Source organism: Escherichia sp. WS547 (genome assembly GCF_046486065.1).
Taxonomy (GTDB): Bacteria; Pseudomonadota; Gammaproteobacteria; order Enterobacterales; family Enterobacteriaceae; genus Escherichia; species Escherichia coli.
In genome coordinates, this window is record NZ_JBJQMA010000002.1 from 1 (window position 1) to 56652 (window position 56652).

A 56652-nucleotide genomic window follows, 5' to 3' on the forward strand; every position below is an offset into this window, starting at 1 on the left:
TATCCCTGACAGCCTACAAAACGCAATTGAAGAACGCGAGGCATCGTCTTAACGAGGCACCGAGGCGTCGCATTCTTCAGATGGTTCAACCCTTAAGTTAGCGCTTATGGGAGTGATCCCCGCCACTTTACAGGTGCTCGCATATCTTCAACGCACCCTATTTTTACCCAGGCCTGCCCACGGGCAGGCTTTTGGGGAGGTTAGCGGGTCAGGTCGTCAAAAAACTTCTTCACACCATCAAAGAAGCTCTTTGAGCGCGGGCTGTTGTGCTCGCCGGTTGGGCCACCGAAGCTTTCTTGCAGCTCTTGCAGCAGCTGTTTCTGCCTTTCGTTCAGGCCTACCGGTGTTTCGACGACAACGCGGCACAGCAAATCACCCTGTGCGCCACCGCGGACAGACTTGACGCCTTTACCGCGCATACGGAATAGCTTACCGGTCTGGGTTTCGCCAGGCACTTTCAGTTTGACGCGACCATCAAGGGTCGGTACTTCGATTTCGCCACCCAGCGCCGCCATAGCGAAGTTGATCGGGACTTCGCAATACAGGTTGTTGCCTTCACGCTCGAAAATCGGGTGCTGTTTAACCTGAACCTGAACGTACAGATCGCCTGCCGGTGCGCCATGCTCGCCCGCTTCACCTTCGCCCGCAAGACGGATGCGGTCTCCAGTGTCCACCCCTGCCGGGATTTTAACGGACAGCGTTTTGCTGCGCTCAACACGACCATGACCATGACATTTGTTGCACGGATCTTTGATCAGCGTACCGCGGCCCTGACAGTGTGGACAGGTCTGCTGTACAGCGAAGAATCCCTGGCGCATCTGCACCTGACCAGAACCATGACAGGTCGGACAAGTCTGCGGCTGTGTACCTGGTTTTGCACCGCTACCGTGGCAAACGTCACACTCTTCCAGAGTCGGAATGCGGATCTCTTTGGTCACGCCACGTACAGCTTCTTCGAGGGTGAGCTCCATGTTATAGCGTAAATCAGCACCGCGCGCCGCACGTTGACGACCACGTCCGCCGCCAAAAATATCGCCGAAAACGTCACCAAAAATATCGCTGAAGTCTGCGCCGCCGCCAAAACCGCCGCCGCCCATGCCACCTTGCTCAAACGCAGCATGACCATACTGATCGTATGCCGCACGTTTTTGCGAGTCGGTCAGAACTTCATAAGCTTCCTTGATCTCTTTAAATTTCGCCTCGGCCTCTTTGTCACCCTGGTTACGGTCCGGGTGGTATTTCATGGCCAGGCGTTTGTAGGCCTTTCTGATTTCACGCTCTTCCGCTGTTTTGGAAACGCCTAAAATCTCGTAATAATCTTGCTTAGCCATCTTTTTTAAATTGCCCCTAGATGAATGCACGGGCGGAGAGGAAATTCCCCTTCGCCCGTGTCAGTATAATTACCCGTTTATAGGGCGATTATTTTTTGTCTTTGACTTCTTCAAATTCAGCGTCGACAACATCGTCATCTTTCGCGTTGTTTGCAGAAGCATCAGCACCGGCAGTCTGCTGCTGGGCATGTTGCTGCTGGGCGATTTCCATCAGTTTCTGGGAAACCTGTGCCAGTTCCTGCATTTTCGCTTCGATAGCGGCTTTGTCTTCACCTTTCAGAGCAGTTTCCAGTGCAGTCAGCGCAGACTCGATAGCAGTTTTGTCGTCAGCCGGCAGTTTGTCGCCTGCTTCTTCAACCTGCTTACGGGTGCTGTGCAGCAGATGGTCGCCCTGGTTGCGAGTCTGTACCAGCTCTTCAAACTTACGGTCAGCTTCGGCGTTAGCTTCTGCGTCGCGTACCATTTTCTGGATTTCATCTTCGTTCAGACCAGAAGAAGCCTTGATGGTGATCTTCTGCTCTTTACCGCTGTTTTTATCTTTCGCGGAAACGTGCAGGATACCGTCAGCATCGATATCGAAGGTAACTTCGATCTGCGGCATGCCGCGCGGTGCCGGGTTGATACCATCTAGGTTGAACTGACCCAGAGATTTGTTATCAGCCGCACGTTTACGTTCACCCTGCAGCACATGGATGGTTACCGCAGACTGGTTGTCTTCAGCGGTAGAGAACACCTGGCTGTGCTTGGTCGGGATAGTGGTGTTTTTCGCGATCAGCGTCGTCATCACACCGCCCATGGTTTCGATACCCAGAGACAGCGGGGTAACGTCCAGCAGCAGTACGTCTTTTACGTCACCAGTCAGAACACCACCCTGAACAGCAGCACCGATTGCTACAGCTTCGTCCGGGTTAACGTCTTTACGCGGCTCTTTACCAAAGAACTCAGCAACTTTCTTCTGAACCATTGGCATACGAGTCTGACCACCAACGAGGATAACGTCGTCGATATCAGATACGGACAGGCCAGCGTCCTGCAGTGCAACTTTCAGCGGCTCAATGGAACGGTTTACCAGATCTTCAACCAGGCTTTCCAGTTTCGCACGAGTCACTTTGATGTTCATGTGTTTCGGACCGGTCGCGTCTGCAGTGATGTATGGCAGGTTAACGTCGGTCTGCTGAGCGGAAGACAGTTCGATTTTCGCTTTTTCTGCCGCTTCTTTCAGGCGCTGCATTGCCAGCGGATCGTTGCGCAGGTCAATGCCCTGATCTTTCTTGAATTCTTCAACCAGATAGTTGATCAGACGGCTGTCGAAGTCTTCACCCCCCAGGTGGGTATCACCGTTGGTTGCCAGAACTTCGAAGGTTTTTTCGCCGTCAACTTCGTCGATTTCGATAATAGAAATATCGAAAGTACCACCACCCAGGTCATAAACCGCGATAGTACGGTTGCCAGTGCCTTTGTCCAGACCGTAAGCCAGCGCAGCTGCGGTCGGTTCGTTGATGATACGTTTTACTTCCAGACCAGCGATACGGCCTGCGTCTTTGGTTGCCTGACGCTGAGCATCGTTAAAGTATGCCGGTACGGTGATAACAGCTTCAGTTACCGGTTCACCCAGGTAATCTTCAGCGGTTTTCTTCATTTTTTTCAGCACTTCAGCAGAAATCTGCGGCGGTGCCATTTTCTGGCCTTTAACTTCGACCCATGCGTCGCCGTTATCAGCAGCAATAATTTTGAACGGCATGATGGAAACATCACGCTGTACTTCTTCGTCCTGGAAGCGGCGACCAATCAGGCGTTTAATCGCAAACAGAGTGTTTTGCGGGTTCGTCACTGCCTGACGTTTAGCCGGCTGACCAACTAGAGTTTCACCATCCTGGGTATAGGCAATGATAGAAGGCGTGGTGCGATCGCCTTCGGCGTTCTCCAGCACGCGAGGAGTGGTGCCATCCATAATCGCTACACAAGAGTTGGTAGTACCCAGGTCGATACCAATTATTTTACCCATCTAAACGTCTCCACTATATATTCGGTCATCATGTGGTTGTGAGTCTGTAATAGGGGCGAAACGTCTGGTTTCAACTGCCCAATTTCATTTTTTTGCAGACTCACTCACTGCGGTTGACTACTAAATGGGGTCGTAAACCACGTCATCAAGGGGGAGATGCAAAAATTTTTTGTGCTTTTGCGCAGAAATTTCGCGATATGGCAGGACAAGACGTAAAATTGACAGCAATTTTATTCATATAAAGAATGAATCGCAGCCAAGGCATTCATCAAAAAATTGTAATAAAAAGAAAAGATTACGTGCCTGAATCTTCTCTTTATCAGCAGTAAACTAGTGGGTATTCATCCCCCTACCTCTTCCCACTAAGAGAATCCTTATGAAATCCGTTTTTACGATTTCCGCCAGCCTGGCGATTAGCCTGATGCTGTGCTGCACGGCGCAGGCAAACGACCATAAACTCCTCGGCGCCATTGCAATGCCGCGTAACGAAACCAACGATCTGGCGCTGAAACTTCCTGTTTGTCGCATTGTGAAACGCATACAACTCTCTGCCGACCATGGCGATTTACAGTTAAGCGGTGCATCGGTTTATTTCAAAGCCGCCCGTAGCGCCAGTCAGAGCCTGAATATTCCTTCAGAAATAAAAGAAGGGCAAACCACTGACTGGATCAACATTAACAGCGATAACGACAATAAACGCTGCGTCTCAAAAATCACCTTTTCGGGTCATACGGTGAACTCATCGGATATGGCCACGCTGAAAATTATCGGCGACGACTAACGCCAGAATATAGAAGCCACAAAAAATGAATGTTAATTACCTGAATGATTCAGATCTGGATTTTCTTCAGCATTGTAGTGAGGAACAGTTGGCAAATTTCGCCCGATTGCTCACCCATAATGAAAAAGGCAAAACTCGCCTCTCCAGCGTACTGATGCGCAACGAACTGTTTAAATCGATGGAAGGGCATCCCGAGCAACATCGCCGCAACTGGCAGCTGATTGCCGGAGAATTACAGCATTTTGGTGGCGATAGTATCGCCAACAAACTGCGCGGACACGGTAAATTGTATCGGGCCATTTTGCTCGATGTTTCAAAGCGATTGAAGCTGAAAGCCGACAAAGAGATGTCTACGTTTGAAATTGAGCAACAGTTACTGGAACAATTTCTGCGTAATACCTGGAAGAAAATGGACGAGGAACATAAGCAGGAGTTTCTGCACGCGGTCGATGCCAGGGTGAATGAGCTGGAAGAGCTGCTGCCGCTGCTGATGAAAGACAAATTATTGGCAAAAGGTGTGTCGCATTTGCTTTCCAGCCAACTGACCCGCATTTTACGCACCCACGCAGCAATGAGCGTACTTGGGCATGGTTTGCTGCGCGGCGCGGGGCTGGGAGGCCCTGTAGGTGCGGCACTAAATGGGGTTAAAGCGGTCCGCGGCAGCGCCTATCGCGTGACGATTCCAGCCGTACTGCAAATCGCCTGCCTGCGCCGGATGGTTAGCGCCACTCAGGTCTGATACCGGAAACCGGGGAAAATTTTCATTTTCCCCTCAAAAGATCGTAGACACTGCCCCACTGGCTGATTATTATGCCGCGCCCTGAAAACACTACAGTTATTCAGGGAAATTATTTCACCATTCATTCGATGATGATTTTTGAGGAATTATGGGCAACACTAAGTTGGCTAATCCGGCACCGCTGGGCCTGATGGGCTTCGGCATGACCACCATTCTGCTTAACCTGCACAACGTGGGTTATTTCGCTCTGGACGGTATTATTCTTGCCATGGGCATTTTCTACGGCGGCATCGCGCAAATTTTTGCTGGTCTGCTGGAGTACAAAAAAGGCAACACTTTCGGTTTAACCGCATTCACCTCTTACGGTTCTTTCTGGCTGACGCTGGTTGCGATTCTGCTGATGCCGAAACTGGGTCTGACCGATGCGCCAAATGCACAGTTCCTTGGTGTCTACCTGGGTCTGTGGGGCGTATTTACGCTGTTTATGTTCTTCGGCACGCTGAAAGGCGCACGCGTTCTGCAATTCGTTTTCTTTAGCCTGACCGTGCTGTTTGCCCTGCTGGCGATCGGTAACATTGCCGGTAACGCCGCAATCATCCACTTTGCCGGCTGGATTGGGCTGATCTGCGGTGCCAGCGCAATCTATCTGGCGATGGGTGAAGTACTGAACGAGCAGTTTGGTCGCACCGTTCTGCCGATTGGTGAATCCCACTAATTGTTTTGAGATCCCCCCGCTCGGGGGGATTTTTTTATTCGCTAACGTCGCGTCTTGCACTCTTCGGTCTGAATGCTGCAACCACTTCCGGTGCCGTTTCAACGTATGGCCCTTCCAGCAACTGAATGCAGTACGGTACGCTGGCAAAAATACCGTGTACCACAACGTTACCCTCAGCGTCCTTCACACCTTCCAGCGTCTCTTTAATAGACTTCGGCTGACCGGGTAAGTTAAGGATCAGCGCCTGTTTGCGAATCACGCCCACCTGACGCGAAAGGATCGCAGTTGGTACAAAATGCAGGCTGATCTGGCGCATCTGTTCACCAAAGCCAGGCATCTCGCGGTCCGCTACTGCCAGCGTCGCATCGGGCGTTACGTCACGACGCGCCGGGCCAGTTCCGCCCGTGGTGAGCACCAGATGGCAACTCATTTCATCCACCAGCTCACACAACGTTTGCTCGATGATCGCCTGCTCATCGGGGATTAAGCGGGTTTCCAGTTCAAACGGCGTGGTTAGCGCCGATGTCAGCCATTCTTCCAGCGCAGGGATGCCTTTATCCTGATAAACGCCGCTGGATGCGCGATCAGAGATGGAAACTAAGCCAATACGTAAAGTATTCATCAAGATTTTTCCGTTTAAACAGTCTCGTTAAACAGAATGATACACTGCGAAGGGAGTGACAGACAGGCTTCAGAAGAGGTAGCGTGACCGACTTCCCGGTCACGCTAAGAATGATTACAGCAGATCGCCGATCATTTTTTCCAGTTTTTCCTGGTCAATAGCAAACTTACGGATACCTTCCGCCAGTTTATCTACTGCCATTGGATCCTGGTTGTGCTGCCACAGGAACTCGGACTCAGTGATACGCGCCGGACGCGCTTTCACTTCGCCGGTGTAAGACAGTTTACGTTCGATAGCCCCTTCGCTCTCCGCCAGCTCTTTCAGCAGTGCCGGTGCGATGGTCAGACGGTCGCAGCCTGCCAGTTCCAGAATTTCGCCGATGTTACGGAAGCTTGCGCCCATAACCACGGTTTCATAACCGTGCTCTTTGTAGTACTGGTAGATTTCAGATACAGAAACCACGCCCGGATCTTCTGCCGGAGCGTACTCTTTCTTATCGGTATTCGCTTTGTACCAGTCAAGAATACGGCCAACAAACGGCGAGATCAGGAACACGCCCGCTTCCGCACAAGCACGAGCCTGAGCGAAGGAGAACAGCAGGGTCAGGTTACAGTTGATGCCTTCTTTTTCCAGCTGTTCTGCAGCACGGATACCCTGCCAGGTAGAAGCCAGTTTGATCAGAATACGATCGTTGCTAATACCAGCATCGTTGTAGAGTTTGATCAGGCGTTTTGCTTTCGCAATTGACGCTTCGGTGTCATAGGAAAGACGCGCATCAACTTCAGTTGAGATACGGCCCGGAACCAGTTTCAGGATTTCCAGACCAATATTTACTGCCAGTTTGTCGGTCGCGTCCACGATCTGCTGCGCGCGATCGTTGCTCTGCTGTTTCGCCCAGGCGACAGCATCATCAATCAACTTACGGTATTCCGGAATCTGCGCTGCGTTAAGAATGAGAGAAGGGTTGGTTGTGGCATCCTGCGGTTGATACAGCTTCATTGCCGCGATGTCCCCAGTGTCGGCCACTACGGTGGTGTACTGACGAAGGGAGGTCAATTTGTCCGTCATGATAGTATTTCTCTTTAAACAGCTTGTTAGGGGGATGTAACCGGTCTGCCCTGATGATATCACGACGCAACGTCAGCGCAACCGCCGACAAGACGGTTATCGCCAGGCGAGACTGTTTCGGATTTCTGACACTGCGTTGATATCGCCCGCCATTTTTATACAAAACCTCATGTATGCTACGCAGAAGTTATCAAGTACCTCGTAGCGTATATACTTCTTAAACAATTGGTAACGTTTACACAGGAAAGTCATCGCGACCGGCAATAAGAGGGATATGCATGCCAGATTTTTTCTCCTTCATTAACAGCGTCCTTTGGGGATCGGTAATGATTTACCTGCTCTTCGGCGCAGGTTGTTGGTTCACTTTTCGCACCGGATTTGTGCAGTTTCGCTACATCCGCCAGTTTGGCAAAAGTCTTAAAAATAGCATTCATCCACAGCCAGGCGGTTTAACCTCATTTCAGTCATTGTGTACCAGTCTTGCGGCGCGCGTGGGTAGCGGCAACCTGGCCGGCGTTGCGCTGGCTATTACCGCCGGTGGACCTGGAGCCGTCTTTTGGATGTGGGTTGCCGCGTTTATCGGCATGGCGACCTCGTTTGCCGAATGTTCTCTGGCACAACTTTATAAAGAACGTGACGTCAATGGGCAGTTTCGTGGCGGACCGGCATGGTATATGGCGCGCGGGCTGGGGATGCGCTGGATGGGCGTTCTGTTCGCCGTCTTTTTGCTCATCGCCTATGGCATAATTTTCAGCGGAGTTCAAGCGAACGCCGTTGCCCGCGCCCTGAGTTTTTCTTTTGATTTTCCCCCGCTGGTGACAGGCATTATTCTCGCTGTCTTTACTCTGCTGGCAATCACTCGCGGTCTTCATGGCGTCGCCCGGCTCATGCAGGGGTTTGTCCCGTTGATGGCGATAATCTGGGTACTGACCAGCCTGGTAATTTGCGTAATGAATATCGGGCAACTTCCCCACGTCATTTGGTCTATTTTTGAGAGTGCTTTTGGCTGGCAGGAAGCGGCAGGCGGCGCGGCGGGATATACCTTAAGCCAGGCGATTACTAACGGTTTTCAGCGCAGTATGTTTTCCAATGAGGCGGGAATGGGTTCGACGCCAAACGCGGCAGCGGCAGCGGCGTCCTGGCCTCCGCATCCGGCAGCGCAAGGGATTGTCCAGATGATTGGCATTTTTATCGACACCCTGGTCATCTGTACGGCAAGCGCCATGCTGATATTACTGGCGGGTAACGGCACAACCTACATGCCGCTGGAAGGTATTCAGCTTATCCAGAAGGCGATGCGGGTGCTAATGGGTTCCTGGGGTGCTGAGTTTGTTACCCTTGTGGTTATTCTGTTTGCCTTCAGCTCCATCGTTGCCAACTACATTTATGCCGAAAACAATCTCTTCTTTTTACGCCTGAACAACCCTAAAGCGATCTGGTGTTTGCGGATCTGCACCTTCGCAACGGTCATCGGCGGCACCTTGCTAAGCCTTCCGCTGATGTGGCAACTGGCAGATATCATAATGGCCTGCATGGCTATTACCAATTTGACCGCCATTTTACTGCTCTCGCCTGTGGTTCATACCATTGCCAGTGATTATCTACGCCAGCGTAAACTCGGCGTGCGCCCGGTGTTTGATCCATTGCGTTATCCGGATATCGGTCGCCAGCTTTCTCCGGACGCGTGGGATGATGTTTCGCAGGAGTAATCACAACTATCGATCAACTCATTCTCATTTTTTGCTAAAGTCGGCATAAATTTCCTGCAAGGACTGGATATGCTGATTCTTATTTCACCTGCGAAAACGCTTGATTACCAAAGCCCGTTGACCACCACGCGCTATACGCTGCCGGAGCTGTTAGACAATTCCCAGCAGTTGATCCATGAGGCGCGGAAACTGACGCCTCCGCAGATTAGCACGCTGATGCGCATCAGCGACAAACTGGCGGGTATCAACGCCGCTCGCTTTCATGACTGGCAGCCAGATTTCACGCCGGCGAATGCCCGCCAGGCGATTCTGGCGTTTAAAGGTGATGTCTACACCGGCTTGCAGGCCGAAACCTTCAGCGAAGACGATTTCGATTTTGCCCAACAGCATTTGCGAATGCTTTCCGGCTTGTATGGCGTACTCCGCCCGCTCGATTTAATGCAGCCTTATCGTCTGGAAATGGGGATCCGTCTTGAGAATGCCCGAGGGAAAGATCTGTATCAATTCTGGGGAGATATCATCACCAACAAGCTGAACGAGGCGCTCGCAGCACAAGGCGATAATGTGGTGATTAATCTGGCGTCAGATGAGTATTTTAAATCGGTGAAGCCGAAGAAATTGAATGCCGAGATTATCAAGCCGGTGTTCCTCGATGAGAAGAACGGCAAATTTAAGATCATCAGCTTCTACGCTAAGAAAGCACGCGGTCTGATGAGTCGTTTCATTATTGAAAATCGGCTGACCAAACCAGAGCAACTGACTGGTTTTAATAGCGAAGGTTACTTCTTTGATGAAGATTCCTCCAGCAATGGCGAACTGGTGTTTAAACGCTACGAGCAGCGTTAAGTTTGCAGTCAATGCCGGATGCGGCGTGAACGCCTTATCCTGCCTACAAAAGCATGCAGATTCAATATATTGCAGAATTAACGTAGGCCTGATAAGACGCGCCAGCGTCGCATCAGGCGCTGAATGCCGGATTGTTACCCGGCATTTGTCATTTAGCGGTGATGTTTGCCTGGACCATGACCGCCGTGATGATCATGAGGAGCTTTCTTATGGTGGCGCGGCGGTGGCGGCGGTCCGTGTAGGTGCCAGCGATTGCCTCGCCATTCATAATGTTGTTTCCACCAGCCGTGGTCGCGCCAGTGACCTCCATCCCAGTAATAGCCACGATTATCACGATCGCCTATCTGTAATTTTACTGACGGGACTAACGTAATTTCCGCAGCCTGTGCTGCCATGGGAGCGACCAGAACCAGGGAAAGTGCGAGTACGATAGATTGCATCTTTTTCACAGGTTACTCCTTTTATCATTGCCCGTTATGGGTCGATATCCGGAGATTACTCGATGAGAACGGCGGTTGTTATTCTCCGCAATCCTAATCTCTAAGTTACCGCATTTATTGAGAATTTCTCCTTTTTCCCTGTCATTTTTCTCCATAATTTCTTCATAAAAAAGCCGGGCTGCATAAAAGCAAACCCGGCCTGATTGAGATAATGAATAGATTTTACTGATGATTCATCATCAATTTACGCAACGCAGCAAAATCGGCGGGCAGATTATGTGAAAGCAAGGGTAAATCAGCACGTTCTGCCAGCTCTTTTGGCAGATCCAACGTTTCACCGAGAATCGCTTCCACGCTCTCTTTAAATTTCGCCGGATGCGCGGTGCCGAGGAACAAGCCATATTCGCCTGGATTCAACTGATCACGCAGCGCACGATAAGCTACGGCAGCGTGCGGCTCCGAAGTGTAGCCCAGTTCTTTTAACTCACGCATTGTCTGTTGCGTGGTTTCATCATCCACGGCTGCATAACCCAGCTCTTTCAGTTGCCAGATTTTGCGGCGGAACAACTCTTCCACACGCGGCCAGTTGTTCGGCTGACTCACGTCCATCGCGTTGGATAACGTCGCCTGAGTCGCTTTGGGTGACCACTGACCGTCGTGCAGGAAACGTGGCACGGTATCGTTCACGTTGGTCGCAGCAATAAAACGTTTCACCGGCAGACCGAGTGACTTCGCCAGCAGACCCGCCGTCAAATCGCCGAAGTTTCCGCTTGGCACCGAGACAACCAGCTGGTTGCGCGTCTCCTGCGGCAGCTGCGCAACAGCTTCAAAGTAGTAGCAAATCTGCGCCAGCAAACGGCTGATGTTAATCGAGTTAGCCGAGTTTAACCCTAGCGCCACTTTCAGTTCTTCATCATCAAACGCCTGCTTCACCAGCGCCTGACAGGCATCGAAATCGCCGTCGATGGCAACAGTTTCGATATTGCCGCCCAATGTACAGAACAGTTTTTCTTGCAGTGGACTGATTTTGCCTCGTGGATAGAGGATAACCACTTTCACATTCGGTAAACCGTAGAAAGCATGAGCCACTGCCGCTCCGGTATCACCGGAGGTCGCGGTCAGAATGGTCACTGGCTTATCACCCGCAATATGGGTCAGCATTTGTGCCATAAAGCGACCGCCGAAATCTTTAAATGCCAGCGTTGGCCCGTGGAACAATTCCAGACAACCGACATCGCTTTCAACATTGGCGACCGGAGCCGGGAAGGCAAACGCCGCGCGCACGCGCTCTTCCAGGATTTCCTGTGGGATTTCATCACCAATAAACGCCGAGAGGATCTTCGCACTGCGGGTGACAAAATCCAGCTTCAGCATCTCATCAATTTCAGTCAGGCTGAATTCCGGCAGGTCGTGCGGAAAAAACAGCCCCTGATTTTTGCCCAACCCCTGGGTTACGGCTTGCGCAAAGCTGACCTGCTCGTTGTGATCTTTCAGATTGTAGAGTTTCATTTAGTTTTCCAGTACTCGTGCGCCCGCCGTATCCAGCCGGCAAATATGAACAAAACCTTCCTGATTTTGCAGGTAGTTCTTACCCAACCAGTCGGCAACGCGCTGGGCGGTTTCCGGCTTGTCACACAGAGCGAACAAGGTCGGGCCGGAGCCGGAGATACCGCTCGCTACCGCGCCGATTTCCGCGACCGCCTGCCGCGCCTGCCGGAAGCCTGGCAGTAACCGTTCACGGTAGGGTTCAGCGATAACATCTTTCATCAGCTTCGCGGCAAGCTCAGGCTGACGGGAATAGCAGGCGTGAATGAAGCCTGCCAGATGTCGCCCGTGCGCAATGCAATCCTGGCGGCGATACTGCGCCGGTAAAATAGCCCTGGCTTCTGCCGTCGAGACTTTAATCCCCGGATACGCCAGCACCCACAGCCACTCATCAAACCCTGGCACTTGCTGGCTGATGATGTCGTTTTCTTCGATCATCAACTGCATACCACCGAGAAAACACGGTGCCACGTTGTCGTAATGAATGCTGCCGGAGATACGGCCTTCCAGCTCGCCCATCAAAGCCAGCAAACGAGTGTCATTAAGCGGCTTGCCGCAGTGTTCATTCATCGCCATCAGCGCCGCGACCACCGAACAGGCACTGGAGCCTAAGCCCGAACCGATCGGCATATTCTTTTCCAGGGTCATCGCCACTGGAATTTGCTTACCCAGTTCCTGGCAAAAACGCTCCCAGCACTGATAAACGATATTTTCCCGTGGTTCTGACGGCAGCTTATCGGCAAAGCGTCCGAGGTTGTTGAGACTGAATGTCTCTGCCGCCTCAACCGTGACTACATCTCCGAGCAATGCACCATCAACAGGTGTCACCGCCGCCCCGAGCACATCAAACCCGACGCTCATATTGGCACTGGAAGCCGGGGCATAAACTTTAACCATGTCAGACTCCTAACTTCCATGAGAGGGTACGTAGCAGATCAGCAAAGACACCGGCAGCTGTAACGTCATTGCCCGCACCATATCCGCGCAGTACCAACGGCAGCGGCTGATAATAGTGGCTATAGAAGGCCAGGGCGTTTTCGCCATTTTTCACTTTGAACAGCGGATCATTACCATCCACTTCGGCAATCTTCACGCGGCAGACGCCATCTTCATCAATATTGCCAACATAGCGCAAAACTTTTCCTTCATCACGGGCCTTCGCCACGCGCGCGGCAAAGAGATCGTCGAGTTGTGACAGATTCGCCATAAAAGCGGCAACATCACCCTCGGCGTTAAACTCTGCGGGCAGCACAGGTTCAATTTCAATATCCGCCAGCTCCAGTTCACGTCCCGTTTCACGAGCGAGAATCAATAGTTTACGCGCCACATCCATACCAGAAAGATCATCTCGCGGGTCCGGTTCGGTATAACCCATTTCCCGCGCCAGCGTGGTCGCCTCGGAGAAACTCATGCCTTCGTCTAACTTGCCGAAGATATAAGAAAGCGAACCAGAAAGAATGCCGGAGAACTTCATCAATTCATCACCTGCATTGAGCAGATTTTGCAGGTTCTCAATAACCGGTAATCCAGCCCCAACGTTGGTGTCATAGAGGAATTTACGCCGCGATTTTTCCGCCGCATAACGCAACTGATGGTAGTAATCCATCGACGAGGTGTTGGCCTTTTTGTTCGGCGTGACAACGTGGAAACCTTCGCGCAGGAAGTCGGCATATTGATCCGCCACTGCCTGGCTGGAAGTGCAGTCAACAATGACCGGGTTCAGCAGATGATATTCTTTCACGAGGCGAATTAAGCGCCCGAGATTAAACGGCTCTTTGGCTTGCGCCAGTTCTTCCTGCCAGTTTTCCAGATTAAGGCCATGTACATTGGTGAGCAGAGCCTTCGAGTTGGCAACACCGCAGACACGTAAGTCGATATGTTTATTCTTCAGCCAGCTTTGCTGACGCTTCAGTTGCTCCAGCAGCGCACCGCCAACGCCACCGACGCCAATCACAAACACTTCGATAACCTGATCGGTATTGAACAGCATCTGATGAGTAACGCGCACGCCAGTGGTCGCATCATCGTTATTTACCACGACAGAGATTGAGCGTTCAGAAGATCCCTGAGCAATGGCGACAATGTTGATATTGGCGCGGGCCAGTGCGGCAAAGAATTTCGCCGAGATCCCACGCAAGGTGCGCATACCATCACCTACCACCGAGATAATGGCCAGCCGTTCCGTCACTGCCAGCGGCTCCAGTAAGCCTTCTTTCAGTTCCAGGTAGAACTCTTCCTGCATTGCCCGTTCAGCTCGCACACAGTCGCTTTGTGGAACGCAGAAACTGATGCTGTATTCGGAAGATGATTGCGTAATCAGCACCACGGAAATACGGGCGCGTGACATCGCTGCAAAGACGCGCGCCGCCATGCCGACCATCCCTTTCATCCCCGGACCAGAAACGCTGAACATTGCCATGTTATTCAGATTGGAAATGCCCTTGACCGGTAATTCGTCTTCATCACGGCTGGCACCAATGAGCGTACCTGGTGCTTGAGGATTTCCGGTATTTTTAATCAGGCAAGGGATCTGGAACTGGGCGATGGGGGTAATGGTGCGGGGGTGAAGAACTTTAGCGCCGAAGTAGGAAAGCTCCATCGCTTCCTGGTAGGACATCGACTTCAACAACCTCGCATCGGGCACCTGACGCGGGTCGCAGGTATAGACCCCGTCAACGTCCGTCCAAATCTCGCAACAATCGGCGCGTAAACAGGCAGCCAGCACCGCAGCAGAGTAGTCGGAACCGTTGCGTCCAAGCACCACCAGTTCGCCTTTTTCATTACCGGCGGTGAAACCTGCCATCAGCACCATGTGATCAGCCGGAATGCGGCTTGCCGCAATACGGCGGGTGGACTCAGCAATATCGACGGTAGATTCGAGGTAATGCCCCACTGCCAGCAGTTTTTCGACCGGATCGATAACAGTAACGTTGTGACCGCGCGCTTCTAATACGCCGGCCATAATGGCGATCGACATTTTCTCGCCACGGCAAATCAGCGCAGCGTTGATGCTATCCGGGCACTGCCCCAACAAACTAATGCCATGCAGGACATGTTTTATTTGGGCAAATTCCTGATCGACGAAAGTTTTCAATTGCGCCAGCGGGAACCCCGGCTGGGCGGCGGCGAGTCCCGTCAAAAGTTCGGCAAAAATACGTTCGGCATCGCTGATATTGGGTAAAGCATCCTGGCCGCTAATGGTTTTTTCAATCATCGCCACCAGGTGGTTGGTGATTTTGGCGGGGGCAGAGAGGACGGTGGCCACCTGCCCCTGCCTGGCATTGCTTTCCAGAATATCGGCAACACGCAGAAAACGTTCTGCATTTGCCACTGATGTACCGCCGAACTTCAACACTCGCATGGTTGTTACCTCGTTACCTTTGGTCGAAAAAAAAAGCCCGCACTGTCAGGTGCGGGCTTTTTTCTGTGTTTCCTGTACGCGTCAGCCCGCACCGTTACCTGTGGTAATGGTGATGGTGGTGGTAATGGTGGTGCTAATGCGTTTCATGGATGTTGTGTACTCTGTAATTTTTATCTGTCTGTGCGCTATGCCTATATTGGTTAAAGTATTTAGTGACCTAAGTCAATAAAATTTTAATTTACTCACGGCAGGTAACCAGTTCAGAAGCTGCTATCAGACACTCTTTTTTTAATCCACACAGAGACATATTGCCCGTTGCAGTCAGAATGAAAAGCTGAAAAATACTTACTAAGGCGTTTTTTATTTGGTGATATTTTTTTCAATATCATGCAGCAAACGGTGCAACATTGCCGTGTCTCGTTGCTCTAAAAGCCCCAGGCGTTGTTGTAACCAGTCGACCAGTTTTATGTCATCTGCCACTGCCAGAGTCGTCAGCAATGTCATGGCTCGTTCGCGTAAAGCTTGCAGTTGATGTTGGTCTGCCGTTGCATCACTTTTCGCCGGTTGTTGTATTAATGTTGCTAATTGATAGCAATAGACCATCACCGCCTGCCCCAGATTGAGCGAAGGATAATCCGCCACCATCGGCACACCAGTAAGAACGTCAGCCAACGCTAACTCTTCGTTAGTCAACCCGGAATCTTCGCGACCAAACACCAGCGCGGCATGGCTCATCCATGAAGATTTTTCCTCTAACAGCGGCACCAGTTCAACTGGCGTGGCGTAGTAATGATATTTCGCCCGACTGCGCGCAGTGGTGGCGACAGTGAAATCGACATCGTGTAACGATTCAGCCAATGTCGGGAAAACTTTAATATTATCAATAATATCACCAGATCCATGTGCGACCCAGCGGGTGGCTGGCTCCAGGTGTGCCTGACTATCGACAATCCGCAGATCGCTAAACCCCATCGTTTTCATTGCCCGCGCCGCTGCCCCAATATTTTCTGCTCTGGCGGGTGCGACCAGAATAATCGTTATACGCATATTGCCACTCTTCTTGATCAAATAACCGCGAACCGGGTGATCACTGTCAACTTATTACGCGGTGCGAATTTACAAATTCTTAACGTAAGTCGCAGAAAAAGCCCTTTACTTAGCTTAAAAAAGGCTAAACTATTTCCTGACTGTACTAACGGTTGAGTTGTTAAAAAATGCTACATATCCTTCTGTTTATTTAGGATAATTTTATAAAAAATAAATCTCGACAATTGGATTCACCACGTTTATTAGTTGTATGATGCAACTAGTTGGATTATTAAAATAATGTGACGAAAGCTAGCATTTAGATACGATGATTTCATCAAACTGTTAACGTGCTACAATTGAACTTGATATATGTCAACGAAGCGTAGTTTTATTGGGTGTCCGGCCCCTCTTAGCCTGTTATGTTGCTGTTAAAATGGTTAGGATGACAGCCGTTTTTGACACTGTCGGGTCCTGAGGGAAAGTACCCACGACCAAGCTAATGATGTTGTTGACGTTGATGGAAAGTGCATCAAGAACGCAATTACGTACTTTAGTCATGTTACGCCGATCATGTTAATTTGCAGCATGCATCAGGCAGGTCAGGGACTTTTGTACTTCCTGTTTCGATTTAGTTGGCAATTTAGGTAGCAAACATGCAGACCCCGCACATTCTTATCGTTGAAGACGAGTTGGTAACACGCAACACGTTGAAAAGTATTTTCGAAGCGGAAGGCTATGATGTTTTCGAAGCGACAGATGGCGCGGAAATGCATCAGATCCTCTCTGAATATGACATCAACCTGGTGATCATGGATATCAATCTGCCGGGTAAGAACGGTCTTCTGTTAGCGCGTGAACTGCGCGAGCAGGCGAATGTTGCGTTGATGTTCCTGACTGGCCGTGACAACGAAGTCGATAAAATTCTCGGCCTCGAAATCGGTGCAGATGACTACATCACCAAACCGTTCAACCCGCGTGAACTGACGATTCGTGCACGCAACCTACTGTCCCGTACCATGAATCTGGGTACTGTCAGCGAAGAACGTCGTAGCGTTGAAAGCTACAAGTTCAATGGTTGGGAACTGGACATCAACAGCCGTTCGTTGATCGGCCCTGATGGCGAGCAGTACAAGCTGCCGCGCAGCGAGTTCCGCGCCATGCTTCACTTCTGTGAAAACCCAGGCAAAATTCAGTCCCGTGCTGAACTGCTGAAGAAAATGACCGGCCGTGAGCTGAAACCGCACGACCGTACTGTAGACGTGACGATCCGCCGTATTCGTAAACATTTCGAATCTACGCCGGATACGCCGGAAATCATCGCCACCATTCACGGTGAAGGTTATCGCTTCTGCGGTGATCTGGAAGATTAATCGGCTTTACCACCGTCAAAAAAAACGGCGCTTTTTAGCGCCGTTTTTATTTTTCAACCTTATTTCCAGATACGTAACTCATCGTCCGTTGTAACTTCTTTACTGGCTTTCATTTTCGGCAGTGAAAACGCATACCAGTCGATATTACGGGTCACAAACATCATGCCGGCCAGCGCCACCACCAGCACACTGGTTCCCAACAACAGCGCGCTATCGGCAGAGTTGAGCAGTCCCCACATCACACCATCCAGCAACAACAGCGCGAGGGTAAACAACATGCTGTTGCACCAACCTTTCAATACCGCTTGCAAATAAATACCGTTCATTATCGCCCCAATCAGACTGGCGATTATCCATGCCACGGTAAAACCGGTATGTTCAGAAAGCGCCAGCAAGAGCAAATAAAACATCACCAATGAAAGCCCCACCAGCAAATATTGCATTGGGTGTAAACGTTGCGCGGTGAGCGTTTCAAAAACAAAGAACGCCATAAAAGTCAGTGCAATCAGCAGAATGGCGTACTTAGTCGCCCGGTCAGTTAATTGGTATTGATCGGCTGGCGTCGTTACTGCGACGCTAAACGCCGGGAAGTTTTCCCAGCCGGTATCATTGCCTGAAGCAAAACGCTCACCGAGATTATTAGCAAACCAGCTGCTTTGCCAGTGCGCCTGAAAACCTGACTCGCTAACTTCCCGTTTGGCTGGTAGAAAATCACCTAAAAAACTGGGATGCGGCCAGTTGCTGGTTAAGGTCATTTCGCTATTACGCCCGCCAGGCACCACAGAAAGATCGCCGGTACCGCTTAAATTCAGGGCCATATTCAGCTTCAGGTTCTGCTTCCGCCAGTCCCCTTCAGGTAAAGGGATATGCACGCCCTGCCCGCCTTGCTCTAACCCGGTGCCGGGTTCAATGGTCAGCGCCGTTCCGTTAACTTCAGGCGCTTTCACCACACCAATACCACGCGCATCCCCGACGCTAATCACAATAAATGGCTTGCCTAAGGTGATATTTGGCGCGTTGAGTTCGCTAAGACGCGAAACATCGAAATCGGCTTTTAACGTTAAATCACTGTGCCAGACCTGACCGGTATAAATCCCTATCTTGCGTTCTTCCACGTTCTGATTGCCATCAACCATCAATGACTCAGGTAACCAAAAATGGATAAAACTTCGTTTCCGCTCCACGGTTTTATCCTCTTCCTGCACCGTATAAAGCTCGGTCACAGGAATAGCGATGAGCGGCCCAACGAGTTTTTGCGGCCCGCTGGTACTTTGGCGAATCGCATCTTCCACATCGCTACGGTAATCAGCACGTTCGACAATCACCTGCCGAATCAGCATTATCGGAATCAACAACAGCAATACTGCACCAAACAGGCTAGTCATTTTCCAGAACAGGGGGGATTTCAACATAGTCTTCTCCTTTGCAATGGCAGCAGGATACGAAGACTATGTGGGAAGAATTTGAAGCTATGTGAAGTGACGGTGAAGTCGAAGCGAGGCCAGCACGCCACCTTCCTGCACGTTGCGCAGCGTGACTTCGCCGTTAAACAAACGGGCGACCTCACTGACGAACGCCAACCCCAGACCGCTGCTTTTTTGCCCATTTGCACGAGGCAAAGAGTAAAAGCGTTCAAAAATACGTGAAAGCGCGTAGTCAGGAATACCACTACCGGTATCCAGCACCTTAAGCGTGACGTGTTCCTGATCCACTTCGGCGCTTAGCGTGATGCAACCGCTCTCGGGGGTAAAATCGATGGCGTTATCCAGTAAATTTCCCAGCGCCTGCTCCAGTAACGCCGGTTCAGCAGCAACGTTAACCTCGGTGGGCGTAACATGCAGAGTGATTTTTTTTTCTGCCAACTGCACGGTGCGCGCTTCGCTGACGCGGCGGAATAATGCCGCCACATCAACAGCAGTCAGAACGACTTCCTGACGATTCTCCAGTCTTGCCTGGCGTAGTAACGTTTCTACCAATGCCTGCATACGCGCATTTTGCGTCAGAATGTTGTCAGTAAAACGAGCCACCACTTCCGGCGGCGGACCTTCGCGTAAAATTTCCGCCGCTCCACGAATCGCCGCCAGTGGGCTTTTTAGCTCATGAGTTAATGCGTAAACATACTGCTCAATATAGTTTTTCCCTTCCAGCTTCACGCGCATACTTTCCAGCGCCTGCGCGAGTTTACGCAACTCGCTACTACCGAGATCGGGGAGAGGAACGGGCTTATTGTCAGTGACGGAATCAGCATAGCGAGTGAGCCGGGCAATAGAGCGGTTGATCCACCAAACCATGCCTGCGCCAATCACCAGTGCAATCCCCAACAAAATGGCGCTGGCCCATAAAATTCGCCGCTCGCTACGCTTAATGACCGGAGCCATCGCCGCGTTCGGTTTGCCTACGCTCAAAACGCCAATAAGCCGCGAGCCGTCCATAATCGGTGCGGCAACATACATCACAGAACTTTCGGGATCGGCAGGATTTTGCAACGTGCTGCGCGCACCATACTGACCACGCAACGTTAGCCAGACGTCATTCCAGCGCGAATAATCCTGTCCAACGGCTTTATTTGCCGAATCGAACAATACTTTGCCCTGCGCATCGGTCATATAGACATGATATTCATTGCGCACTTTGTTAATGCCACCGATATTGGCGCGAAACGGGCGATGTTGTAGCTGATTAAACGCCTGCGCCAGTTGCCCATGCGTTGGGTCCCCAGAGAGCAAATCGGGACGCGCCAGCTCCGCCAGCAACGTTGCGGTGTCGATCAACGTCCCCTCCGTTGCTCTTCGCACGCCCGGTTTAACTTCTTTGACAAAAATGGCCAGTACGAACCAGGCTGCCACCGCCACCAGTAAAAAATAGCCCAGCAACAACCGCATGCCGATACGCATTACAGGCCCCTCAGGCTATATCCCATGCCGCGATGAGTATTAATCGGTGAAAGATCGGGGTTGATGGCGCGCAGCTTGGCACGCAGCGTTTTAATGTGGGTATCGACGGTGCGATCGTAGGTGTCCTGCGCATCTTCCCATACGCTATCCATCAGTTGCTGGCGGGACCAGACGCGGCCCGGTGACTTGAGTAACGTCTTCAACAATAAAAACTCATACCGAGTCAGCGCTAATGGCGTGTCAAACCAGCTGATCTGCGCCGCGGGTTCATTCAATTCAAAATGTCCAATACGGATGACGGGAGACGGCGTCGAGAACTTCTTCACCCGACGCAGTAAGGTGCGCACCCTGGCGCACACTTCGCGGGGTGAAAACGGTTTAGCCACGTAGTCGTCAGCACCAATTTCCAGCCCAAGCAGGCGATCGACCTCTTCACTTCGGGCCGTCAGGAACAGTACAGGTAACGCCGGATGGAGCGCCAGTAACTGGCGGCACAATTCAAAGCCGCTAATATCCGGCAGACCAACATCGAGAATCATGACGTCGGGTACCTGCTTGCGAGCTTTATCCAGCACCGGCAAGCCTCGCTCAAAGACCTCGACGGCAAAACCTTCCTGCTGCAACATGTAGACCAGCGTGTCGGCTATCCCTTGCTCATCTTCCACTAACCAGACCGTTTCCCGTTGCATAAATCGCCTCTGTTATTGCCGCCACGGCATGACAGGAACCGCGCTAATCGCGTTTTTCGGCGAACCTTCTACAACTTTGTCGGAGTAAGCCAGATAAGCGAGCGCGTTGCGTTTGGCATCATAAAAGCGCACGACCTGTAACGACTTAAAGACCAGGGACGTGCGTTTTTTGAATACTACCTCGCCCTGAGCTTTGCCGTTTTTAATACGATCCGACAGTTCAATCGGCCCGACTTGCTGACAAGAAATGGCCGCATCGGAGGTATCTTCCGCCAGACCCAATCCCCCTTTAATACCACCGGTTTTCGCCCGGCTCACATAACAGGTGACATTTTTCACATCGGGATCATCAAAGGCTTCCACAACAATTTTGTGATCCGGGCCGATCATTTTAAATACGGTGTCGACCGAACCAATCTCTTCTGCATGAGCCAATGGCCCCAGCATTATCAGGCTTAAAGACAGGATCAAATGCTTGTATTTCATATTGTTACCATTTTTATCTATTACACGAGCAATTAGTTCGTCACGGTAAATAACATATTGATTAAGAACAAAATCTCAATACTTTTATTTCCGTCAAGCCCTAAAACATACTCTACTAAGAAAAAAACACTGAATGCTAAAACAGCAAAAAATGCTATTATCCAATTACCTGATGTCAGGTGCTCGTTGTTGAAAGGATGAGGATATTTTATGGATCAGGCCGGCATTATTCGCGACCTTTTAATCTGGCTGGAAGGTCATCTGGATCAGCCCCTGTCGCTCGACAATGTAGCGGCGAAAGCAGGTTATTCCAAGTGGCACTTACAGAGAATGTTTAAAGATGTCACTGGCCATGCTATTGGCGCGTATATTCGTGCTCGTCGTTTGTCGAAATCGGCGGTCGCACTACGCCTGACTGCGCGTCCGATTCTGGACATCGCGCTGCAATACCGCTTCGACTCTCAACAGACATTTACCCGCGCATTCAAGAAGCAGTTTGCCCAGACTCCTGCACTTTACCGCCGTTCTCCTGAATGGAGCGCCTTTGGTATTCGCCCGCCGCTACGCCTGGGTGAATTCACTATGCCAGAGCACAAATTTGTCACCCTGGAAGATACGCCGCTGATTGGTGTTACCCAGAGCTACTCCTGTTCGCTGGAGCAAATCTCTGATTTCCGCCATGAAATGCGTTATCAGTTCTGGCACGATTTTCTCGGCAACGCGCCGACCATTCCGCCGGTGCTCTACGGCCTGAATGAAACGCGTCCGAGTCAGGATAAAGACGACGAGCAAGAGGTATTCTATACCACCGCGTTAGCCCAGGATCAGGCAGATGGCTATGTACTGACGGGGCATCCGGTGATGCTGCAGGGCGGCGAATATGTGATGTTTACCTATGAAGGTCTGGGAACCGGCGTGCAGGAGTTTATCCTGACGGTATACGGAACGTGCATGCCAATGCTCAACCTGACGCGCCGTAAAGGTCAGGATATTGAGCGATACTACCCGGCAGAAGATGCCAAAGCGGGAGATCGCCCAATTAATCTACGCTGTGAACTGCTGATTCCGATCCGTCGTTAACGCTGCAGCTCATCTAATGCAGGGGCGTCCAGATGCGAGATGTCCCCTGCGGTTTCAACGACCCAGCCAGACGCCAGCCACAGGCTTTCCTGATAATCCACGCGCGAAATAGAACAGTTACGCAGACGTAAGCGGCGCTCTGCCCATGCTGGTAATCCGAGAATCGTACTCACCAGGCATCCCAGTGCAATACCATGACTCACCAGCAGCGGTCGGCTTCCCTGCGGTAAGTCCCGGCAAGATTCCAGTGCCGCATTGACGCGATCGCTGAGCTCCTGCATTGACTCGCCTTCAGGAATACGCCCGTCAACGGTGCCATTGACCAGCTGCCGACGCCAGTTCTCTTCTTCTTCGGTCAGAGAATCGATATGTCTTTTTTCCAGCACACCCATGTTTAATTCACGCAGGCGAGAATCAAAGATGATGTCACAGCCGCAGGCCTGGGCGATGATTTCCGCCGTACGCCGGGTGCGTCCTAAATCGCTACTGATGATATGCGTAATGCCAAGCTCTTTGGCACGGGTTGCCACCTGCATCGCCTGTTGCTCACCTTTGGCGGTCAGCGGGCTGTCAGACTGGCCCTGAATACGTCGCTCGGCGTTCCACTGCGTTTCACCGTGGCGGACTAGGTATACCTGTAACATGCTTTTTTTCCGTATACTGCTGTAACGTTAATTTTCTGAGTAATGCTGATTATGCACCAAGTTGTCTGTGCGACCACCAATCCCGCTAAAATTCAGGCCATTCTGCAGGCATTTCACGAGATCTTCGGCGAAGGATCCTGCCATATTGCATCCGTTGCCGTCGAGAGCGGTGTACCGGAACAGCCCTTTGGCAGTGAGGAAACGCGCGCTGGCGCACGAAATCGGGTAGCCAATGCCCGCCGTTTACTTCCAGAGGCTGATTTTTGGGTGGCGATTGAAGCTGGCATCGATGGTGACAGCACTTTCAGTTGGGTGGTGATTGAAAACGCCAGCCAGCGCGGCGAGGCGCGTTCGGCTACTTTGCCGTTGCCTGCGGTGATTCTGGAAAAAGTGCGTGAAGGTGAGGCGCTTGGTCCCGTGATGTCGCGTTATACCGGTATTGATGAGATTGGTCGTAAGGAAGGGGCGATCGGCGTGTTTACCGCCGGGAAACTCACTCGCGCCAGCGTCTATCACCAGGCGGTGATCCTGGCGCTGAGTCCGTTTCATAATGCCGTGTATTAAGCGCCTGATGCGACGCTGCCGCGTCTTATCATGCCTACCAAACATATTGAAATTACGGGTATTTGTAGGACGGATAAGGCGTTCACGCCGCATCCGGCATTCGGTGCACGATGCCTGATGCGCCACGTCTTATCAGGCCTACAAAATCAATCGCTTTTCAGCAACACCTCTTCCAGCCACTGGCGCAGCTCGACGGGCGCGGCTTTCAGGCTGTTAGATCCACGCGTAATCGTCGCGATGCCTGCGCCGAGTTCATTTTTTAACTCACGCTGGCTCATTTCGCCGCGCAACAGCTCTTCGACAATACGCACGCGAGTCCCCAACGCTTCGCGCTCATCTGGCGTCAGCATCAGGTTTAACAACGGTAAATGGAGATCGTTTTGGTAGGCATTCTTAAGCAGGTCGACAAAACGTAACCACTCCTGGTGACGCTGTTCTGCCATCGCTGCTGAATAGGGTGATTGTTGGGCCATAATATGTCGCCATTGTTAGCGGGGGAAGCAAAATGCCTCCCCCGGTTGTACTCGCTAAAGAGTACGATAGCATATCATAAACGTGCGGATCAGTAACGACGTCCCCATTCCGTGGCGCTCATCAACGTCGGTTTATCCCCCATGAAATAGCGGTAGTAAGCGTCATAAGCCAGCACGTTCTTCACATAACCGCGCGTCTCGGAGAATGGAATACTCTCGACAAATGCCACTGCGTCGATACGCCCGGCGCTGTTGCCAAGCCAGGTTCGCACCCGCCCTGGTCCGGCGTTATAAGCTGCTGAGGAGAAAATACGATTATTGCCAAACTGCTGATAAACATATTGCAGGTAACTGGTGCCAATGTTGATATTCGTTTCCGGATCCAGCAATTGCCCAGGACTGCTATAACCGGGAATAGAGAACATCTTCACCGTATGGGTCGCTGTACCAGGCATAATCTGCATCAAGCCGCTGGCCCCTACCGGTGATTTCACTTTCGGATTCCAGGCGCTCTCCTGACGAGCAATTGCCATCGCATAGCTTTGCGGGATCTCCTTACCGCTGGTGTAGCGTTTGAAAAGATCGTTGTAAGCCAGCGGGAATCGCTCTTCCAGATGATCCCACAGCTTCCCGGCGATCGTTGCCTGAACGCTAAGATCCCACCATTGGTTGTTGAAAGCATACCGCGCCAGTTGAGCCTGCTCTGTTTTTGACTTGCTCTTCACCAGATTGGCCCACTCGCTACGCGCGGTATTATCGAGATTCCAGTACATCAACTCGCGCACGCGCGCCATCTCCGGCCCCTGAGTCAGGGCGCTGTCAACATTCTGCGGCGCTTTATCAATCTTCAGCTCATACTCTTCGCCGATGCGTTGTGCTGCAACCATCGGGTAGAAACCACGCTGTTGCATGAGTTGATGCAAAATCTCTTTTGCTTCAGCTTCACGTCCGCGTTCCAGCAATAAATCCGCCTGCCAGTAACGCCATTCATCTTTCTCTTTCGCTTCCATAGGCAGACGCGCCAGCCAGGTATTCAGGCCGCGACGATCGCCGGTGCCAAGCGCCATTCGTACACGGCGTTCAATAAGCGAAGTAGATTGCGAGCGCATAATGGCGTCATCGCGCCATTTCGCCTGCTCGTCGGTGACATCGTTGCCCATCAAACGCCAGGCGACGATATCGCGCAGCTCCTGAATCTGATCTTCATTAAGCTGCTGCGCCTGGGCAAGCGATGGGATCATCAGCCGTGCATTCTCAGCATCCTGCCGCGCCACACTGGCAAACGCCACCGCCGCCATTTGACGGGTAAAATCGGTCGCGCCAGTTGTACGCGCGAAGGTCAGTACCGTATTAGGGTTGTTCGCCAGTGAAATGATTGCCGAGGCGATAGTCTGGTAATCGGCAGGCATCTGCCCTGCCAGCACTGTTACCAGGCCTGTGTTACCCGCTTTCATCGCCAGACGGATACGCTCTAAATACGCCAGCGGATCTTGTTTACCTGACGCACGCCAGACGCTAAATAACTTGTCACAGGCGTTAGGCTGGCTCTTGCCGGTTAGCCACAGCTCTTTCGCCCCTTGCCAGGCTTCTTCACTCTGCCCGGTGTTCCATTTCGCATAGTAGTAATTACATTGCGCTTCGGTAGTTCCGGGCTTTTCCGGGCTAAAGGCTAACAAGCCACGCCAGTCTTCACGCCGCGCCAGTTCATTGACGAAACGAGATTGCAGCGTGCGAGCGGGAGGAAGCGTGGGGTTAGCGCGAACAAAGTTAGTGACCGTCACCGCCGGTTGATTCATCAGATCATCGGTGATCTGGCGGTATTCCAGGTAGGGATAAAGCGGATAATCCTTCAGTCCAGGCATCATTTGTTCGACCACATCCATTTGTCGATTATCCCAGGCCTGCTTGATTTGCGCGTAACGACTACGCTGCTCATCCAGTGAGTCGGCTCGCGCCACGCTGCTGACCGTCAGCAGACAGACACCGGCAGCCAACAGCCGCCAGGTAACTTGTTTGGCTTTTTCCACAAGCGCATCCTCTAAGTGTAAATACATCAATGCAGCGTCATGCCGCGTAATAGATTTATGCTAACCAGTCATTGCCGTTTACGCCACGTTACGGACACTTTTTTACTTTTACTGCGAGGGTGATCGACCGGCTGGGATTAGGCGGGGAAAAAGGCTACACTTCGCCTTTGAAAACTCATTATCACGATAAACATAGAGGCGAAGTCCAACGTGGCTCAATTCGTTTATACCATGCATCGTGTCGGCAAAGTTGTTCCGCCGAAACGTCATATTTTGAAAAACATCTCTCTGAGTTTCTTCCCTGGGGCAAAAATTGGTGTCCTGGGTCTGAATGGCGCGGGTAAGTCCACCCTGCTGCGCATTATGGCGGGCATTGATAAAGACATCGAAGGTGAAGCGCGTCCGCAGCCAGACATCAAGATTGGTTATCTGCCGCAGGAACCGCAGCTGAACCCGGAACACACCGTGCGTGAGTCCATTGAAGAAGCGGTTTCAGAAGTGGTTAACGCCCTGAAACGCCTGGATGAAGTGTATGCGCTGTACGCCGATCCGGATGCCGATTTTGACAAGCTGGCCGCTGAACAAGGCCGTCTGGAAGAGATCATTCAGGCTCACGACGGTCATAATCTGAACGTACAGCTGGAGCGTGCGGCGGATGCGCTACGTCTGCCGGACTGGGACGCGAAAATCGCTAACCTCTCCGGTGGTGAACGTCGTCGCGTAGCGTTGTGCCGCCTGCTGCTGGAAAAACCAGACATGCTGCTGCTCGACGAACCGACCAACCACCTGGATGCCGAATCCGTGGCCTGGCTGGAACGCTTCCTGCACGACTTCGAAGGCACCGTTGTGGCGATTACCCACGACCGTTACTTCCTCGATAACGTTGCAGGCTGGATCCTCGAACTTGACCGCGGTGAAGGTATTCCGTGGGAAGGTAACTACTCCTCCTGGCTGGAGCAGAAAGATCAGCGCCTGGCGCAGGAAGCTTCACAAGAAGCGGCGCGTCGTAAGTCGATTGAGAAAGAGCTGGAATGGGTACGTCAAGGTACTAAAGGCCGTCAGTCGAAAGGTAAAGCACGTCTGGCGCGCTTTGAAGAACTGAACAGCACCGAATATCAGAAACGTAACGAAACCAACGAACTGTTTATTCCACCTGGACCGCGTCTGGGCGATAAAGTGCTGGAAGTCAGCAACCTGCGTAAATCCTATGGCGATCGTCTGCTGATTGATGACCTGAGCTTCTCGATCCCGAAAGGAGCGATCGTCGGGATCATCGGTCCGAACGGTGCGGGTAAATCGACCCTGTTCCGTATGATCTCTGGTCAGGAACAGCCGGACAGCGGCACCATCACTTTGGGTGAAACGGTGAAACTGGCGTCGGTTGATCAGTTCCGTGACTCAATGGATAACAGCAAAACCGTTTGGGAAGAAGTTTCCGGCGGGCTGGATATCATGAAGATCGGCAACACCGAGATGCCAAGCCGCGCCTACGTTGGCCGCTTTAACTTTAAAGGGGTTGATCAGGGTAAACGCGTTGGTGAACTCTCCGGTGGTGAGCGCGGTCGTCTGCATCTGGCGAAGCTGCTGCAGGTTGGCGGCAACATGCTGCTGCTCGACGAACCAACCAACGACCTGGATATCGAAACCCTGCGCGCGCTGGAAAACGCCCTGCTGGAGTTCCCGGGCTGTGCGATGGTTATCTCGCACGACCGTTGGTTCCTCGACCGTATCGCCACGCACATTCTGGATTACCAGGATGAAGGTAAAGTTGAGTTCTTCGAAGGTAACTTTACCGAGTACGAAGAGTACAAGAAACGCACGCTGGGCGCAGACGCGCTGGAGCCGAAGCGTATCAAGTACAAGCGTATTGCGAAGTAATGCGTAAAATGCCGGATGCGGCGCGAACGCCTTATCCGGCCTACAAAACCAGCAATTTCAATACGTTGTAAAACTGTAGGCCTGATAAGACGCGGTAAGCGTCGCATCAGGCATTGAGCACCGAATGCCGGATGCGGCGTGAACACCGTTTCCGGTCTACAACAGCCTTAGCATCCTCAATTTCGTGGCGGGTCACCCGTGCAGGTTTTTTCAAACCTTGTTTAATCTCGACAGCCTCTTCCAGAGAGGTTTTCAACTCATCAAAAAAACTCATTTTATACCTCGCCTTTGAGCAGTTTCATCACGGTTATCTCTGCTCCCCCATCATCTCCCGCACCAGTTCCACGCAGCGCAGGAAACGACTGTCGTAATCTTCCTCTTCAACCCGCACAAATTCGATATTGTTCTCTTCGAGCATCTCCACCAGCAAGTTCTGGAACTCTTTGCGATCCACCGAACTGCCGAGGCTGCGTAAACCATCCGCCACCCACGGCGTGTTGTTCTCCAGCAGGATCACCAGATCGAAACGGTATTCATCAATCAGCGCCTGCACGAACGGATGTTCCCGCCCTTCGTACTTTTTGCAGAACGCCTGAGTGGTGACAAAATCGGTATCGATAAATGCCACTTTATTGGCATATTTCACCGCAAAATCAATGTATTGAGCGTGGCCCAGAGCGATTTTATCGTAGTCAGAATACTGCAATGCGATCTCATCACCGCCGAGGTGTGAAAAGACATAATCGCGGCCATATTCCCACGCACTGGTGGTGTTGAAGATATTGGCAAGTTTGTTTACCAGGGTGGATTTACCGCTCGACTCGCCGCCAAGGATCGCCACGGTACGCACAAAAAACGGCTTCACTTCGGTAGGAATATATTCCCAGTAGCGGAACGGGTTTTCGCGGATCTGCGCACCGCTGATACTCATAAAGGTACGTTTCGGATCGACCAGCACCGTCTCGATCCCCAGATGTTCCATATACTGTGGCGCATCGGCTTCTTCCGAGGTGTAGATCAGATCCGGCTGGATCCCTTTTTCAGCCATAAACTTTTTGATGCCGTTGCTCCACACATCCCAGCCGTGCGGATACGGCTCCATGCCCTCTTCGTTGAAAGCATGAATGCGAATATTTTTCTGATATTTAAAAGTTTGCAATAACCAACGCAGACGATCCGGCACGGTCGGCTGCTGCGACATGGCACTGTCTTCGAACAACGCGCGGTCACGGGTATCGTCAAAACCCATAATGATATGCAGCTCGTCAACCTGGCTACAGGCGCGCTGGATAAGGTAGATATGTCCGGTATGCAGTGGGTAGAACTTACCGAATACGACACCGATCGTTTTCTTCTGCCGGGGAAACTCAAGCCCCAAAAAACGGTGCAACGCCTCCAGCTTTTGCGCGCTGGGGCTTTTGATTTTGGCATTCAGTAACTGGCTTAAATACCCTTTGGTCATACCGCTGGCATCAGCTACCTGCTGTAGCGTGCAGCCCTGTTGCTTGATGGCAGTTTTCAGGTAATCAAATGACGACATATCTCCCTCCGTATATCTCATTATAAGTCGTCGAACACGCTAAGCGCGTCGGAGAGTTTTTTAACGCCAAAAATCTGCATCCCTTCCGGCGCTTTTTTCGGCACGTTAGCCGCCGGAACAATCGCCCGGCGAAAACCGTGTTTCGCCGCTTCAGAGATTCGTTCCTGACCGCTGGGCACCGGGCGGATCTCCCCTGCCAGCCCGACTTCACCAAACACCACCAGATCCTGCGGCAGCGGTCTGTCGCGCAGGCTGGAAACCATCGCCAGCAGTAACGCTAAGTCGGCACTGGTTTCGGTTACCTTCACGCCGCCGACCACGTTCACAAACACATCCTGATCGGCCATTTGCAGACCACCGTGACGGTGCAACACAGCCAGCAGGATTGCCAGACGGTTTTGTTCCAGCCCCACTGCCACGCGGCGTGGGTTCGCCATCATCGAGTGATCGACCAGCGCCTGAATCTCCACCAGCAGTGGACGCGTTCCTTCCCATACCACCATCACTGAGCTACCGGAGGTCACTTCATCGCCGCGACTTAAGAAAATTGCCGAAGGGTTGCTGACTTCACGCAGCCCCTGTTCGGTCATCGCGAAGACGCCCAGCTCATTCACCGCGCCGAAGCGGTTTTTATGGCTGCGCAAGGTGCGAAAACGGGAGTCGGCATCGCCATCCAAAAGCACCGAACAGTCGATACAGTGTTCCAGCACTTTCGGGCCAGCCAGCGAACCATCTTTGGTTACGTGCCCCACCATGACAATCGCCACACCGCGCGTTTTGGCGAAGCGTGTCAAATAAGCCGCCGTTTCACGCACCTGCGCCACGCTACCAGGCGATGACTGTACATCCGCCATATGCATCACCTGGATCGAGTCAATTACCATCAGCTTCGGTTGCTCTTCTTCGGCAATCAGGCAGATCTGTTCGATGCTGGTTTCCGACAACATATTGAGATTGTCAGTCGGCAGGCCAAGGCGATGAGCGCGCATTGCCACCTGTTGCAGCGACTCTTCGCCGGTGACATACAGCGTTTTCATCTGCTGGGCCAGTTTGCACAGCGTTTGCAGTAGCAGCGTGGATTTCCCCGCACCAGGGTTACCGCCAATCAGAATGGCACTTCCTGGCACCACGCCGCCGCCTAGTACGCGGTCGAACTCTTTAAATCCGGTGGAAAAACGCGGCAGCTCTTCAAGGCTGATATCGGAGAGTTTCTGGACTTTTGCCACCCCGGCGCTACCGGCATAGCCGCTGAGACGCTCGTTACGCGCCACCATTGGCGACGCAGCAAGACGCACCTCGGTGATGGTGTTCCAGGCATGACAGGCACTGCACTGCCCCTGCCAGCGCGGATAATCGGCCCCGCATTCATTACAAACAAAGGCGCGTTTTGGAGCTTTTGCCACGGTGTACCTCGTTAATGCTGTGCCGCCCGCAGGATGGCGGGCGAGCAATTACTTCTGATTCAGGCTGCCTGAGAGGATGCAGAATACCCCCATCAGGTCAGCGTGACGGATGGTGACTTCCGCCTTTTCATTCACTTTTGGCTTGGCATGGTAGGCAATCCCCAGCCCTGCCGCTTTGATCATCGGCAGGTCATTGGCTCCATCGCCAATCGCCACGGTCTGCGCCAGCGGGATTTCATACTCCTGCGCGAGGCGAGTCAGAGTTTTCGCTTTGTACTGCGCGTCTACGATGTCGCCGATCACATTGCCGGTAAATTTACCGTCCATGATCTCCAGTTCATTGGCTACCACGGCGGTCAGGCGCAGCTTGTCGCGCAGGTATTCAGCAAAGAAAGTAAAGCCGCCGGAGGCAATCGCCACTTTCCAGCCCAGCGTTTCCAGCTTGAGCACCAGTTGCGTTAAGCCTGGCATCAGCGGCAGATTTTCACGCACCTGTTGCAGAATATTGGCGTCAGCGCCTTTCAGCGTCGCCACACGGCTGCGCAGGCTGGCGGTAAAATCGAGTTCGCCGCGCATCGCCCGTTCGGTTACTTCCGCCACCATCTCGCCCGTTCCGGCCAGTTTGGCAATTTCATCAATACATTCAATCTGGATGGCGGTGGAGTCCATATCCATCACCAGCAAACCCGGCGTGCGCAGGTGCGGGATTTTCCCCAGCGGGGCGACATCCAGCTGCGCTTCGTGGGCCAGGCGTGTAGCCCGTGCGGTGAGTGAACCTGCCAGACGAATCACCTGATAATCTTCCACGCACCAGGCGGCAACAATCACCATCGCCGCACCCAGTTTGCTCTGGTATTGGGTCAGACGTTGTTTATCCAGCCCACGACCATACAGCAGCCAGCCGCTACGACCTGCGTGGTAATCCAGTGGCATCACTTCATCACCACTTAATGAAAGAGGCAGACCCGGCCATAAAGAGACATCTTCAGGCAGGTCGCACCAGGTAATGTTAGGCATTAAGGCTCCTGTAAAATCGTTCGAAGCAGGGAAAATAACGCATGAGGCTACCTTGTATCCATTGCTTCTGGCAACATTAAGTCTCAAATTTTCAAAGGGTGGAAGATGGCTCGCACAAAACTGAAATTCCGGCTGCATCGGGCAGTGATTGTCCTGTTCTGTCTTGCCTTGTTAGTGGCGCTGATGCAGGGAGCGTCATGGTTTAGTCAAAACCACCAGCGACAGCGTAATCCACAGCTGGAAGAACTGGCCCGCACCCTGGCGCGTCAGGTGACGCTGAACGTTGCACCGCTGATGCGTACCGACTCACCGGATGAAAAACGCATTCAGGCGATCCTCGATCAGTTAACGGATGAAAGCCGTATCCTCGACGCGGGTGTGTATGACGAACAAGGCGATCTTATCGCACGTTCTGGCGAAAGCGTCGAAGTGCGCGACCGGCTGGCGCTCGACGGTAAAAAAGCAGGCGGCTATTTTAACCAGCAGATTGTCGAGCCAATTGCGGGTAAAAACGGACCGCTCGGCTATCTGCGCCTGACACTCGACACCCATACGCTCGCCACCGAAGCCCAACAGGTGGATAACACCACTAACATTTTACGCCTGATGTTGCTGCTCTCACTGGCAATCGGTGTAGTGCTGACCCGCACGCTGCTACAGGGTAAACGCACCCGCTGGCAGCAATCGCCCTTCCTGTTAACCGCCAGCAAACCGGTGCCGGAAGAGGAAGAAAGCGAGAAAAAAGAGTGACCCATTACTACAAGAAAGGAAATCGTTATGTCCACATTACGCCTGCTCATCTCTGACTCTTACGACCCGTGGTTTAACCTGGCGGTGGAAGAGTGTATTTTTCGCCAAATGCCCGCCACGCAGCGCGTTCTGTTTCTCTGGCGCAATGCCGACACGGTAGTAATTGGTCGCGCGCAGAACCCGTGGAAAGAGTGTAATACCCGGCGGATGGAAGAAGATAACGTCCGCCTGGCGCGGCGCAGTAGCGGTGGCGGCGCGGTGTTCCACGATCTCGGCAATACCTGCTTTACCTTTATGGCTGGCAAGCCGGAGTACGATAAAACTATCTCCACGTCGATTGTGCTCAATGCGCTGAACGCGCTCGGCGTCAGCGCCGAAGCGTCCGGACGTAACGATCTGGTGGTGAAAACCGTCGAAGGCGACCGCAAAGTCTCAGGCTCGGCCTATCGCGAAACCAAAGATCGCGGCTTCCACCACGGCACCTTGCTACTCAATGCCGACCTCAGCCGCCTGGCAAACTATCTCAATCCGGATAAAAAGAAACTGGCGGCGAAAGGCATTACGTCGGTACGTTCCCGCGTGACCAACCTCACCGAGCTGTTGCCGGGGATCACCCATGAGCAGGTTTGCGAGGCCATAACCGAGGCCTTTTTCGCCCATTATGGCGAGCGCGTGGAAGCGGAAATCATCTCCCCGAACAAAACGCCAGACTTGCCAAACTTCGCCGAAACCTTTGCCCGCCAGAGTAGCTGGGAATGGAACTTCGGTCAGGCTCCGGCATTCTCGCATCTGCTGGATGAACGCTTTACCTGGGGCGGCGTGGAACTGCATTTCGACGTTGAAAAAGGCCATATCACCCGCGCCCAGGTGTTTACCGACAGCCTCAACCCCGCGCCGCTGGAAGCCCTCGCCGGACGACTGCAAGGCTGCCTGTACCGCGCAGATATGCTGCAACAGGAGTGCGAAGCGCTGTTGGTTGACTTCCCGGAACAGGAAAAAGAGCTACGGGAGTTATCGGCATGGATGGCGGGGGCTGTAAGGTAGTTACCCGCCCATGCGGGCAACTTTCTCTTCGATTTGCCGGATTTTTTCCGGCATTTCTTGCGCAATGTGGCGAAACGCCTCGCTGATACGCGGATCTCTGGCGACCGTTTGCCAGAACTGCTGCGCCAGCGGGATCGCCGTTAACCAAGCGCTTTTACTGACGTTAAGATCAAACTTCACCTCAATGGCAGCATCACGCAGCATTCCAGCGCTGTTTGGTGCATAGACCATCGGCAGCATGTCGTAGACGGGCGTCAGCGCAAATGGCGGTTCAGATAAATAAAACGATAAATTACCTGCGTGCATATCGCTGTTGGCGATAAGTCGCCCAAATGCCCAGATCACTTCTGTTTGCGCCACGCTCTGGTGAGTGACAAGTTGTTGCTCACACAAACGGCGCATTGCCTGCGGCCACGATCCCGGAGAAGAGATAAACTCACTCTGCACCGCCTCCAGCGACACAATAGGCAAGCGACCATCGTTACCTTTGCAGTCAAAGCGTTCCGCTTCGAGGAATACCTGCCTGTTACTTGTTACAAGCACCGTTGACTCGATGGCGTGGATCCCACCGTCACGCAGGATTTGCGCGGCAATAGATTCAGCAATTAGCAGGTCACCCCAACGTTGGCTGACCGCGGTTTGCTGTGGTACGGTGAATTTCACCAACACATGTTTATTGCCTGACGGCGTTTGTGCATAGTAGGTAAATTTTGGCTGCTCGCCGCCCGCAGAAGAACCCACAATTTCTCCTGCCAGTGCATCACTTGCCAGCTGTTCGTAATGGGTGAGTTTTTGATCCAGAGGAATTTCCGCAGGGTGTTGTGCAGTAATCCATCGCTGATAATTCCCCTCCCCGACCAACCAACCGCCAGTATATTCACCGTTAAATACGGTCAGGGCGTAGAGCACATCTTCTTCCTGCCAGAGACGTATATCATCAGTCAGATTCAGTTGCGCGGCTAACTTCCTGCCCCACGCGCGCCCTAAAAAGCCCTGCGGTCGGAGATCGGTCAAATACCAGGGCAAACCATCAAACCACTGTTCGTCGCCATCTGCGCCTGTTACCAGACAACTTCCCTGCGGCCAGCACAACCGGATGTCGGCGAATTTATGCGCCTTTCCGGTATCGTCCACCCGCCAGACGGGAATACGCTCAATTCCGCGATAAGGACGCAGCAGTGCATATCGCGTTGCCCGTGCTTTACCAAAGCGAATCACCCGATCTTCTCTGGCAACAAGGCGTGAGAACGTCGCCTGACTGATTGCCAGACGCTGGCGCAATTCCGGGGCAGAACGCGGCCCTTGCAGTAAAAGATCAGTCAGCTCGCTCATTAATGAATAGATTCGTGAATAGATACTTGAATAGATTTATTAACACATTTCACTGAAAAGTATAGCGAAAATATTCAAGCTGGAGAGAAAAATGAATAGATACTAAAAAGCCGGAGCAGTCTCCCGCTCCGGCTTCACAAGGCAATCGCCTTGCAGCGAAACACAATTACTCTTTATCGCCCAGCAGAACGGATTCCAGTGCGATTTTGATCATGTCGTTGAAGGTAGTCTGACGCTCAGCGGCAGTGGTCTGCTCGTGAGTGCGGATGTGGTCAGATACGGTGCAGATGGTCAGGGCTTTCGCGCCAAATTCTGCAGCGACGCCGTAGATACCAGCCGCTTCCATTTCCACGCCGAGAATGCCGTATTTTTCCATCACGTCGAACATTTCGCCGTCCGGAGAGTAGAACAGGTCAGCGGAGAACAGGTTACCCACGCGAGCATCAATACCCAGTGCTTTAGCTGCATCTACTGCGTTACGCACCATGTCGAAGTCAGCGATAGCGGCAAAGTCATGGTCTTTAAAACGGATGCGGTTAACTTTGGAATCGGTGCAGGCACCCATACCGATAACGACGTCGCGCAGTTTTACGTGCGGCAGAACTGCGCCACAGGAACCCACGCGGATAATTTTCTTCACGCCGAAATCGGTGATCAGTTCTTTGGTGTAGATGGAGCAGGACGGGATACCCATACCGTGACCCATTACGGAAATTTTGCGGCCTTTGTAAGTACCGGTGAAGCCCAGCATACCGCGAACGTTGTTCACTTCACGGGCATCTTCAAGGAAAGTTTCAGCAATATACTTCGCACGCAGCGGGTCGCCTGGCATCAAAACTACGTCAGCGAAATCGCCCATTTCTGCATTAATGTGTGGGGTAGCCATTGTTTTATCCTTTTTGTGACATAACAAAGGCGGAGTCAACGCTCCGCCCAAATCCATCAGAACATGGCTTTGCCATATTCCATATCAGAAGTACCAAAATATTTTGCCAGAGTCTGGCCGATATCCGCGAAGGTTTCACGATGACCCAGTGAGCCCGGTTTTACTTTCGGGCCATATACCAGTACCGGAATGTGTTCACGCGTGTGGTCAGTACCGGTCCAGGTCGGATCGCAACCGTGGTCAGCGGTGAGGATCAGGATGTCGTCATCGCGCAGCAGAGACATCAGCTCCGGCAGACGGCGGTCGAACAGTTCCAGACCCGCGGCATAACCGGCGACGTCGCGACGGTGGCCCCAGGAAGAGTCGAAGTCAACGAAGTTGGTGAAGACGATGGTGTTATCACCCGCTTCTTTCATCTCTTTGATGGTGGCGTCAAACAGCGCGTCCAGGCCAGTCGCTTTCACTTTTTTGGTGATACCGCAGTTGGCGTAGATGTCCGCAATTTTACCGACAGAAACCACCTGGCCGTGTTTTTCATCAACCAGTTTCTGCAGCACGGTCGGTGCTGGCGGCTCAACAGCCAGGTCGTGACGGTTACCGGTACGCTGGAAGTTACCGGCTTTGTCGCCGATAAACGGACGAGCGATAACACGACCGATATTGTAGCCGCCGTTGGTCAGCTCTTCACGGGCGATTTCGCACAGTTCGTAGAGTTTATCCAGACCGAAAGTTTCTTCATGGCAGGCAATCTGGAACACGGAGTCAGCGGAGGTATAGAAAATCGGCTTGCCGGTTTTCATGTGCTCTTCGCCCAGTTGATCCAGAATGACCGTACCGGAAGAGTGGCAGTTACCGAGGTAACCCGGCAGATTAGCGCGTTCGACCAGTTTATCCAGCAGCTCTTGCGGGAAGCTGTTTTCGTGATCGGAGAAATATCCCCACTCAAACAGAACCGGGACACCGGCAATTTCCCAGTGACCAGACGGGGTATCTTTACCGGATGACATTTCGTGCGCCCATGCGTACGCGCCGATAACTTCAGCGTTGCCGTCCATTCCCGCCGGAATGAAACCGGTAGAACCTTCGTGTGCTTTCGCCAGCCCCAGACGGGTCAGATTTGGCAGATTGAGCGGGCCTTTACGACCGTTATCAGCTTCGCCTTTGGCACAAGCTTCTGCGATATGACCCAGGGTGTCAGCCCCGACGTCACCAAAGCGTTCTGCATCTTCTGTAGCGCCGATGCCGAATGAGTCCAGCACCATAATAAATGCACGTTTCATATGTTCTCCGTACTCAGTGCTTCAAATTTAAATGATCAGATCAGTATACCGTTATTCGCTGATACGGCGATAGACAGTTGGTGTGCTTTCCGGTGCTTTATCGGCAAGTTTAATTGCCGCTTTCACCGCTTTCGCCGCTTCCTGCCAGTTGTTTTCGTCTTTCGCGTGGATAACCGCCAGCGGACGCTGACCGTCTACCTGGTCGCCCAGACGCGCCATATCAGTAAAGCCGACGCTGTAATCGATGGTGTCAGATGCCTGACGGCGTCCGCCGCCCATTGCAACCACTGCCATCCCCAGCGCGCGGGTATCCATTTCACTGACAAAACCTTCGGTATCAGCATAGACTGCTTTCGTCAGCATCGCTGTCGGCAGATACTTCGCGTAGTTCTCAACGAAGTCGGTCGGGCCTTTTTGTGCCGCTACCATACGACCAAAGACTTCTGCCGCTTTACCGTTGTCCAGCACCGCCTGCAATTTCGCGCGCGCTTCGGCGTCATCTTTCGCCAGTTTGCCGGAGATCAGCATCTCCACGCACAGCGCCATCGTGACATCAAACAGACGCGGGTTACGATATTCACCCGTCAGGAACTGCACCGCTTCACGAACTTCAACCGCGTTACCTGCACTGGAGGCCAGTACCTGATTCATGTCGGTGAGCAGCGCGGTGGTGCGCACGCCAGCGCCGTTAGCCACGCCAACAATCGCTTCGGCAAGGGCTTCAGAGAGTTCGTAGGTCGGCATAAACGCGCCGCTACCCACTTTCACGTCCATCACCAGCGCGTCCAGACCTTCCGCAAGTTTCTTCGCCAGAATAGAGGCGGTGATCAGCGGGATGGAGTCCACGGTTGCGGTAATATCACGGGTCGCGTAGAAACGTTTATCAGCCGGAGCCAGTGAACTGGTCTGACCGATAATCGCCACGCCGACGTCTTTAATAATTTCGCGGAAACGGTTGTCATCCGGGAAAATGTCGAAGCCAGGGATGGATTCCAGTTTGTCGAGCGTACCGCCAGTATGACCGAGGCCGCGACCAGAGATCATCGGAATATAGCCGCCGCAGGCTGCGACCATCGGCCCCAACATCAGCGAAGTCACATCGCCGACGCCACCGGTGGAGTGTTTATCAACAATCGGGCCATTCAGATGCAGGCTTTTCCAGTCGAGAACGGTTCCTGAATCTCGCATCGCCATGGTCAGCGAGACACGCTCAGGCATTGTCATATCGTGGAAGAAAATGGTCATCGCGAGGGCGGCAATCTGCCCTTCGGAGATAGTGTTGTCGCGAATACCGTTGATAAAGAAACGAATTTCTTCATCGCTCAGCGCATGACCATCACGTTTTTTACGAATAATTTCTTGTGCGAGAAACAAGGTAACCTCCCGAGGAAAAGAGTATGAGGCGGCTTTTGCCGGATGCGTCTACGCCTTATCCGGCCTACGGGTAGATACGTCTCGTAGGCCTGATAAGCGCAGCGCATCAGGCGTAAAGCATCTTACTTAGTAGCTGCTGGCGCTCTTACCGTCGCCGTGACCCAGCGCTTTCAGCAGGCTTGCCAGCAGGCTGGAAGCGCCAAAGCGGTAGTGACGCGCATCTGCCCAGTCAGCACCGAACAGTTCATCTGCAATGGCGAGATATTTCTGCGCATCTTCCGCAGTACGCACGCCGCCCGCCGGTTTGAAACCAACGGTTTTTTCTACGCCCATATCACGGATCACTTCCATCATGATGCGCGCGCTTTCCGGCGTCGCGTTCACAGCCACTTTACCGGTAGAGGTTTTGATGAAGTCCGCACCCGCTTTGATGGAGATTTCAGACGCTTTACGGATCAGCGCTTCGTCTTTCAGTTCGCCGGTTTCGATGATCACTTTCAGCAGTACATTCGCTGCCGCGCAAGCCTCTTTACAGGCTTTCACCAGGTCAAAACCAACCTGCTCGTTACCCGCCATCAGCGCGCGGTACGGGAACACAACGTCAACTTCATCAGCACCGTAGGCGATTGCCGCACGGGTTTCTGCCAGCGCGATGTCGATGTCGTCGTTACCGTGTGGGAAGTTGGTTACCGTAGCGATACGGATTTCCGGGGTGCCCTGCTCTTTCAGAGTTTTGCGAGCAATCGGGATAAAGCGAGGATAGATACAGATAGCGGCGGTATTGCCGACCGGAGTTTTGGCCTGATGACACAGGGCGATCACTTTCTCGTCGGTGTCGTCGTCATTCAGGGTGGTCAGGTCCATCAATTTCAGTGCACGCAGGCTGCTTGCTTTCAGATCAGTCATTTCATTCTCCTGGCTTGTCGCCAATAAAATTCACCTTGCGAGTTTGTTAGTATTCTAACATCTACTCCGCAACACACTTCGATACACATCACAATTAAGGAAATCTACTTACAAGTTTGCATCACTGTAATGCGATCTGGTTCAAATAATTCACTTTCAAATGAATGCGTCAGTGGTGGCAAACGCATCAGGATCAAAGTGAACATCACGAAACTTCTTACAATGGCGCATCACCTTCGGCATAAAAGGAAAAGAAGATGCCCACTTCTCATGAAAATGCACTGCAACAACGTTGCCAGCAAATTGTCACCAGCCCAGTGCTTAGCCCGGAGCAGAAGCGCCATTTTCTGGCACTGGAAGCAGAAAACAATCTGCCTTACCCACAGCTTCCTGCCGAAGCCCGCCGCGCGCTGGATGAAGGTGTAATCTGCGATATGTTTGAAGGTCATGCGCCGTACAAACCGCGCTATGTCTTACCCGATTACGCCCGTTTTCTGGCGAACGGTTCCGAATGGCTGGAGCTGGAAGGCGCGAAAGATCTTGATGACGCACTCTCTCTGCTGACCATTCTTTACCACCACGTACCGTCGGTCACATCGATGCCGGTCTACCTGGGGCAACTGGATGCGTTGTTGCAACCGTATGTTAGAATTCTAACACAAGACGAGATCGATGTTCGAATAAAACGTTTCTGGCGTTACCTCGACAGAACCCTGCCAGACGCCTTTATGCACGCCAATATCGGCCCGTCTGATTCGCCCATTACCCGCGCGATCTTACGTGCAGATGCAGAGTTGAAGCAGGTTTCACCGAACCTGACCTTTATCTACGATCCTGAAATCACCCCTGATGACCTGCTGCTGGAAGTGGCGAAGAACATCTGTGAATGTAGCAAACCGCACATCGCCAACGGTCCGGTGCATGATAAAATTTTCACAAAAGGGGGCTACGGGATTGTGAGCTGTTACAACTCACTGCCGCTGGCGGGTGGTGGCAGCACGCTGGTACGCCTTAACCTGAAAGCCATTGCCGAGCGCAGCGAATCGCTGGATGACTTCTTTACGCGCACTCTACCGCACTACTGCCAGCAGCAGATCGCCATCATCGATGCGCGGTGTGAATTCCTCTATCAACAATCACACTTCTTTGAGAATAGCTTCCTGGTGAAAGAAGGGCTGATTAACCCTGAACGTTTTGTGCCAATGTTTGGCATGTATGGGCTGGCGGAAGCGGTTAACTTGCTGTGTGAAAAAGAAGGGATTGCCGCGCGCTACGGTAAAGAAGCCGCCGCAAATGAAGTAGGTTATCGCATCAGCGCGCAACTGGCGGAGTTTGTCGCCAATACCCCCGTGAAATATGGCTGGCAAAAACGCGCCATGTTACACGCACAGTCGGGGATCAGTTCCGATATCGGCACCACGCCGGGCGCGCGTTTGCCGTATGGCGATGAGCCAGATCCGATCACCCATCTGCAAACTGTCGCCCCGCATCATGCTTATTATTATTCCGGCATCAGCGACATTCTGACGCTCGACGAAACCATCAAACGTAACCCGCAGGCACTGGTACAGCTTTGCCTCGGTGCCTTTAAAGCCGGAATGCGTGAATTTACCGCCAATGTCAGCGGTAACGATCTGGTTCGCGTTACCGGTTATATGGTGCGTTTGTCGGATTTAGAAAAATATCGCGCCGAAGGTTCACGCACCAACACCACCTGGCTGGGCGAAGAAGCCGCACGCAACACTCGTATTCTGGAACGCCAGCCGCGCGTGATAAGCCATGAACAGCAGATGCGCTTTAGTCAGTAAGATTATCCCCTTCTCCTGCGTTGACGGGCCAGGCAGTCGTCTGGCTCTGTTTTTGCAGGGCTGCAATCTGCGCTGCAAAAACTGTCACAATCCGTGGACGATGGGACGTTGCAATGACTGTGGGGAGTGCGTGCCACAGTGTCCGCATCAGGCGTTGCAGATTGTTGACGGCAAAGTGGTGTGGAACGCTGTGGTTTGCGAGCAGTGTGATACCTGCCTGAAGAGGTGTCCGCAACATGCCACGCCCATGGCGCAATCCATGAGCGTGGACGAAGTGCTTAGCCATGTCCGCAAAGCAGTGCTGTTTATCGAAGGGATAACGGTGAGTGGCGGTGAAGCCACGACCCAGCTGCCGTTTGTGGTGGCGCTGTTTACTGCTATCAAAAACGATCCGCAACTGCGCCATCTCACCTGTCTGGTGGACAGTAACGGCATGTTGAGCGAAACCGGCTGGGAAAAATTGCTCCCGGTGTGCGACGGCGCAATGCTCGATCTCAAAGCGTGGGGGAGCGAATGTCATCAACAACTCACCGGACGCGATAATCAGCAGATTAAGCGCAGCATCTATTTGCTGGCAGAGCGCGGCAAGCTGGCGGAACTGCGTTTGCTGGTGATCCCTGGCCAGGTGGATTATTTGCAACACATCGAAGAACTGGCGGCGTTTATCAAGGGACTCGGCGATGTTCCGGTACGCCTGAACGCGTTTCATGCCCACGGCGTGTATGGCGAGGCGCAAAGCTGGGCGAGCGCCACGCCGGAAGACGTTGAGCCGTTGGCTGATGCGTTAAAGGTGCGCGGGGTGAGCCGGTTGATATTTCCGGCGCTCTATTTGTGACATGCCGGATACGGCCTACGGTTCGGCACAGACTTGTAGGCCTGATAAGACGCGTCAAGCGTCGCATCAGGCATTGTGCGCCAACTGCCGGATGCGGCGCGAACGCCTTATCCGGCCTACGGTTCGGCACAAACCTGTAGGCATGATAAGACGCGACAAGCGTCGCATCAGGCATTATGCGCCGACTGCCGGATGCGGCGTGAACGCCTTATCCGGCCTACGGTTCGGCACAGACTTGTAGGCATGATAAGACGCGACAAGCGTCGCATCAGGCATTGTGCGCCAACTGCCGGATGCGGCGTGAACGCCTTATCCGGCCTACGGTTCGGCACAAACCTGTAGGCATGATAAGACGCGTTAAGCGTCGCATCAGGCATTGTGCGCCAACTGCCGGATGCGGCGTGAACGCCTTATCCGGCCTACGGCACGTTAAACAACGTATACGTGTTATTAAGCAACGCTTGCGCAATCTCATCCGCCGGTTCCCGGCGCAACTCGCAAAGCACGGCAAACACACGGGCAGCCTGCTCCGGGCGGTTAGGCTGCCCCTGAAAACCGTTGAGCGGCATATCCGGCGCGTCGGTTTCCAGCAATAACGATGCCAGCGGTAATTTTGCGATGACATCGCGGGTTTTACTGGCGCGTGGATAGGTGATAGTACCGCCTACGCCAATTTTGTAGCCCAGCTGTACAAACCGTTCGGCCTGTTGCAGGCTGCCGGAAAAACCGTGAACCACGCCAGTGCGCGGTAAATCGTGGCGTTTAAGATGCATCGCCAGTTTGTCGTGCGTGCGCCGTGAATGCAGGATCACCGGCAGATCGTAGCGTTTCGCCAGTTTCAGTTGTTCGTCGAGTAACCACTGCTGCCTCTCAAATTGCGGATCGTCGCCAAAGAGATCCAGACCGATCTCCCCCACCGCCACCACCTTCGCCGGACGCCTTTCCAGCGCCTGCTGTAGCTGCTCAAGAGACACATCGCTATGTTTTTCCAACATACCAGGATGCAAGCCCAATGCGGCATACAGCGGTTGATAATTTTCCGCTAATGCCAACACACGGGCAAAATTTTCCGCCTCTGTTGCCGGAACAATGATCTTGCCTACGCCCGCTTGTGCCGCGCGTTGCAGGCTGGCCTCTTCATCGCCACTAAACGGCGGGAAATCAAAATGGCAGTGGGTGTCGATAAAACGGCAAATCAAGCCAGATCCTCATTGTTAAATGTCGGGTCGTTCGCCTGCGGAGCGTCGCTCACTTCGGCAACCAGCGTATCGTTGGCGACTGGCGCAGGCGGAATGACAATCGATTCCGGCGTCACCACTGGCACCAGATGGCGGGTAAGCGGCGCTTTTTCAGTTAATAGCTTGCCAACCGTGGCGAGGAAATAACGACCGCATAAACGCCCAAGTTTATAGTCTTCACGCAGCGCCGGAATCCGACTGCCAAGCGCGATACTATGTAATGGCTTCGGCGGATAAATTTCGAATATCCGCAGCTTGCCCGGTGGTTTCTCAATAAATTGCTGAATGTCACGATAGCTGGTTTCATGATGCTGCACCAGATTGACCAGCGGCTGCAGGCTACTGTCACCCAGCCAGCGTTCCATGCGTTTGAACCACTGCGGCGTGTAGTACATTTGTGACGGCACAGTGCGAATGACGACCAACGTTTTAGCGCCCTGCCTTGCCGCCTCTTTAACCGGAATCGCATCACTGATCCCGCCATCCAGGTAGTTAATGCCTTCCAGCGACACTCCGCTACGATAAAAGCCAGGTATCGCACTGGAGGCGCGAATCACATCCAGCCAGTTTTGTTTGGTTGGTAAAAAGTAATTCGGCGCGTAGTCATCCTGACGACAGGCGCACATATAAAACGATTTGCCGCTGTCAAACAACCGCGCGGCGGTATCCATTTGCAACGGCATCTGGCTTGCAGTGGCCTCCACCAGCCAGTCGAGATCGATAAGATTTCCTCCACGGACAAAGCGCAATGGATCGAAAAATTCGCGTTTTGTGGTATAGCGCATGATGACTTTGCGCGCGTAACCGGGCTGATTGCAGATAAACGCCGAGAGGTTCTGCGCCCCGGCAGATGTGCCGAGATAAAGATCGAAAGGATTAAACTGCGCGCGCATAAACTCATCCAGCACGCCAGCCGTGAAAATTCCACGCTGTCCGCCGCCTTCGCACACCAGAGCTATTCGTCCAGGCTGGAACGGCCTTAGCGACAACGGCGCAATATTACCAAGCGTTACAGGTATTCGCTGCCCCACCTCTGCCTTCCTGTTTTTGTTGTGAAAGAATGACAAAGTAACGCAATTTATTATTCGCTAAAACCGCAAAAGCCAGTCCGCTGGACTGGCTTTGGATAAAATTTTCTTAATGGTCTGAAATCTAGGGTCGTTTTCGGCCCATGAACAAACTCACCAGGAACAGAATAATCCCGACGACAAAGACAATTTTAGCTGCGCCTGCAGCGGTACCGGCCAGACCACCAAACCCAAGTGCGGCGGCGATTAACGCGATAACCAGAAATATGATGCCCCAACGAAACATAAGCGTCTCCTTTACCATAGTTAATGTCACCGCTTGATATGAGCGTGAAAATCACTCAATGCGATATTTTTAGTGTGGTGCACATCGCGCCTCCCGACAAAGTTCGGGAGGACGAATTACGACGAATTACTTAGTTTTCAGATCATTTTTAACGCTTTTCACACCATCTACCGCTTTGGCGATACTTTCAGCACGGTCACTTTGTGCCTGAGAATCGACGGTACCGGAGAGCTGAACCACGCCGTCGGTGGTTTCAACTTTCACATGACGGGAAGGGACGATATCGTCCGCCAGCAGTTTGGCTTTGATTTCACTGGTGGTGGCGGTGTCACCCGCGTAGCCCTTCACCGAGCCTTCTTTAGCGTCGCGAACGTGCAGTTTGTCGCTGACAGAGGTCACCCCTTCAACGCCTTTCGCCACTTTCACTGCCTCTTCGGCCTGGGCCTGGCTTTCAACGAAACCGCTCAGGGTCACGACTTTTTGATCGGTTTTTACAGAGATATCGGTGCTCTTGATGTTGTCATGATCCACCAGGGCCGCCTTCACTTTCGCGGTGATGGCGCTGTCATCCATGAAATTACCGACTTTATTCATAGAGCTATCGACTTTTTGCCCTGCGCTTTCATTGGTAGTCTGCGCGTTGTTTTCCGCGTAGGCAGAGCCGGTCGCGACGGCAGAGGTCAACATTACAGCCAGCAGAGTTTTCGAAATCTTCAGTCTTGTCATAGTCATCGATTTATTCCTGTATGTTTGCTCGTAATTTGAGCCTGGCAACACGAGGTTGCATTGCTGAATAGGGAGAGACTTCACCCTCTACAGAAGTCAATGGTCGCCATCACAAAAGCGATGAGTGATGAATAACGACCATTACAGCCTCTGAATCAGTTATTAATATCGGTAGAATGACAATCGACGGCTTTAGATACTGATATCTACGCATTGAACGGTATTTAACGCCGTCAGAAATGTCATCACTTTGTTAAATATAGATCACAATTTTGAAACCGCTCGGGATATCAGCGAAAACATAAGCAAAAGTGAATGTTTTAAGAACATTCCGTAAGCGGCTAATAAGGAAGGGAAATTGACAGGGCGCAGCGGCTACCGCGCCCTGGAGGCAAGAATTAATGCTCGCGGGTCTGGTGGAACTGAACGTCCGGATAACGTTCCTGTGCCAGGCGCAGGTTGACCATGCTGGTAGCGATGTAAGCGAGGTTATCGCCGCCATCAAGCGCCAGTTGGCTTTCGTTCTTACGCTTGAACTCTTCGAATTTCTTCGCGTCTGCACATTCTACCCAGCGGGCAGTGGCAACGTTGACTGACTCATACACTGCTTCAACGTTGTATTCGCTCTTCAGGCGCGCTACCACCACATCAAACTGCAGCACACCAACTGCACCAACGATCAGATCGTTGTTGGAGATTGGACGGAACACCTGCACCGCGCCCTCTTCGGAAAGCTGTACCAGCCCTTTGAGCAGCTGTTTTTGCTTCAGCGGATCTTTCAGGCGGATACGACGGAACAGTTCTGGTGCGAAGTTCGGAATACCGGTGAACTTCATCATCTCACCCTGGGTAAAGGTGTCGCCGATCTGAATGGTGCCGTGGTTGTGCAGGCCGAGGATATCGCCCGGATACGCTTCTTCAACGTGCGAACGGTCACCCGCCATAAAGGTCAGCGCGTCGGAGATCACCACATCTTTCGCAGTGCGCACCTGGCGCAGTTTCATGCCTTTTTCATATTTACCGGACACCACACGCATAAACGCCACGCGGTCGCGGTGTTTCGGGTCCATGTTGGCCTGAATTTTAAATACGAAGCCGGTAAATTTATCTTCGCTCGCTTCTACGGTACGGGTATCAGTCTGACGCGGCATCGGCGCAGGTGCCCACTCCACCAGGCCATCCAACATATGATCGACGCCGAAGTTACCCAGCGCAGTACCGAAGAATACCGGAGTGATTTCGCCCGCAAGGAACAGCTCTTTGTCGAACTCGTTAGACGCGCCTTTCACCAGTTCCAGTTCGTCACGCAGCTGCTGTGCCAGATCTTCACCAACCGCAGCATCGAGATCCGGGTTATTCAGCCCTTTAACAATGCGGACTTCCTGAATGGTGTGGCCTTTACCGCTCTGATAGAGATAGGTTTCGTCTTTATAAAGGTGGTAAACGCCTTTAAACAGCTTGCCGCAGCCAATCGGCCAGGTGATCGGCGCACAGCCGATTTTCAGCTCGTTCTCAACTTCATCGAGCAGCTCCATCGGGTCGCGGATATCACGGTCAAGTTTGTTCATAAAGGTGAGGATCGGCGTGTCGCGCAGACGGGTAACTTCCATCAGCTTACGGGTACGATCTTCAACACCTTTTGCGGCGTCGATAACCATCAGGCAGCAGTCCACCGCCGTCAGGGTACGATAGGTATCTTCCGAGAAGTCTTCGTGCCCCGGGGTGTCGAGCAGGTTAACCAGGCAATCGTGATACGGAAACTGCATCACAGACGTAGTAATGGAGATCCCACGCTGCTTTTCCATCTCCATCCAGTCCGACTTAGCGTGCTGGTTGGAACCACGGCCTTTTACTGTACCGGCGGTCTGAATGGCCTGTCCGAACAGCAGCACCTTCTCGGTGATGGTAGTCTTACCGGCGTCCGGGTGAGAAATAATGGCAAAAGTGCGGCGCTTCGCCACCTCTTGCAAATAAGGAGACAACGTCATAATTCTTTCTTCTTGAGTAAGCGGCATCGCGCCGCGCTTGTTGAAAACGAAAAATTGCGGCTATTTTACCCATCAACGGGGGGGAGGCAATCAGTGTTTACACAGGAGCTGCTCCAGTTCGTGCAACGAAGAAACGGTCCAGGTGGGCGCGATGCCTTCTGGTTGCTCGCGATGGTGTGCATTCAGCCAGCAGGTCGCAAGCCCGGCGTTGATGCCACCGAGAATATCGGACTCGGCAGTGTCGCCAACCATCAGCACGCGTGAACGGTCAGGATTGCCCGCCTGTTCCAGCGCATAATCGAAAATTTTCTTATTCGGTTTGGCAACGCCAACTTCTTCGGAAATCACCAGCAAATCGAAGTAATCACGCAGGCCCGTGCGTTCCAGACGCACCTGTTGCAAGGCACTAAAGCCGTTGGTGATGATGCCGATTTTGGCGTTGCCACGAATGGCGTTAAGCAGAGAAACCGCGCCCGGCAGCGGCGTGCAGATTTCCGCCATCGCATTAATAAAGGCTTCGTTGAGTTTACCTGGCTCGACGTTCAGCCGTTCGGCCCAGCTCTCAAACCGCCCGTGCTGAAGCTGTAATGAAGTGATCGCGCCGTTTTGATAATCCACCCACAGTGGCTTGTTAACGGCCTGATAGTCCTGAAAATCTTCAGCGGTAAAGGTGACGCTGTAATCAAGAAACATCCGCTGCAGGCCGGTGAATGAGTCAAAGGTAAACAGCGTTTCATCGGCATCAAAGAAAATCCAGTCCCACTTCATTATTCCACCTTGTATTACATACTGATTGGCAACGCCATGATGATGGCGTCTTCGCGACCGTCCGTGGTGGGGTAGTAATTGCGGCGAATCGTCGCCTCGTTAAAGCCTAAACTTTCGTACAGGGCAATGGCGGCAGCGTTTGAAGCACGGACTTCCAGCCATAGTGTCGCCACGCCGCGTTTTTCCAGTTCGTCGATCAGATGTTCCAGCAGCGCCCTTCCCAATCCCTGACGCTGATAGTCAGGATCGACCGCAATATTGAACAATGTAGCTTCATCCAGCACCACTTGCGTAATCGCAAACGCCGCCATTTTGCCGTTTTGCGTTAACTGAAAGTTGAGATAACGCTCGCCCTGGTTGCTGGCAAACGTTTTTTCACTCCACGGAAAGGCGTGGGCGCGTTGTTCAATGTGGTAAGCCGCCGGTAAATCAGTCGTTTCGAGGGAAGAAATCGTGTTCATATGTGCAAATTTGTTGCCATAACGCGGCGCGTGCCGTTGGGTTTGCCCGTAAATCGGTGAGCGCCGGTGATGCCACCTGAGCGCCTTCCAGTGATAGCGGTTCGTCAGTACCCAACCGCCAACTGTTGCAGTGACTGCCTTGCGGCAGCATCGCGATTTTTTCTGGCGTCAGTTGCAGCACCTGGTCGGGGCTGACGGTTAATGCGCGCAGAACATCGCTCACTAAAGGATCAGTCAGGGCGGGAAGATCGTTTGCCACCATCACCAGACGGACGTGTGCCGGGATCGCAATGGCAATCTCCCCCTGCAACGCGCCAGGGCGACGCAGCGACCACTGGGTAATGCCCAGTTGCTGTAACTGCCAGTCTCGTCGGGATGTCATAGCGAATCGCTCCTGTTGTCAGGGGCGCAAATATAGCAAATTCGTCGATACCGCGCCAACATATGGCTATAATCGCCGCCAGTATCAATTGAGGAGCATTCCATGTCTGCATTTACCCCGGCAAGTGAAGTCTTGCTGCGTCACAGTGATGATTTCGAACAAAGCCGTATTCTGTTTGCCGGAGACTTACAGGATGACCTGCCCGCGCGTTTAGATACCGCGGCCAGCCGTGCTCATACCCAGCAATTCCACCACTGGCAGGTATTAAGCCGCCAGATGGGGGATAACGCCCGTTTCAGTCTGGTCGCCACGGCGGATGACGTCGCAGATTGCGATACGCTGATTTACTACTGGCCGAAGAACAAACCGGAAGCCCAGTTCCAGTTGATGAATTTACTTTCTCTGCTGCCAGTGGGGACAGATATTTTTGTCGTTGGCGAGAACCGCAGCGGCGTGCGCAGCGCCGAGCAGATGCTGGCAGATTATGCGCCGTTGAATAAAGTCGACAGCGCTCGTCGCTGTGGCCTCTATTTTGGTCGTCTGGAAAAACAGCCGGTATTTGATGCGGAGAAATTCTGGGGCGAATACAGCGTCGATGGCCTGACGGTCAAAACGCTGCCTGGCGTGTTTAGCCGCGACGGTCTGGATGTCGGTAGCCAGTTGCTGCTCTCGACGTTAACTCCGCACACGAAAGGTAAAGTGCTGGATGTCGGCTGTGGCGCGGGCGTGCTTTCAGTTGCCTTTGCGCGCCATTCGCCGAAAATTCGTCTCACCTTGTGCGATGTCTCTGCCCCGGCGGTAGAAGCCAGCCGCGCAACACTTGCGGCCAACGGTGTTGAAGGTGAAGTCTTTGCCAGCAACGTCTTTTCCGAGGTGAAAGGTCGTTTTGATATGATCATCTCCAACCCGCCGTTCCACGATGGGATGCAAACCAGCCTGGATGCGGCGCAAACGCTGATTCGCGGTGCGGTGCGTCATCTTAATAGCGGCGGCGAGCTGCGAATTGTAGCGAACGCCTTCCTGCCTTATCCGGACGTGCTGGATGAGACATTTGGCTTCCACGAAGTGATCGCGCAAACAGGGCGCTTCAAGGTGTATCGCGCCATTATGACCCGCCAGGCGAAGAAAGGTTAATTATCTCGCCGAATACCGTGTCGGATGCGGCGTGAACGCCTTATCCGACCTACAAAACCTGCACGTTAGCCCTTCGTAGGCCAGATAAGACGCGCCAGCGTCGCATCTGGCATCTGCCCCCGCATGCATACCAAACCTGCACGCTAGTTTCCTGATGGACATTTTTCCAGCAATTACACCTCTGTCGATAATTAACTATTGACGAAAAGCTGAAAACCACTAGAATGCGCCTCCGTGGTAGCAATTCTTTTTAAGAATTGATGGTATGCGAAGGTGGCGGAATTGGTAGACGCGCTAGCTTCAGGTGTTAGTGTCCTTACGGACGTGGGGGTTCAAGTCCCCCCCCTCGCACCAAAAACCACGTTGATATTGCTCGCACTGGGCGAAGGTGGCGGAATTGGTAGACGCGCTAGCTTCAGGTGTTAGTGTTCTTACGGACGTGGGGGTTCAAGTCCCCCCCCTCGCACCAAACGAGGCGATATCAAAAAAAGTAAGATGACTGTGCGAAGGTGGCGGAATTGGTAGACGCGCTAGCTTCAGGTGTTAGTGTCCTTACGGACGTGGGGGTTCAAGTCCCCCCCCTCGCACCAATTATCTTTACTTCCTTTCTTGTTTCTTCCTTGATTTTTCATCCCTGATTCAAATTCATTATCATCAGCATGATGCCAGCAATAAGTGCCAGGCACGATGGTAGCAAAATGTAATGCCGCAACTGTTTGTGATACAGCATCATCGGCGTCAATACTAATCCCATCAGAATGACAATCCGCCACTGATCTGACGATAAATCCGCATACATCAGCCCTGCAATCAGCAATCCCGGCAGCAACACTCCCCAGCCACTGCCCAGCGTACGTTGCAACATGATTTCATCTCTCTCATTGATAATGATAACCAATATCATATGATAATTTTTATCATTTGCAAGCCAGATAAATCCCTTGCTATCGGGTAAACCTATCGCTAGGATTAGCAATCATTATCATTTAGATTACTATCCCGATTATGGCCTATCGTTCCGCACCGCTCTATGAAGATGTCATCTGGCGAACGCATCTCCAGCCGCAGGATCCCACGCTTGCGCAAGCCGTGCGGGCGACGATCGCAAAACATCGTGAACATTTGCTGGAGTTTATCCGCCTGGATGAACCTGCCCCACTTAACGCCATGACGCTGGCGCAATGGTCATCACCGAATGTGCTAAGTTCTCTGCTGGCGGTCTATTCCGATCATATCTATCGCAACCAACCGATGATGATCCGCGAGAACAAACCGCTGATCTCACTATGGGCACAATGGTATATCGGCCTGATGGTGCCACCATTAATGCTGGCGCTACTGACGCAGGAAAAGGCATTAGATGTGTCGCCGGAACATTTCCATGCTGAGTTTCACGAAACCGGACGCGTCGCCTGTTTCTGGGTCGATGTGTGTGAAGATAAAAACGCAACACCACATTCGCCGCAGCATCGAATGGAAACGTTAATCAGCCAGGCGCTGGTTCCGGTTGTGCAAGCACTAGAAGCGACCGGAGAGATCAACGGCAAACTTATCTGGAGTAATACCGGTTATTTGATCAACTGGTATCTCACTGAGATGAAGCAACTGCTCGGCGAGGCTACTGTTGAATCGCTGCGCCATGCCCTCTTTTTTGAGAAAACGCTCACGAACGGTGAAGATAATCCACTCTGGCGTACCGTGGTACTGCGCGACGGCCTGCTGGTGCGCCGCACTTGCTGCCAGCGTTATCGCTTACCGGATGTGCAGCAATGTGGCGATTGTACGCTGAAATGAAAGCACTGCCGGGGAAGTAAACCCGGCATCATGCGGATTAATAGGGATGCAACACATTACTTGTTTCGCAATGCCGCATACATAACAGAATATCTGCGGCCTCCAACAACCCTGCGTCAGAACTGACGCCCAGTTTCGACATCACATTAAATTTATGTGCACGGATCGTTTTGATATTGCGTTTAAGCTGCTCGGCAATTTGTGTCATTGAGTAGCCACGCGACATAAAGCGCAATATTTCTCTCTCCGTCGGGCTTAACGTCCGGCTTTGGTTAATGTACCACTGATTGTTCAGTCGGTCGGTCGCCTGACGTACACCATTTAATGACAAAAAGAGTTCCTGATGAAAAATCTCCAGCGTTGACGCTTTACTTAATACACCGTCCAGCGGTGATGGCGACAATGAACCAATCAGCCGAGCTTCAATATCATCATCCGCAATAACTAAACGCCGGGTACGCGGAAACTTAATCGCCAGTTCAGTCAGGCAAGATAATCCCTCTCTGCGCTCACTTCTCATGGCAGAAAAAGAAAAAATGACCGCCGCAAACGAGATCCGCGACATGGCATCCTGAAATGACTCCTGACTGGTATAGGTATGGAGCTTATAAGGGTTACCCGCAAACTTTCTGAATAAACTCTCAATACCGATACTACTCATGACGCATTTTTCTATGAGTGCGACATTTCTCTTCTTAATTCGGCTGTGTTCCATTCTGCGGCATCTCCATAAACAGAAGGCAAGTTAAGTTCTCTTGCACCCTGCGCGCTATTTATCCATGCATACATTTCAGCGTTGCTGTGAATTGCCAGTCGACGCATCGCACTGTTTTTTTGGGCGCTGATAGTTTTATTACTTTTCTTAAGCAATGAAGCTATCTGGTTGATGCCCCATCCTTTACCTAATAGCCGCAGTACCTTGCGCTCTGAAAGAGTGAGAATGACGGAGCGATAGCTAAAATCATGAGTTTCAGTCATTGCCGGGGAGGTCAGCATGGCGCTGATACGCTCTGCGTGCGTATTGCCGGAACGTACGGTCTTGACCAGATTCTCAATGGGTTCAACATCAGACAATAACGTCGCCGTAGGGCACATGAGCAGTTCTACTGCCTGGGAATACCAGGAGCGTGACACCATGAAAACCCAGTGAATTTCCCGATATTGTGAGATTAAAGAATAATAATGTTCACAAACAGAACGTGGATCTTCACTTTCACCGGCTAAATCAGCAATGACTAATCCGGAACGACGTAATTGTAATAAGGTAAGGTCCTCCGCAGAGGCGCTGGATATTATTTCATATTCAGGGAAGTGAGTCCTCATGACCTCTTTTAACCCTGCTTGCATAACAGGTATTTTACTGATAACAATTCCATTTTTGCAGCATCCTGGCAACATATTTCCTCCACATCCACTGTCTAAAAATTATGATGGTTTATTCAGGATATTCATTCCTTAAATGTTTCCAGCAAATTAATAGATTAAGCGAATAAATTATCCTTAGCATTCACTTTCATATCAGCATACTCCTGCTGCACAACAACTCCACTGCATGTGTCAGAAGGTTAGCATCAAATGATAACCTGGTGAAATAGCCTGGAGACATTTAAAATATCTACATTAAGTTGTTAGGAATACTTAATGAAAAACAGAAATCACATTCATTTAATTTATAATTAAATGATATCCCTTCCCGCAGAATGCAAAATCACACAACCAATATTTATTCAATGAAATCTGATGGTTTTAGCTTGTTAACATTAAAAAACGTGCCCGGTTATCTATTATCCTGATTCGTAAAGGCCAAACAATAAATTCATTATGATGATAATATTCATGTGATAGTTTGTTTGCGGCGAGAGATAATTCGCTTTTTATCACCGAGCTTCTCCCGATAACCAGGATTAATCAGCGCAATTTTGATCTTAACCTACCGCAAAACAACCGTGCTTCATGATACAAATGGATTCTCATTATCTGAACAATACGCAGCACGTCTATGACAAAGGGCGAGTTATGCAAACTGAGCAACAGCGAGCCGTAACACGGCTTTGTATCCAGTGTGGATTATTTCTTTTGCAACATGGTGCGGAAAGCGCGTTGGTTGATGAGCTTTCCTCACGACTGGGTCGGGCACTGGGAATGGACAGCGTCGAAAGTTCTATCTCTTCGAACGCCATAGTGCTGACAACTATTAAAGATGGGCAATGCCTGACATCGACACGTAAAAATCACGATCGCGGCATTAATATGCATGTGGTGACTGAAGTCCAGCACATTGTGATTCTTGCGGAGCATCATCTGCTGGATTACAAAGGCGTAGAGAAACGATTTAGCCAAATTCAGCCATTACGTTACCCAAGATGGCTGGTAGCCTTAATGGTTGGCCTTTCTTGCGCCTGTTTCTGTAAACTCAATAACGGTGGCTGGGATGGTGCCGTCATCACCTTCTTTGCCAGTACGACCGCGATGTATATCCGCCAGCTGCTGGCACAACGTCATCTTCATCCACAGATCAACTTTTGCCTTACCGCTTTCGCCGCCACCACCATTTCCGGATTGCTTTTGCAACTCCCCACTTTCAGCAATACCCCCACCATTGCGATGGCCGCCAGCGTTCTGCTGCTAGTGCCGGGCTTTCCGTTGATTAATGCCGTCGCCGATATGTTTAAAGGCCACATCAATACCGGACTGGCACGCTGGGCGATCGCCAGTCTGCTGACACTGGCTACCTGCGTCGGCGTAGTGATGGCACTGACGATTTGGGGGCTACGCGGATGGGTGTGATCGAATTTCTGTTAGCGTTGGCGCAGGATATGATCCTCGCCGCCATTCCTGCGGTCGGCTTTGCGATGGTGTTCAACGTTCCCGTGCGGGCGTTACGCTGGTGTGCGCTGCTTGGCTCGATAGGTCATGGTTCCCGAATGATCTTGATGACCAGCGGGCTGAATATTGAGTGGTCAACCTTTATGGCTTCTATGCTGGTCGGTACCATTGGTATTCAATGGTCGCGCTGGTATCTGGCGCATCCGAAAGTGTTTACCGTGGCGGCCGTTATCCCTATGTTCCCGGGCATATCGGCTTATACCGCAATGATTTCGGCGGTAAAAATCAGCCAGTTAGGTTACAGCGAACCGTTGATGATTACCCTGTTAACCAACTTTCTTACAGCTTCATCGATTGTTGGTGCGTTATCCATCGGTCTTTCCATTCCTGGATTATGGTTGTACCGCAAGCGCCCTCGCGTATAAAATTGCCTCGCTTAAGCACACGGATGAGAGACAGCCTCCTCTCCTCCGTGTGTTACTATAAAAGTTATCTCCCTTCTCGTTCATCGTTCCATATTTGAGAAACAGTATGTCTTCCAGAGTTTTGACCCCGGACGTCGTTGGTATTGACGCCCTGGTACACGATCACCAAACCGTTCTGGCAAAAGCTGAAGGCGGTGTGGTTGCCGTATTTGCTAACAATGCCCCGGCGTTTTATGCCGTCACGCCTGCACGCCTGGCTGAACTGCTGGCGCTGGAAGAAAAGCTGGCGCGTCCGGGAAGCGATGTCGCTCTGGACGATCAACTCTATCAGGAACCGCAAGCCGCTCCCGTTGCTGTACCCATGGGGAAATTCGCCATGTATCCGGACTGGCAACCCGATGCCGATTTTATCCGCCTGGCGGCGCTATGGGGCGTGGCGCTAAGAGAGCCGGTGACCACCGAAGAACTGGCCTCATTCATTGCCTACTGGCAGGCGGAAGGTAAAGTCTTTCACCATGTGCAGTGGCAACAAAAACTGGCGCGCAGCCTGCAAATCGGTCGTGCCAGCAACGGCGGACTGCCGAAACGAGATGTGAATACGGTCAGCGAACCTGACAGCCAAATTCCACCAGGATTCAGAGGGTAACGATGAAAAACGTTGGCGACCTGATGCAACGCCTGCAAAAAATGATGCCTGCCCATATCAAACCCGCATTCAAAACGGGTGAAGAACTACTGGCCTGGCAAAAAGAACAAGGAGCGATCCGCTCCGCCGCTCTCGAACGTGAAAATCGGGCGATGAAAATGCAGCGCACCTTTAACCGCTCCGGTATTCGTCCACTGCATCAGAACTGTTCCTTTGAGAACTATCGCGTTGAGTGTGAAGGGCAGATGAATGCGTTAAGCAAAGCGCGCCAGTATGTCGAAGAGTTTGACGGCAACATCGCCAGCTTCATCTTTTCTGGTAAGCCAGGAACCGGCAAAAACCATCTGGCGGCGGCAATCTGCAACGAGCTGCTGCTACGCGGTAAATCCGTATTGATCATCACCGTGGCCGATATTATGTCGGCGATGAAAGATACCTTCAGGAATAGCGGTACCAGCGAAGAACAACTGCTTAACGAT

Annotated in this window: 57 protein-coding genes, 3 tRNA genes and 1 other annotated feature (1 of these 61 only partly in view); of the genes, 22 read left to right on the top strand and 38 right to left on the bottom strand. The window is 52.2% G+C overall.

Features of this window, described 5'->3' with window-relative positions:
* Window positions 1-200: 200 nt before the first annotated feature.
* Window positions 201-1331: a molecular chaperone DnaJ gene (dnaJ, locus tag ACJHWK_RS01795; RefSeq protein WP_001118476.1), complete on the bottom strand. Its 1131-nt coding sequence runs from the start codon at window positions 1329-1331 to the stop codon at window positions 201-203.
* A gap of 88 nt (window positions 1332-1419) precedes the next feature.
* On the bottom strand, window positions 1420-3336 hold the full coding sequence (gene dnaK / locus ACJHWK_RS01800) for a molecular chaperone DnaK (RefSeq protein ID WP_000516135.1): 1917 nt from the start codon (window positions 3334-3336) through the stop codon (window positions 1420-1422).
* Between the two features lie 376 nt (window positions 3337-3712).
* Here dnaK and ACJHWK_RS01805 point away from each other — a divergent pair, with 376 nt between their 5' ends.
* From ACJHWK_RS01805 to satP, 3 genes are all read left to right on the top strand, one after another.
* Window positions 3713-4117: a DUF2541 family protein gene (locus tag ACJHWK_RS01805; protein WP_000843565.1), complete on the top strand. Its 405-nt coding sequence runs from the start codon at window positions 3713-3715 to the stop codon at window positions 4115-4117.
* A gap of 25 nt (window positions 4118-4142) precedes the next feature.
* Window positions 4143-4856 (top strand): acidic protein MsyB, encoded by a 714-nt coding sequence (msyB, locus tag ACJHWK_RS01810; RefSeq protein WP_170886145.1) that lies wholly within the window; start codon window positions 4143-4145, stop codon window positions 4854-4856.
* A 148-nt stretch (window positions 4857-5004) separates the two neighbouring features.
* Window positions 5005-5571: an acetate uptake transporter gene (gene satP, locus ACJHWK_RS01815; protein ID WP_000528538.1), complete on the top strand. Its 567-nt coding sequence runs from the start codon at window positions 5005-5007 to the stop codon at window positions 5569-5571.
* Between the two features lie 34 nt (window positions 5572-5605).
* On the opposite strand, the gene mog is transcribed toward satP, so the two are convergent.
* Together mog and tal are read right to left on the bottom strand one after the other, a co-directional pair.
* Window positions 5606-6193, bottom strand: a complete 588-nt coding sequence (gene mog, locus ACJHWK_RS01820; RefSeq protein ID WP_001295414.1) for a molybdopterin adenylyltransferase — start codon at window positions 6191-6193, stop codon at window positions 5606-5608.
* Between the two features lie 114 nt (window positions 6194-6307).
* On the bottom strand, window positions 6308-7261 hold the full coding sequence (tal, locus tag ACJHWK_RS01825; protein ID WP_000130185.1) for a transaldolase: 954 nt from the start codon (window positions 7259-7261) through the stop codon (window positions 6308-6310).
* 278 nt (window positions 7262-7539) lie between these two features.
* Between tal and ACJHWK_RS01830 the strand changes: the two genes are divergently transcribed.
* Window positions 7540-8970: an alanine/glycine:cation symporter family protein gene (locus ACJHWK_RS01830; protein WP_001112606.1), complete on the top strand. Its 1431-nt coding sequence runs from the start codon at window positions 7540-7542 to the stop codon at window positions 8968-8970.
* 69 nt (window positions 8971-9039) lie between these two features.
* A complete protein-coding gene (gene yaaA / locus ACJHWK_RS01835) occupies window positions 9040-9816 on the top strand; it encodes a peroxide stress protein YaaA (protein WP_000906197.1) in 777 nt (258 codons plus the stop codon).
* A 152-nt stretch (window positions 9817-9968) separates the two neighbouring features.
* On the opposite strand, the gene ACJHWK_RS01840 is transcribed toward yaaA, so the two are convergent.
* From ACJHWK_RS01840 to yjjY, 7 genes are all read right to left on the bottom strand, one after another.
* A complete protein-coding gene (locus tag ACJHWK_RS01840; protein WP_000738719.1) occupies window positions 9969-10265 on the bottom strand; it encodes a DUF2502 domain-containing protein in 297 nt (98 codons plus the stop codon).
* A 213-nt stretch (window positions 10266-10478) separates the two neighbouring features.
* Entirely contained in the window at window positions 10479-11765 is a 1287-nt protein-coding gene (gene thrC, locus ACJHWK_RS01845; protein ID WP_000781074.1) for a threonine synthase, read from the bottom strand.
* The gene (gene thrB / locus ACJHWK_RS01850) at window positions 11766-12698 is read right to left on the bottom strand and encodes a homoserine kinase (protein WP_000241662.1); all 933 of its coding nucleotides are present in this window, start codon (window positions 12696-12698) and stop codon (window positions 11766-11768) included.
* A 1-nt stretch (window position 12699) separates the two neighbouring features.
* On the bottom strand, window positions 12700-15162 hold the full coding sequence (gene thrA, locus ACJHWK_RS01855; protein ID WP_001264707.1) for a bifunctional aspartate kinase/homoserine dehydrogenase I: 2463 nt from the start codon (window positions 15160-15162) through the stop codon (window positions 12700-12702).
* Window positions 15163-15188: 26 nt separating this feature from the next.
* Window positions 15189-15308 (bottom strand) — a sequence feature (Thr leader region).
* A complete protein-coding gene (gene thrL / locus ACJHWK_RS01860) occupies window positions 15244-15309 on the bottom strand; it encodes a thr operon leader peptide (protein WP_001386572.1) in 66 nt (21 codons plus the stop codon). (Overlaps the previous feature by 65 nt.)
* Before the next feature lie 213 nt (window positions 15310-15522).
* Window positions 15523-16209 (bottom strand): tRNA/rRNA methyltransferase, encoded by a 687-nt coding sequence (locus ACJHWK_RS01865; protein WP_001223132.1) that lies wholly within the window; start codon window positions 16207-16209, stop codon window positions 15523-15525.
* 399 nt (window positions 16210-16608) lie between these two features.
* Window positions 16609-16749, bottom strand: coding sequence for a protein YjjY (gene yjjY / locus ACJHWK_RS01870; RefSeq protein ID WP_001303782.1), 141 nt, complete (start codon window positions 16747-16749; stop codon window positions 16609-16611).
* A 95-nt stretch (window positions 16750-16844) separates the two neighbouring features.
* Here yjjY and arcA point away from each other — a divergent pair, with 95 nt between their 5' ends.
* A complete protein-coding gene (gene arcA / locus ACJHWK_RS01875) occupies window positions 16845-17561 on the top strand; it encodes a two-component system response regulator ArcA (protein ID WP_001194358.1) in 717 nt (238 codons plus the stop codon).
* 59 nt (window positions 17562-17620) lie between these two features.
* Here arcA and creD read toward each other — a convergent pair whose 3' ends face one another.
* Genes creD through creA form a run of 4 tightly spaced genes read right to left on the bottom strand, consistent with a single transcriptional unit; the run spans window position 17621 to window position 21630 of the window.
* A complete protein-coding gene (gene creD, locus ACJHWK_RS01880; protein ID WP_000920294.1) occupies window positions 17621-18973 on the bottom strand; it encodes a cell envelope integrity protein CreD in 1353 nt (450 codons plus the stop codon).
* Between the two features lie 57 nt (window positions 18974-19030).
* A complete protein-coding gene (gene creC / locus ACJHWK_RS01885; RefSeq protein WP_001219577.1) occupies window positions 19031-20455 on the bottom strand; it encodes a two-component system sensor histidine kinase CreC in 1425 nt (474 codons plus the stop codon).
* Entirely contained in the window at window positions 20455-21144 is a 690-nt protein-coding gene (creB, locus tag ACJHWK_RS01890) for a two-component system response regulator CreB (protein WP_001188654.1), read from the bottom strand. Before creB ends, creC begins: the two co-directional genes overlap by 1 nt.
* Window positions 21145-21156: 12 nt before the next feature.
* A complete protein-coding gene (creA, locus tag ACJHWK_RS01895; protein WP_000875487.1) occupies window positions 21157-21630 on the bottom strand; it encodes a protein CreA in 474 nt (157 codons plus the stop codon).
* A gap of 210 nt (window positions 21631-21840) precedes the next feature.
* Between creA and robA the strand changes: the two genes are divergently transcribed.
* Window positions 21841-22710 carry an MDR efflux pump AcrAB transcriptional activator RobA gene (gene robA, locus ACJHWK_RS01900; protein WP_000371666.1) on the top strand — a complete coding sequence of 290 codons (870 nt, stop codon included), beginning with the start codon at window positions 21841-21843 and terminating at the stop codon, window positions 22708-22710.
* Here the strand turns inward: robA and gpmB are convergent.
* Window positions 22707-23354 (bottom strand): 2,3-diphosphoglycerate-dependent phosphoglycerate mutase GpmB, encoded by a 648-nt coding sequence (gene gpmB, locus ACJHWK_RS01905; protein ID WP_000942344.1) that lies wholly within the window; start codon window positions 23352-23354, stop codon window positions 22707-22709. The genes robA and gpmB overlap by 4 nt on opposite strands.
* Before the next feature lie 51 nt (window positions 23355-23405).
* On the opposite strand from gpmB, the gene yjjX reads away from it, so the two are divergent.
* A complete protein-coding gene (gene yjjX, locus ACJHWK_RS01910; protein WP_001338221.1) occupies window positions 23406-23918 on the top strand; it encodes an inosine/xanthosine triphosphatase in 513 nt (170 codons plus the stop codon).
* Between the two features lie 146 nt (window positions 23919-24064).
* Here yjjX and trpR read toward each other — a convergent pair whose 3' ends face one another.
* A complete protein-coding gene (trpR, locus tag ACJHWK_RS01915) occupies window positions 24065-24391 on the bottom strand; it encodes a trp operon repressor (protein ID WP_000068679.1) in 327 nt (108 codons plus the stop codon).
* Between the two features lie 89 nt (window positions 24392-24480).
* Window positions 24481-26418, bottom strand: coding sequence for a murein transglycosylase (sltY, locus tag ACJHWK_RS01920; RefSeq protein ID WP_000409451.1), 1938 nt, complete (start codon window positions 26416-26418; stop codon window positions 24481-24483).
* A 210-nt stretch (window positions 26419-26628) separates the two neighbouring features.
* Between sltY and ettA the strand changes: the two genes are divergently transcribed.
* Window positions 26629-28296 carry an energy-dependent translational throttle protein EttA gene (gene ettA, locus ACJHWK_RS01925; RefSeq protein ID WP_000046749.1) on the top strand — a complete coding sequence of 556 codons (1668 nt, stop codon included), beginning with the start codon at window positions 26629-26631 and terminating at the stop codon, window positions 28294-28296.
* Window positions 28297-28402: 106 nt separating this feature from the next.
* On the opposite strand, the gene nadS is transcribed toward ettA, so the two are convergent.
* From nadS to serB, 4 genes are read right to left on the bottom strand one after another with little or no spacing between them, the layout of a single operon-like run.
* Window positions 28403-28570, bottom strand: a complete 168-nt coding sequence (nadS, locus tag ACJHWK_RS01930; protein ID WP_000007444.1) for a NadS family protein — start codon at window positions 28568-28570, stop codon at window positions 28403-28405.
* A gap of 33 nt (window positions 28571-28603) precedes the next feature.
* Complete coding sequence (nadR, locus tag ACJHWK_RS01935; protein ID WP_000093814.1) at window positions 28604-29836, bottom strand: multifunctional transcriptional regulator/nicotinamide-nucleotide adenylyltransferase/ribosylnicotinamide kinase NadR; 1233 nt, start codon at window positions 29834-29836, stop codon at window positions 28604-28606.
* A 20-nt stretch (window positions 29837-29856) separates the two neighbouring features.
* A complete protein-coding gene (gene radA, locus ACJHWK_RS01940) occupies window positions 29857-31239 on the bottom strand; it encodes a DNA repair protein RadA (RefSeq protein WP_001029687.1) in 1383 nt (460 codons plus the stop codon).
* A gap of 48 nt (window positions 31240-31287) precedes the next feature.
* Entirely contained in the window at window positions 31288-32256 is a 969-nt protein-coding gene (gene serB, locus ACJHWK_RS01945; RefSeq protein WP_001132955.1) for a phosphoserine phosphatase, read from the bottom strand.
* 105 nt (window positions 32257-32361) lie between these two features.
* Here serB and ACJHWK_RS01950 point away from each other — a divergent pair, with 105 nt between their 5' ends.
* Entirely contained in the window at window positions 32362-33006 is a 645-nt protein-coding gene (locus tag ACJHWK_RS01950; RefSeq protein WP_000124615.1) for a YtjB family periplasmic protein, read from the top strand.
* A 27-nt stretch (window positions 33007-33033) separates the two neighbouring features.
* A complete protein-coding gene (gene lplA, locus ACJHWK_RS01955) occupies window positions 33034-34050 on the top strand; it encodes a lipoate--protein ligase LplA (RefSeq protein ID WP_000105884.1) in 1017 nt (338 codons plus the stop codon).
* Here the strand turns inward: lplA and yjjJ are convergent, their stop codons facing one another.
* From yjjJ to deoC, 5 genes are all read right to left on the bottom strand, one after another.
* Window positions 34051-35382 (bottom strand): type II toxin-antitoxin system HipA family toxin YjjJ, encoded by a 1332-nt coding sequence (gene yjjJ, locus ACJHWK_RS01960; protein ID WP_001293115.1) that lies wholly within the window; start codon window positions 35380-35382, stop codon window positions 34051-34053.
* 166 nt (window positions 35383-35548) lie between these two features.
* Window positions 35549-36268 (bottom strand): purine-nucleoside phosphorylase, encoded by a 720-nt coding sequence (gene deoD / locus ACJHWK_RS01965; protein ID WP_000224877.1) that lies wholly within the window; start codon window positions 36266-36268, stop codon window positions 35549-35551.
* A 56-nt stretch (window positions 36269-36324) separates the two neighbouring features.
* On the bottom strand, window positions 36325-37548 hold the full coding sequence (deoB, locus tag ACJHWK_RS01970) for a phosphopentomutase (protein WP_000816471.1): 1224 nt from the start codon (window positions 37546-37548) through the stop codon (window positions 36325-36327).
* Window positions 37549-37599: 51 nt separating this feature from the next.
* Complete coding sequence (gene deoA / locus ACJHWK_RS01975; protein ID WP_000477807.1) at window positions 37600-38922, bottom strand: thymidine phosphorylase; 1323 nt, start codon at window positions 38920-38922, stop codon at window positions 37600-37602.
* Between the two features lie 126 nt (window positions 38923-39048).
* On the bottom strand, window positions 39049-39828 hold the full coding sequence (deoC, locus tag ACJHWK_RS01980; RefSeq protein WP_001298497.1) for a deoxyribose-phosphate aldolase: 780 nt from the start codon (window positions 39826-39828) through the stop codon (window positions 39049-39051).
* Between the two features lie 257 nt (window positions 39829-40085).
* Between deoC and ACJHWK_RS01985 the strand changes: the two genes are divergently transcribed.
* Entirely contained in the window at window positions 40086-41636 is a 1551-nt protein-coding gene (locus ACJHWK_RS01985) for a YjjI family glycine radical enzyme (protein WP_001143253.1), read from the top strand.
* Window positions 41608-42471: a YjjW family glycine radical enzyme activase gene (locus ACJHWK_RS01990; protein WP_001088415.1), complete on the top strand. Its 864-nt coding sequence runs from the start codon at window positions 41608-41610 to the stop codon at window positions 42469-42471. Before ACJHWK_RS01985 ends, ACJHWK_RS01990 begins: the two co-directional genes overlap by 29 nt.
* Window positions 42472-42890: 419 nt before the next feature.
* Here the strand turns inward: ACJHWK_RS01990 and ACJHWK_RS01995 are convergent, their stop codons facing one another.
* The 8 genes from ACJHWK_RS01995 to holD form a co-directional block, all read right to left on the bottom strand.
* Window positions 42891-43670, bottom strand: coding sequence for a metal-dependent hydrolase (locus ACJHWK_RS01995; protein WP_000563040.1), 780 nt, complete (start codon window positions 43668-43670; stop codon window positions 42891-42893).
* Entirely contained in the window at window positions 43667-44740 is a 1074-nt protein-coding gene (locus ACJHWK_RS02000; RefSeq protein ID WP_001299799.1) for a patatin family protein, read from the bottom strand. The genes ACJHWK_RS01995 and ACJHWK_RS02000 overlap by 4 nt, the downstream gene beginning before the upstream one ends.
* 121 nt (window positions 44741-44861) lie before the next feature.
* A complete protein-coding gene (locus tag ACJHWK_RS02005; protein WP_000490275.1) occupies window positions 44862-45023 on the bottom strand; it encodes a DUF1328 domain-containing protein in 162 nt (53 codons plus the stop codon).
* Between the two features lie 126 nt (window positions 45024-45149).
* Window positions 45150-45755, bottom strand: coding sequence for a molecular chaperone OsmY (gene osmY / locus ACJHWK_RS02010; RefSeq protein ID WP_001295748.1), 606 nt, complete (start codon window positions 45753-45755; stop codon window positions 45150-45152).
* Between the two features lie 392 nt (window positions 45756-46147).
* Window positions 46148-47737 (bottom strand): peptide chain release factor 3, encoded by a 1590-nt coding sequence (gene prfC, locus ACJHWK_RS02015; RefSeq protein WP_000175940.1) that lies wholly within the window; start codon window positions 47735-47737, stop codon window positions 46148-46150.
* Between the two features lie 90 nt (window positions 47738-47827).
* Complete coding sequence (gene yjjG, locus ACJHWK_RS02020; RefSeq protein WP_000870710.1) at window positions 47828-48505, bottom strand: pyrimidine 5'-nucleotidase; 678 nt, start codon at window positions 48503-48505, stop codon at window positions 47828-47830.
* A gap of 14 nt (window positions 48506-48519) precedes the next feature.
* On the bottom strand, window positions 48520-48966 hold the full coding sequence (rimI, locus tag ACJHWK_RS02025; RefSeq protein ID WP_001092461.1) for a ribosomal protein S18-alanine N-acetyltransferase: 447 nt from the start codon (window positions 48964-48966) through the stop codon (window positions 48520-48522).
* Complete coding sequence (gene holD / locus ACJHWK_RS02030) at window positions 48935-49348, bottom strand: DNA polymerase III subunit psi (protein ID WP_000204012.1); 414 nt, start codon at window positions 49346-49348, stop codon at window positions 48935-48937. Before holD ends, rimI begins: the two co-directional genes overlap by 32 nt.
* 102 nt (window positions 49349-49450) lie before the next feature.
* Here holD and rsmC point away from each other — a divergent pair, with 102 nt between their 5' ends.
* The 4 genes from rsmC (at window position 49451) to ACJHWK_RS02050 (ending at window position 51072) form a co-directional block, all read left to right on the top strand.
* Window positions 49451-50482 carry a 16S rRNA (guanine(1207)-N(2))-methyltransferase RsmC gene (rsmC, locus tag ACJHWK_RS02035; RefSeq protein WP_001272330.1) on the top strand — a complete coding sequence of 344 codons (1032 nt, stop codon included), beginning with the start codon at window positions 49451-49453 and terminating at the stop codon, window positions 50480-50482.
* A 267-nt stretch (window positions 50483-50749) separates the two neighbouring features.
* Window positions 50750-50836 (top strand) — tRNA-Leu (locus ACJHWK_RS02040).
* 28 nt (window positions 50837-50864) lie between these two features.
* Window positions 50865-50951: transfer RNA gene (locus tag ACJHWK_RS02045), tRNA-Leu, on the top strand.
* A 34-nt stretch (window positions 50952-50985) separates the two neighbouring features.
* Window positions 50986-51072, top strand: a tRNA-Leu gene (locus tag ACJHWK_RS02050).
* Between the two features lie 38 nt (window positions 51073-51110).
* On the opposite strand, the gene ACJHWK_RS02055 is transcribed toward ACJHWK_RS02050, so the two are convergent.
* On the bottom strand, window positions 51111-51347 hold the full coding sequence (locus ACJHWK_RS02055; protein WP_001393508.1) for a DUF1435 domain-containing protein: 237 nt from the start codon (window positions 51345-51347) through the stop codon (window positions 51111-51113).
* A gap of 140 nt (window positions 51348-51487) precedes the next feature.
* Between ACJHWK_RS02055 and fhuF the strand changes: the two genes are divergently transcribed.
* Window positions 51488-52276 (top strand): siderophore-iron reductase FhuF, encoded by a 789-nt coding sequence (gene fhuF / locus ACJHWK_RS02060; RefSeq protein WP_000331618.1) that lies wholly within the window; start codon window positions 51488-51490, stop codon window positions 52274-52276.
* Between the two features lie 37 nt (window positions 52277-52313).
* Here the strand turns inward: fhuF and bglJ are convergent, their stop codons facing one another.
* Window positions 52314-52991, bottom strand: coding sequence for a DNA-binding transcriptional activator BglJ (gene bglJ, locus ACJHWK_RS02065; RefSeq protein WP_001301727.1), 678 nt, complete (start codon window positions 52989-52991; stop codon window positions 52314-52316).
* Window positions 52949-53674, bottom strand: coding sequence for a helix-turn-helix domain-containing protein (locus ACJHWK_RS02070; RefSeq protein WP_000936635.1), 726 nt, complete (start codon window positions 53672-53674; stop codon window positions 52949-52951). Before ACJHWK_RS02070 ends, bglJ begins: the two co-directional genes overlap by 43 nt.
* A gap of 618 nt (window positions 53675-54292) precedes the next feature.
* Between ACJHWK_RS02070 and ACJHWK_RS02075 the strand changes: the two genes are divergently transcribed.
* From ACJHWK_RS02075 to dnaC, 4 genes are all read left to right on the top strand, one after another.
* Window positions 54293-55063 carry a threonine/serine exporter ThrE family protein gene (locus ACJHWK_RS02075; protein ID WP_001338213.1) on the top strand — a complete coding sequence of 257 codons (771 nt, stop codon included), beginning with the start codon at window positions 54293-54295 and terminating at the stop codon, window positions 55061-55063.
* The gene (locus tag ACJHWK_RS02080; RefSeq protein WP_000538191.1) at window positions 55054-55527 is read left to right on the top strand and encodes a threonine/serine exporter; all 474 of its coding nucleotides are present in this window, start codon (window positions 55054-55056) and stop codon (window positions 55525-55527) included. Before ACJHWK_RS02075 ends, ACJHWK_RS02080 begins: the two co-directional genes overlap by 10 nt.
* Window positions 55528-55633: 106 nt before the next feature.
* On the top strand, window positions 55634-56173 hold the full coding sequence (gene dnaT, locus ACJHWK_RS02085; RefSeq protein ID WP_000098818.1) for a primosomal protein DnaT: 540 nt from the start codon (window positions 55634-55636) through the stop codon (window positions 56171-56173).
* A gap of 2 nt (window positions 56174-56175) precedes the next feature.
* Window positions 56176-56652, top strand: the 5' portion of a protein-coding gene (gene dnaC / locus ACJHWK_RS02090; RefSeq protein ID WP_000799911.1) for a DNA replication protein DnaC. 261 nt of this gene lie beyond the right edge of the window; the window shows 477 of its 738 coding nt (coding positions 1-477); its start codon is at window positions 56176-56178; its stop codon lies off the right edge, out of view.

What these genes read in the sequence shown, in the direction of transcription:
- dnaJ (WP_001118476.1), bottom strand. Translation starts at nt 1,331, where the DNA reads ATGGCTAAGCAAGATTATTACGAGATTTTAGGCGTTTCCAAAACAGCG.
- dnaK (WP_000516135.1), bottom strand. Translation starts at nt 3,336, where the DNA reads ATGGGTAAAATAATTGGTATCGACCTGGGTACTACCAACTCTTGTGTA.
- ACJHWK_RS01805 (WP_000843565.1), top strand. Translation starts at nt 3,713, where the DNA reads ATGAAATCCGTTTTTACGATTTCCGCCAGCCTGGCGATTAGCCTGATG.
- msyB (WP_170886145.1), top strand. Translation starts at nt 4,143, where the DNA reads ATGAATGTTAATTACCTGAATGATTCAGATCTGGATTTTCTTCAGCAT.
- satP (WP_000528538.1), top strand. Translation starts at nt 5,005, where the DNA reads ATGGGCAACACTAAGTTGGCTAATCCGGCACCGCTGGGCCTGATGGGC.
- mog (WP_001295414.1), bottom strand. Translation starts at nt 6,193, where the DNA reads ATGAATACTTTACGTATTGGCTTAGTTTCCATCTCTGATCGCGCATCC.
- tal (WP_000130185.1), bottom strand. Translation starts at nt 7,261, where the DNA reads ATGACGGACAAATTGACCTCCCTTCGTCAGTACACCACCGTAGTGGCC.
- ACJHWK_RS01830 (WP_001112606.1), top strand. Translation starts at nt 7,540, where the DNA reads ATGCCAGATTTTTTCTCCTTCATTAACAGCGTCCTTTGGGGATCGGTA.
- yaaA (WP_000906197.1), top strand. Translation starts at nt 9,040, where the DNA reads ATGCTGATTCTTATTTCACCTGCGAAAACGCTTGATTACCAAAGCCCG.
- thrC (WP_000781074.1), bottom strand. Translation starts at nt 11,765, where the DNA reads ATGAAACTCTACAATCTGAAAGATCACAACGAGCAGGTCAGCTTTGCG.
- thrB (WP_000241662.1), bottom strand. Translation starts at nt 12,698, where the DNA reads ATGGTTAAAGTTTATGCCCCGGCTTCCAGTGCCAATATGAGCGTCGGG.
- thrA (WP_001264707.1), bottom strand. Translation starts at nt 15,162, where the DNA reads ATGCGAGTGTTGAAGTTCGGCGGTACATCAGTGGCAAATGCAGAACGT.
- ACJHWK_RS01865 (WP_001223132.1), bottom strand. Translation starts at nt 16,209, where the DNA reads ATGCGTATAACGATTATTCTGGTCGCACCCGCCAGAGCAGAAAATATT.
- yjjY (WP_001303782.1), bottom strand. Translation starts at nt 16,749, where the DNA reads ATGACTAAAGTACGTAATTGCGTTCTTGATGCACTTTCCATCAACGTC.
- arcA (WP_001194358.1), top strand. Translation starts at nt 16,845, where the DNA reads ATGCAGACCCCGCACATTCTTATCGTTGAAGACGAGTTGGTAACACGC.
- creD (WP_000920294.1), bottom strand. Translation starts at nt 18,973, where the DNA reads ATGTTGAAATCCCCCCTGTTCTGGAAAATGACTAGCCTGTTTGGTGCA.
- creC (WP_001219577.1), bottom strand. Translation starts at nt 20,455, where the DNA reads ATGCGTATCGGCATGCGGTTGTTGCTGGGCTATTTTTTACTGGTGGCG.
- creB (WP_001188654.1), bottom strand. Translation starts at nt 21,144, where the DNA reads ATGCAACGGGAAACGGTCTGGTTAGTGGAAGATGAGCAAGGGATAGCC.
- creA (WP_000875487.1), bottom strand. Translation starts at nt 21,630, where the DNA reads ATGAAATACAAGCATTTGATCCTGTCTTTAAGCCTGATAATGCTGGGG.
- robA (WP_000371666.1), top strand. Translation starts at nt 21,841, where the DNA reads ATGGATCAGGCCGGCATTATTCGCGACCTTTTAATCTGGCTGGAAGGT.
- gpmB (WP_000942344.1), bottom strand. Translation starts at nt 23,354, where the DNA reads ATGTTACAGGTATACCTAGTCCGCCACGGTGAAACGCAGTGGAACGCC.
- yjjX (WP_001338221.1), top strand. Translation starts at nt 23,406, where the DNA reads ATGCACCAAGTTGTCTGTGCGACCACCAATCCCGCTAAAATTCAGGCC.
- trpR (WP_000068679.1), bottom strand. Translation starts at nt 24,391, where the DNA reads ATGGCCCAACAATCACCCTATTCAGCAGCGATGGCAGAACAGCGTCAC.
- nadS (WP_000007444.1), bottom strand. Translation starts at nt 28,570, where the DNA reads ATGAGTTTTTTTGATGAGTTGAAAACCTCTCTGGAAGAGGCTGTCGAG.
- nadR (WP_000093814.1), bottom strand. Translation starts at nt 29,836, where the DNA reads ATGTCGTCATTTGATTACCTGAAAACTGCCATCAAGCAACAGGGCTGC.
- serB (WP_001132955.1), bottom strand. Translation starts at nt 32,256, where the DNA reads ATGCCTAACATTACCTGGTGCGACCTGCCTGAAGATGTCTCTTTATGG.
- ACJHWK_RS01950 (WP_000124615.1), top strand. Translation starts at nt 32,362, where the DNA reads ATGGCTCGCACAAAACTGAAATTCCGGCTGCATCGGGCAGTGATTGTC.
- lplA (WP_000105884.1), top strand. Translation starts at nt 33,034, where the DNA reads ATGTCCACATTACGCCTGCTCATCTCTGACTCTTACGACCCGTGGTTT.
- yjjJ (WP_001293115.1), bottom strand. Translation starts at nt 35,382, where the DNA reads ATGAGCGAGCTGACTGATCTTTTACTGCAAGGGCCGCGTTCTGCCCCG.
- deoD (WP_000224877.1), bottom strand. Translation starts at nt 36,268, where the DNA reads ATGGCTACCCCACACATTAATGCAGAAATGGGCGATTTCGCTGACGTA.
- deoB (WP_000816471.1), bottom strand. Translation starts at nt 37,548, where the DNA reads ATGAAACGTGCATTTATTATGGTGCTGGACTCATTCGGCATCGGCGCT.
- deoC (WP_001298497.1), bottom strand. Translation starts at nt 39,828, where the DNA reads ATGACTGATCTGAAAGCAAGCAGCCTGCGTGCACTGAAATTGATGGAC.
- ACJHWK_RS01985 (WP_001143253.1), top strand. Translation starts at nt 40,086, where the DNA reads ATGCCCACTTCTCATGAAAATGCACTGCAACAACGTTGCCAGCAAATT.
- ACJHWK_RS01990 (WP_001088415.1), top strand. Translation starts at nt 41,608, where the DNA reads ATGAACAGCAGATGCGCTTTAGTCAGTAAGATTATCCCCTTCTCCTGC.
- ACJHWK_RS02005 (WP_000490275.1), bottom strand. Translation starts at nt 45,023, where the DNA reads ATGTTTCGTTGGGGCATCATATTTCTGGTTATCGCGTTAATCGCCGCC.
- osmY (WP_001295748.1), bottom strand. Translation starts at nt 45,755, where the DNA reads ATGACTATGACAAGACTGAAGATTTCGAAAACTCTGCTGGCTGTAATG.
- prfC (WP_000175940.1), bottom strand. Translation starts at nt 47,737, where the DNA reads ATGACGTTGTCTCCTTATTTGCAAGAGGTGGCGAAGCGCCGCACTTTT.
- yjjG (WP_000870710.1), bottom strand. Translation starts at nt 48,505, where the DNA reads ATGAAGTGGGACTGGATTTTCTTTGATGCCGATGAAACGCTGTTTACC.
- rimI (WP_001092461.1), bottom strand. Translation starts at nt 48,966, where the DNA reads ATGAACACGATTTCTTCCCTCGAAACGACTGATTTACCGGCGGCTTAC.
- holD (WP_000204012.1), bottom strand. Translation starts at nt 49,348, where the DNA reads ATGACATCCCGACGAGACTGGCAGTTACAGCAACTGGGCATTACCCAG.
- rsmC (WP_001272330.1), top strand. Translation starts at nt 49,451, where the DNA reads ATGTCTGCATTTACCCCGGCAAGTGAAGTCTTGCTGCGTCACAGTGAT.
- ACJHWK_RS02055 (WP_001393508.1), bottom strand. Translation starts at nt 51,347, where the DNA reads ATGTTGCAACGTACGCTGGGCAGTGGCTGGGGAGTGTTGCTGCCGGGA.
- fhuF (WP_000331618.1), top strand. Translation starts at nt 51,488, where the DNA reads ATGGCCTATCGTTCCGCACCGCTCTATGAAGATGTCATCTGGCGAACG.
- bglJ (WP_001301727.1), bottom strand. Translation starts at nt 52,991, where the DNA reads ATGGAACACAGCCGAATTAAGAAGAGAAATGTCGCACTCATAGAAAAA.
- ACJHWK_RS02070 (WP_000936635.1), bottom strand. Translation starts at nt 53,674, where the DNA reads ATGTTGCCAGGATGCTGCAAAAATGGAATTGTTATCAGTAAAATACCT.
- ACJHWK_RS02075 (WP_001338213.1), top strand. Translation starts at nt 54,293, where the DNA reads ATGCAAACTGAGCAACAGCGAGCCGTAACACGGCTTTGTATCCAGTGT.
- ACJHWK_RS02080 (WP_000538191.1), top strand. Translation starts at nt 55,054, where the DNA reads ATGGGTGTGATCGAATTTCTGTTAGCGTTGGCGCAGGATATGATCCTC.
- dnaT (WP_000098818.1), top strand. Translation starts at nt 55,634, where the DNA reads ATGTCTTCCAGAGTTTTGACCCCGGACGTCGTTGGTATTGACGCCCTG.